The sequence below is a fragment of the Clostridium sp. ATCC 25772 genome, assembly GCF_001573875.1.
Taxonomy (GTDB): Bacteria; Bacillota; Clostridia; order Clostridiales; family Clostridiaceae; genus Clostridium_J; species Clostridium_J senegalense.
The window spans coordinates 1-52,609 of the sequence record NZ_LFRG01000025.1 but is presented as its reverse complement, the minus strand read 5'-3'; the positions used below and the strand labels follow the sequence as shown (position 1 = coordinate 52,609).

Sequence of the window (52,609 nt, the reverse complement as noted above, 5' to 3'; positions counted from 1 at the left end):
TATCAAATGAGAGTAGCAAATGAATTTATTCATTGCAAAATCAGACAGGGTGAATAAGGAATTAAACAAGATTTATATATTTTTATAGATTTTTGGCAACGGTGTTAATATTGTTTGATTTTCAATTTCAATTAAAAAATCTTCCTGATAATCCAGGAGTTTATATAATGAGAAATTTTCTGGGAGAAGTTATATATGTAGGGAAAGCTAAAAATTTAAAAAATAGAGTTAGGCAATATTTTCAAAACTCTAAAAATCATAGTGAAAAAGTTAAAGCTATGGTAAAACACATTTCAGAATTTGAGTATATAGTTACAGACTCTGAAATAGAGGCATTAATATTAGAATGTAATTTAATAAAAAAGTATAGTCCTAAATACAATATTTTACTTAAAGATGATAAAAGTTTTCCACTTATAAAAATAACAATAAATGAAGAGTTTCCAAGAGTAATAGTTACAAGATCAATATTAAATGATGGAGCTAAGTATTTTGGTCCATATACTGATGCATCAGCAGTTTACGAAACCTATGATTTAATAAAAAAGACTTTTCCATTAAGGACTTGTAGAAAAAATATAACTACAGAAGGAAAAAATACACGACCTTGTTTAAATTATCATATAAATTTATGTAAAGGTCCCTGTGACAAACTTATATCTAAAGAAGAATATATGGTTATAGTTAATAATGTTATAGATGTATTGAATGGAAAAAATAAAGCTGTAATAAATTTAATAAAAAAGGAAATGGAATGTGCAGCTATGAATTTAGAGTTTGAAAAAGCTGCTAGTTTAAGAGATAAACTAATTGCTATAGAAAAGATAAATGAAAAGCAAAAAATTATAAGTTCACATTTTGAAAATGAAGACTTTATTGCTATATCTCAAGATGAAAAAGACAGTTGCATTCAAATATTCTTTTTAAGAGATGGTAAAATCTTAGGACGGGAACACTTTATATTAAATGATACTGGCACAGAGGAAAAAGGTCGAGTGGTGTCAGAGTTTATAAAAGGCTTTTATGGCGGTACTGCATTTATACCTAAACAGATATATGTTACATATATAGATGATAAAGATATTATTGAAGAATATCTAACTATTAAAAAAGAGTATAAGGTAAGTATAAAAGTTCCTATAAAAGGTGAGAAGAAAAAATTATTGGATATGGTAGAAAAAAACTCTAGTCATGCTTTAGAAATGTTTAAATTAAAAGATAAAACTGATAAAGAACTACAAAGCAAGATTCTAAAAGAATTGCAAGAAGTGTTGAATTTGCAATATATTCCCATTAGGATAGAAGCTTATGATATATCAAATATAATGGGAGTGGATTCTGTTGGAACTATGGTTGTATTTCAAGATGGAAAGGCTAAAAATAGTGATTATAGAAGGTTTAAAATAAAAACAGTAGATGGGCCTAATGATTACGAATCTATGAGAGAAATTTTAACACGTAGATTTAAACATGGATTAGATGAAATAAAAAAAATACAAAATAATGAGATAAATTTAACAGCAGGCAAATTTTCTGTTTTTCCAGATTTGATTATGATGGATGGTGGAAAGGGCCAAGTTAATATAGCTTTAGAAGTGTTAAATGAATTAAATATAAATATTCCTGTATGTGGTATGGTTAAAGATGATAAACATAGAACAAGAGGATTAATTTATGAAAATCAAGAATTAGATATAAAACCTAATACAAAACTTATAAATTTAATTACTAAAATACAGGATGAGGTGCATAGATTTTCTATAACTTATCATAGGTCACTTAGAAGCAAGACTACTCTTCACTCTATATTAGAGGATATACCCTATATTGGTGATAAACGTAGAAAAGAACTTTTAAAAGAGTTTATAACTGTTGAAAATATAAGAAAAGCAACAGATGAGGAAATATTGAACTTACCATCTATGGATAAAAAATCACTAGAAAGTTTAAGAAAAAATTTATAATACTTGCTTTATATATTTAAAATTTAAATTTTAATCTATATATAAAGGGATATAATAAAAATAAGATTAACTTTAGAAAAAATTTATACTTAGAGCTAAATTTGTACATATATTTATAATTCTTTAATATGTACAAAGAAAGGAGAAAACATGAAAGCTGTAGTTGATGTTCATACACATACTGTTTCAAGTGGTCATGCATATAATACTTTATTAGAAAATATAAAGGAAGCTTCAAATAAAGGTATAAAAATATTAGGTGTTTCTGATCATGGTCCAGATATGCCAGGAGGACCACATATTTTCCATTTTGCAAACTTAGATGATATTCCAAGAAAACTTTACGGAGTCAAAATATTAAGAGGTTGTGAAGCAAATATAATTGATTATGATGGAAATCTAGACATACCTGAAAGAATATCTAGAAGATTAGACTATATGATTGCTAGTTTACATGATGTTTGTATAAAATCGGGAACAATAGAAGAAAATACAAGTGCAATTATAGGAGCTATAAAAAATAAAGATGTATTTATAATTGGGCATTCTGGAAATCCTAAGTTTCCTATAGATATGGAAAAGGTAGTTATAAAAGCTAAGGAAGAAGATAAAATAATAGAGCTTAATAACAGTTCTTTTGTAAATTCTAGAAAAGGTAGCGATAAGAATTGTTATAAGATAGCAGAACTCTGTAAACAATATGGCGTTAAGATGATTTTTGGAAGCGATGCACATAACTGTTTTAATATAGGTGAATTTTCAATGGTTCAAAAATTAGTTGAAGATATAGATTTTCCAAAAGAGCTTATAATGAATTATGATGAAAAAATGTTTACAGATTATTTACAAGGAAAAGGAAAAAATATATAGTAATTATTGATTAATAACATGCTAATAAATTATACTATAGATATGTAAATATTTTGTGAAAGAGGTAAGAGATGAGTCAGAAAAAAGAATTGATTAATGAATTAAAACTTGTATTAAAGGGAGAAAATATAGAATTTGATTCACCTATGAAAGATCATATAACTTTTAAAGTTGGAGGTCCTGCTGATATTTTAGTATATCCAACCAATTATGAAGAAGTTATTTCCATAATAAAATTATGTAAAAAATATGAAAGTAATTATTTTATATTAGGAAATGGCTCAAATTTGTTGGTTAAAGATGGAGGCATAAGAGGTGTTGTTGTAAAGTTTAGCAAATTAAGTAATATAAAAGTTGAAGATGACAAGGTTATTGCGCAAAGTGGTGCTAAGCTTTGTGATGTAACTAGTGAATCTTTAAAAGCATCTTTAAAAGGTTTTGAATTTGCTTGTGGAATACCTGGAAGTATAGGCGGCGCTACAACTATGAATGCAGGTGCTTATAATGGGTGTATGGCAGATGTTGTTGAAAGTGTATTAGTAGTTGATAAAGAGGGTAATTTAATAAAACTATCTAAAGAAGATTTAGAGTTTGGATACAGACATAGTGTGGTAATGACTCATAATTATATAGTTTTAGAAACTACTTTAAAATTAATAAGACATAATAGCGAAGATATAAAAACAAGAATAGATGATTTAACAGATAAAAGAAATTCTAAACAACCATTAGAGTATGCTTCAGCAGGTAGCACTTTTAAAAGACCAGAAGGATATTTTGCAGGTAAATTAATACAAGATGCAGGGTTAAAAGGAAAAGGTGTAGGAGGAGCGGAAGTTTCTACTAAACATTCAGGATTTATAATTAATAAAGGAAATGCAACGGCAAAAGATATATTAGATCTTATAGCGTTGGTTCAAAAAGAAGTTAAAGAGCAATTTGATGTTGATTTATATCCGGAAGTAAGAATAATAGGTGAAGATAAATAAATTATAATAAATTAAAAGCAACTGCTGATGCAGTTGCTTTTTTTATAAGCTTAAAACTTCTTTTAATGCATTTATAAATACTATGTTTTGCTCTTTAGTACCTATACTTAACCTGATCCAACCAGGCATTCCTAAGAAACTTCCAGGTCTTATTATAACACCACGTTTAAGTAACTCATTAAATAAATTTATATCATCTTTTTTAGTATCAAACATTATAAAGTTTGTATTACTTTTAATATATTCTAAACCTAGATTTTCAAGTTCTTTATATAAGTATTCTTTACAATCTTTATTAGTGTTATGAACTAATTTTATAAAATCTTGGTCCTCTAATGCGGTAACAGCTGCCTTTTGTGCAAATAAATTTACATCAAAAGGTCCAATAACTCTATTGAAATATCCACCAAGTTCTTTGCTTGCAATACCATAACCACATCTTAATGCCGCTAAGCCATAAGCTTTAGAAAATGTTCTAAGAATTATCATATTTGGATATGATGGTAATAAACTTAAAGAATCAGGATATTCTTTATCAGTTACATATTCTATATAGGCTTCATCCATAACTACTATTACGTGTGAAGGTATTTTTTTAAGAATATTTTCAAGTTCAGACTTAGTAAATATTGTGCCTGTAGGGTTATTAGGATTACATAACCAAATAATTTTTGTTTTTTCAGTAATTGCATTAACCATAGCATCTAAATCTAAACCATGGTTCTTCATTGGAATTTGAATAACTTTTCCACCCATAAGTTTAGTAGAATCAATGTATCTTGAGAAAGTTACTTCACCCATTATAGATTCATCACCAGAATTTAAAAAAGTATTACAAATAACTTTTATAAGTGAATCTGAACCTGTACTACAGAAAATTTGATCAAAATGAACATTATTTTTTTTAGCTATATTATATTTTAATTCATAGTTAGAAGCATCTGGATACATATTAGCCTCATCTATCATATTTTTTAAAACAGCTTTGACTTTTTCAGAACAACCTAATGGATTTTCATTAGATGCTAATTTTATAACTTCATTTAAACCTAGTTCTCTCTTTACTTCATCTATAGGCTTACCTGCTTTATAGACATTCAAGTTTAGTATTTCGGATCTAACTGCATAATTCATAATATAACCCCCTTGTTGTTTTTTGAAAATTTAGTTTATTCCTCTGCTATAGATTTTACTATTAAAATAAAAATTTTCAATAATATTACAAATTATTAAAAATTTATTAACTTTTACTTTTAGTAGCTAAAAATCAGTACTTTAACGTGATATATAATATGATTGATTTTTTGAAATTCATTAAAAAAATTAAAGAAATAGGAAGTATTTTACAAGTAAACTATGGAGAATTTATAGAAGCTACTTTATTATTTAATAATGGAATAAATATGCTTAAAAGGATATAGGTATTACTATAATGGATTTTATTTTTTTAAATTAAATATGTTATAATATTATAATGTATGATTATATAAATACAATTTTAAAAAGCTATAAAGTATTACTATAGTATTTATTGATTTTTTTATTAATAAATATTATAGTATATTAGTTAAAAAATTAAGAATAGAAATTTAAAAAAATCAGAAACAAATTAAAATGGAAGCTAGATTACTATTTAGGGATACAATTTAAAAAATTTAAATATAAAAAGGATGGTTTAGTATGAGATTTGTTATAGTTACTGGAATGTCAGGGGCAGGAAAAACTCAAGCTATGAGAAGTCTTGAAGATTTAGGATATTTTTGTGTAGATAATTTACCGCCTACATTAATTCCTAAGTTTGCAGAGGCATGTTATCAAACAGAAGGAAAAATAGATAAAATAGCTGTAGTAGTAGATATAAGAGGAAGAAAATTTTTCGATGACTTATTTGCAAGTTTAAAGGTTCTTAAAGAACATGGATATAATGATTATGAAATGCTATTTTTAGAGGCTACAGATGAAGTTTTAGTTAAAAGATATAAGGAATCTAGAAGAAAACATCCTTTAGCACCAGATGGAAGAATATTAAATGGTATAACTATAGAGAAGAAAAAATTAAAAGAAGTTAGAGAAAAGGCTAACTATATAATAGATACAACTAAACTTAGCAATAAAGAATTAAATGAAGAAATAATAACTATATTAGGAGAACAAGGACAAATAGAAACAAAACTTTTTGTAAATGTACTGTCATTTGGCTTCAAATATGGAATTCCTGTAGATGCAGATTTAGTTTTTGACGTTAGATTTTTACCCAATCCATATTATATTGCAGAACTTAAGCCATATTCAGGTAAAGATATTCCAGTTAGGGAGTATGTATTAAGTAAAGATGAAACTAAAATATTTATCGATAAGTTAAATGATATGTTACATTTTCTTTTACCAAATTATAAGAAAGAAGGTAAAAGACAGCTTATAATAGCAATTGGATGTACTGGAGGAAGACATAGGTCTGTAGCAATAGCAAACAAAATTCATGAAGTTTTAGAAAATAGTGGGTATACTGTTACTATAGACCATAGAGATATAAATGAAGATGTAAGTAGAGGAGCTGGAAAGCTATGAGGCTCAAGTACTGGCTTAGGCCAGGTTTAGGGATTAAAAGATGGGTGTTTTATATTATATTAGGCTCTTGTTTATGTGCATTTGGAGGTTTGAAATTAGTAGATTCAATAAGAGATAAAAACGTTGATTTTATGTTTTTATTTGTAGGATTAGTAGGATCAGCAGTATTTTATTATGGACTAACAAGATATGGAGCAAAAATGCTGTCTTTAGGAAGTTTGGACATAGGAAATGATGGAATAGAAAGTAAATCACTTCCAGAAATTTTATATGAAAGAAAGGTTCTTATTAATGGTCCTAAAATAGTAGTTATAGGGGGAGGAACAGGACTATCTACACTACTTAGTGGTTTGAAAAAATATACAAGTAATATAACGGCTATAGTTACCGTTGCAGATGATGGTGGTGGTTCAGGAATATTACGAAAAGATTTAGGTATGTTGCCACCAGGAGACATAAGAAACTGCATAACAGCATTAGCGTATACACAACCTGTTATGGAGGATTTATTTAGGTATAGATTTAAAGAAGGAGCCTTAGAAAATCAAAATTTTGGGAATCTATTTTTAGCAGCTATGCATGGAATATCAGATAATTTTAATGAAGCTGTGAAGAAAACGTGTTCGGTTTTAGCAGTAAAGGGAAGGGTAGTACCTGTAACTTTAGATAATATAACGTTATGTGCAAAATTAAAAAATGGAAAGATTGTAAAAGGGGAGTCTAATATACCTAAAGAGTGTATAAAAGACAATACAAGCATAAATAAGGTGTATATAGAACCATCTAAAGCTAAAGCTATAGATGAGGCTATAGATGCTATATTAGAAGCTGATGCAGTTGTTTTGGGGCCAGGTAGTCTATATACAAGTATAATTCCTAATCTTTTAGTTGACGGAATTACTGAAGCTATAGAAAAAAGTAATGGCCTTAAAATATATATATCAAATATATTAACTCAAATGGGTGAAAGCGATAATTATTCTGTAGAAGATCACATAAAAGCAATATATAAGCACTCATCAGATAAAGTTATAGATTATGCAATAGTAAATGATGCAGAGTTAAGTGAAAAAGATAAAGCAAAATGTGTACATGATGATTATTACTTAGTAAAACAAGATAATAAGAAAAATAAAAAGATGAAAATTCAATATATAAGAGGAAATTTTATAAAGTTAAATGAAAAAGGTCATATAAAGCACAATGAAGATAAGTTGGCAGCAACTTTAGTAGAAACGGTACTTAGAAAAAGTTTATTTTATGATGATAAAAGAATCATAGAGTTTTTTTATTTATCACACATGTTAAAAGAATCTAGAAAGAGTAGGGAGAAAAAATAAAGATGTCATTTTCACTAAAGGTAAAAAATGAAGTTTGTAGATATGTAGAATTAAGTAAAGAAGAAGCTGTAGCAGAGCTTTCAGGTATAATGAGAGCTAGCGGCACATTAGGCATAGGGGCTAATAGGAGCTTGAATTTTAAAATTATAACTGAAAATCCTGCTATAGCTAGATTGATATTCAAGTTGTTAAAAGAGCATTTTGATATACACACTCAAGTAATAGTAAAAAGAAGTAATTCATTAAAGAAAAATAATGTTTATATAGTTATGATAAAAGAAGACATGAATGTAAAACAGTTACTTTTAGATGTGGGTATACTTACTGAAGAAAGTTTTTTTAGTTTAAATTATACAATTTCTAAAAAGATGGTTGAAGATATTAATGCTAAAAGAGCTTACATAAGAGGTGCATTTCTAGGAGGAGGTAGCATAAGTAATCCAGAAAAAACATATCATTTAGAATTTGTAACTCATAATTTAGATTATGCTAATGAATTAAGTACATTAATAAATGGATATGGATTGTCTTCTAAAGTTATACAAAGAAAAAGTAGTTATGTTGTATATATAAAAGAGGGAGAACAAATTGTAGATTTATTAAATATAATAGGTGCTCATAGTTCTCTTTTACAATTAGAAAACATAAGAATAATGAAAGAAATGAGGAATAATGTAAATAGACTTGTTAATTGTGAAACTGCTAATTTAAGTAAAACTGTAAATGCGGCAGTAAGACAAATTGAAAGTATAAAGCTTATTCAAAGGGAAATAGGGCTTAATAGACTAGCTAAGAATTTAAGAGAAATAGCAGAACTAAGATTAGATTATCCAGATGAATCATTAAAAGAACTAGGTGCTATGCTTAATCCACCTGTAGGTAAGTCTGGGGTAAATCATAGATTAAGAAGAATTGAAAAAATAGCTGAAGAACTTAGGAAGGAAGAATGGTAGTTTATGTCAAAACATGAAGAAATTATAAAATTCATACTTTCCTTAGATATAGGAACTAAAATTTCTGTAAGAGGAATAAGTAATGATTTAGGAGTTAGTGAAGGAACAGCATATAGGGCTATAAAAGAATGTGAAGCCATAGGAATAGTAAATACAATACCTAGGGTTGGAACGGTGAGAGTAGAAAAATTAGAAAAAAGACATATAGATAAACTAACATTTAAAGATGTTGTAGCCATTGTTGAAGGCACAATTTTAGGTGGGAGTGCTGGGTTAGAAAGAACGTTAGAACGATTTGTAATAGGTGCTATGGAAGTTGAAAGTATACATAAATATATAGATGCAGATTGTTTATTTATTGTTGGAAATAGAGAACTTGCTCAAAAGCTTGCTTTAGAAAAACAATGTGCAGTTTTAGTAACTGGAGGTTTTGAGTGTAGTGATAAAATAAAAGAATTGGCTAACAAAAATGGACTACCATTAATATCATCAACTTACGATACCTTCACAGTAGCAAGTATGATAAATAAAGCTTTGTTTGAAAATAACATAAAAAAAGATATAATTTTAGTAGAAGATATTATGGGGAATAGCCCTACTTGTCTTAGTAGTGGTGATACTATAAAAACTTTAAAAAAGTTAGTGCGAGAAACTGGTCATGAAAGATACCCGGTAATAGATAGTGAGACAAGGGTCGTAGGAATTGTTACATTAGCAGATTTACCTAATGATACTAGCGATGAAGATATAATAGATACAATTATGGTGAAAAAGCCTATAGTCGTAATGCCAACAACTACACTTGCTTATGCTGCTCATATAATGGCATGGGAAGGTATAAAGTTATGCCCTGTTGTAAATAGAAATAAGTTAGTTGGAGTTATTTCACGTGAAGATGTAATAAAAGCTATGCAGATAGCTATTAGACAGCCACATGTTGGTGAAACTATGGATGATTTAATAATAAAAAATTTTAAATTTGAGGCAAGTAAAGATAAGGTTCATTTTTGGGGTGAGATTATTCCAGAAATGCTGGATTCGCTAGGAACAGCTTCATGGAATGCATTAAATATGCTACTATCCACTATGGGAACTATGGCTTTAAGACAAAATAATATAAACGCCAATATTGCAATAGATAGTTTTTCATCTTATTTTATGAAACCTGTTCAAATGGGAAGAGTTATAGATATTTATGCAGAAGTTGTGGATGTAGGAAGATACTATTCAAAAGTAGATATATCTATTTATAATAGTGATAAATTGTTAATAGCAAAGGCAATGCTGTCAGCTAAAATGTTAAAAAAATAATATTTTGAGGCATATGAAAAGAAAATAAGATACCAAAAATTCGAAGGATATTTATAACGAGACAAGGAGATGAAATTTAGTCATAGTGGTGCTATGTCTGGATTTTAATGACGAAGTGTTCGTGGCAAATAGGCGAGAATACTGGTCTATTATTTATTCGATTTTGCCTAAATAAGGGGATGATTATATGTTTACACATATAGTATTTTTTAAACTAAAAAATCCAAGTGAAGAAAATCTAAAAAAAGCAAAAGAAATATTTTTAAGTATGAATGGAGAAATAGATTGCCTAAAATACTTAGAAGTAGGAGTAGATGAATTACATACAGAAAGGTCTTATGATATTGCACTTGTGACAAAATTTAATTCCTTAGATGATATGAATACTTACCAATATCATCCATATCATGTCAATCATGTTTTAGCTCCATTAAAAGAAATGGTAGAGAGTTCTAAGGCTATAGATTATCATAATTAAATGACGAAAAAGCTATTTAAAATATAATTTGCTATATATTTTAAATAGCTTTTTAAATTATATAGGGAAACAAAAGCTCCAATTTAAATTTATTCAACAATCTTAAAATATTTTTATAGAAAATATAGTGCTGAGTTTCAAGTGATTCAGAGCATGTCTCACTATTTTAGGTATCCAAGTTTGGGAATGAGTAATTTTAAAAGTAAACTTGGAACCCTATATATCAAAATCTAAATTTAAATATATAATTGTTTCAAATTTCGACAAATAATATACAATATAAGTTAAAATACGTAAAAGTGTTACAATATTTAATTGAATAGTGTATAATTATTACAAAAACATTTAATTAAGGGGGGTACTTATGAAAGGAAAAGAAAGTTTGAAAAAATGTTCGTTTTTGCTAGCATTTATAATGATATTTTCTCTTGTTTTCCAATTTGATGCAGAAAACGTATTGGCTAGCGAAAGTGAAAAGGTTATCAATGTTTTAAGTTTCAATGATTTTCATGGTGCATTACAAGAATCAGGAAAAAATGTTGGAGCAGCAAAATTAATAGGAGAATTAAAAAAGTTTAAAAGTGAAAATCCTAATACTGTAGTAGTAAGTGGTGGGGACCTATTCCAAGGGAGTCCTATGTCTAACTTGAAAGAAGGACAACCTGTAGCAGATATGATAAAGATATTAGGTCTTAAATATTCTGCATTGGGTAACCATGAGTTTGATTGGGGAAGAGATAAGATACCTAGCTGGCAACAACAAGGAGATTTTAATTTCTTAGCAGCAAACCTTTATGATGATTCAACTAACGATACAGTTTCATGGGTGAAACCATATGCTATAGAAGAAGTTGATGGTGTAAAAATAGGATTTATAGGACTTATAACACCAGATACTGCAATTGCAACTAAAGCTGAAAATATTCAAGGATTAACATTTAAAGATCCAGTAGAAATCGCTACACAATTAAGCAAAAAATTAAAAGAAGAAGAAAAAGTAGATGTTGTTATAGCGCTAACACATATAGGTGGAAAACAATCTGAAGATGGAAGTATAACAGGTGAAGTTGCCAACTTGGCATCAGTAGAAGGATTAGATGCTATAGTATCAGCTCATTCACATACTAAAATTTCAGGAATAGTAAATGATGTACCTATAGTACAAGGTATGAATAATGGTAGAGCAATAGCAAAACTTCAGATAAATTTAAATGAAGATAAAACTATAAAATCTATAGCACCGTCTGTAGATGTTTTATATGAAAGAGCAGATACATTAGTTGAAGATGCAGAAACTAAAAATATGGTAGATAATTATTTATTAGATTTAAAACCATTATTAGATGAAAAAATAGCAGATTTAACAGTAGACTTACCTCATGATAGAAGCAAGGGATTAACTGAACTTGGTGAGTTTGTAAGTAAAAATTTAGCAGAAGTTGCAGGTACCCAAATTTGTGTCATGAATGGTGGAGGAATAAGAGCACCATTATCAAAAGGCACTTTAACTATGGGAGACATGTATACAGTATTACCTTTTGATAATACACTTGTAACTATGGAAATAAAGGGTTCAGATTTAAAAAAAGTTATAGAAAATGGAATAGCACCAGCTAACTATGGTTGGGGTCAATTCTATGGTTTAAAGGTATATTATGAGCCAAGTAAAGAGTTTGGAGATAGAATACTTTCAATGGATTTATTAGATGGAACACCAGTAGAAATGGACAAGTATTACACATTAGCAACTAATGATATGATCTACGGTGGTGGAGATAATTATGACTTTTCAGGAGCCATAAATGTTAAAGATACAATGGTTCCATTAAGAGATTCTTTAGTAGAAAAATTCAAAACAGAAGGTACATTATCACATACTTATGGAAATAATCTTGTTGAAGGACCAAAACCTGAAGAAAAACCTGAAGAAAAGCCTGAAGAAAAACCTGAGGTGAAACCAGAAGTAAAACCAGAGGCGAAACCACAAGTAAAACCAGCTACTAAACCTTCTTCAAATAATAAAAAGAAAGAAGGTAAATTACCTCAAACAGGTGCCGCAAGAGGAAATACTGATATGTTAATGTTAGGATTTATATTAGTATCTTCAGCAGCATTTATAATGATAGTAAGCAAGAAAAAAGATAAAAACGATGTTGCATAAGTATAATTAAAAATAAGTTAAAGGTGGATAATTAATAAGATAAAGATTAATTATCCACTTTTAGATACATAAATTAATAAATCTATTATGATGGGGGATTCTTATGTTTAAAAAATTAAAAGGAAAAAAGCAAATAGCAATAGTTGTAGCTTTATCTATTGTAACTTCATTAACTTTAGGAAGTATTCCAACAAAGGCATTTGCTAATGATGAGGTTAAAGAAATTCAAGTTTTAGGAACATCTGATTTACATGGATGGTTTATGTCTCATGATTATGCAAGTAATGAAGAACAAAAAAAAGGTGGGTTAACTCAAATATCATCATTATTTAAACAGCTTAAATCTGAAAATCCAAATACAATAATAGTAGACGCAGGAGACACCGTACAAGATAATATGTCAGACTTGTTTATAAATGATGATATACATCCAATGTTATACGCTATGGACGAGATTGGTTACACATCTTGGACATTAGGAAATCATGAGTTTAATTATGGTGATAAAGTTGTAGAAAAAACAGTAAATAAGCCTAAAAAAATGAAGGTTTTATGTGGAAATGTTTATAAAGCAGATGAAAGCTTATTAGGTCAGCCATATGTAGTTGAAGAAATAGATGGGGTAAGGATTGCTAACATAGGTATGACTACACCAAATATACTAAAATGGGATGGTCCTAAGTTGCAAGGGTATAAAGTTACTGATCCTGTAATTGAAACAAGAAAAGCAATAGATAAAATAAAATCTAATAATGAAGCTGACGTAATAATTGCAACAGTTCACATGGGTAAAGATAAAGAATATATTGATGGGGATAATGCAACAGATTTAGCAAATGCTTGCCCGGAATTAGCAGCTATAATATGTGGTCATGCACATTCAAAAATACCAGGAGATATTGTAAATGGAGTATTAATAACAGAACCAGGTAAACAAGGGGAACAAGTTTCGAAAATTAATTTAAAAGTAAGCAAAAATAAAGATGGAAAATATAGTGTAATTGATAAGCAATCTGATATTGTAAATGTAAAAGATTATCCTATTGATCAAGAATTAAATGAAAAACTTAAACCTTTCCATGATAAAGCAGTAGAAGAAGCTACTCAAGTTATAGGGACTTTAACAGGCGGAAATTTAGCTCCACAAGATGAGATTAAGGGAATAACTCAAGGACAAATACAAGATACTGCAGTTATGGATTTAATACTAAACACACAGCTACATTACACGAAGCAACATATTCCAGAGGGAGCAAGGAATATTACTTCAGCAGCATTATTTAGTCCAAGTGCTAATATTAATGAAGGAACAATAAGAAAATGTGATGTGGTTAAAATATATAAGTTTGATAATACATTATATACTTTAAAGATTAATGGAACTCAACTTAAAAAATATATGGAATGGTCAGCAAATTATTATAATCAATATAAAGATGGAGATTTAACAGTATCCTTTAATCCTGAAATGAGAGGATATGAATATGATATGTTTGCGGGAGTTAATTATGACATTAATATATCTAAGCCAACTGGACAAAGAATAGAAAATTTAACTTATGAAGATGGAACTAAAGTTAATGATAATGATGTGATTTACTTAACAGCTAATGATTATAGAACAAGTACTAGACTTTTAGGCGATTTATTTAAAGATGATAATGTAGAAGTTATACACAAAACAGCAGATGATGAAGTTAGTGCAGTTAGAGATTTAATAAGAGAATATATAATAAATGAAAAAGGTGGCAAAATACAACCTGATGTAGATAATAATTGGAAGATTACAGGTTATAATTTTGATCCAGATAAAAGAGAGGCTGCAGTTCGCCTTATTAACGAAGGAAAAGTAAATATACCTACAAGTGAAGATGGAAGAAGTCAAAACATAAGAAGTATAACATGGGATGATATAAAAGATTTTGTACCAGAACTAGAAAACCCTAAGGATGATTCAAAAGAAAATCCTAATGGAAAACCAGAGATTAAACCTGAAGAAAAACCAAATAAGGACTCTAGTAATAAAGAAAATAGCACAAATAATAAAAAGAATAATGATAAAACTTTACCACAAACAGGTTCAAAATATGGTACTAAAGATATGATTGAACTAGGAGTAATATTTTTAATATTAGGTGCTGGAATTATTTTATATATTAACAAAAATAAATTTAAGAAAATAGGCTAGTTTATAAAATAGATAGTAAATTTTTATACAATTTACTATCTATTTTTATGTTAAAAAAACTTTTCTGTTGACATAAAAAATCCTTTTAAATATAATAGGAACAATAACCTTCGTATAAGTCTAATAATATGGGTTAGACGTTTCTACAATACTACCGTAAATAGTATAGCTATGAAGACAGAATATACTTGGCTAAGTTTATTATTAATTGAGAAGTATATAGTGTTACGAGCTTTAAATTAAGTTTGTTAAATAACTAAAAGCTTGCATAACTTTTTAGGTCTGTTCAGATTTTAAAGCAATTTTAAAAGTGAACTAGAAACCGTATATAAGTTGAAAAAATTCACTTATAGTCTTATATCCACGAAGGTTAAATATTTTATAAGGTGGATTGAATAATGAAAAAAGAAATATTAAAAGGACAAATTCGAAGCTCAATAAATAAAGAGTTAAGTGATTTAGTAATAAAGAATATAACAGTAGTTGATGTATTTCAAAATGATACATTTATATGTGATGTAGCGATTAGAGATGGATATATAGTTGGTCTTGGGGAATATGATGGAAAAGAAATAATAGATGGAACTGGAAAATATATATGTCCAGGGCTTATAGATGGACATGCACATATAGAATCATCATTAACAACTCCAAATGAATATTACAAGGCTGCAGTTAAACATGGAATAACATCAATGGTTACAGACCCTCATGAAATAGCAAATGTTTTAGGTGCCAAGGGAATAGAACTTATGATGGAATTGAGTAATGATTTACCATTAGACTATTATTTTATGTTATCTTCTTGTGTACCTGCTACGGGATTTGAAAGTTCAGGGGCAGTTTTAGAAAGTGAAGATTTATTACCTTTATATGAAAAAGATAATGTTTTAGGTTTGGCTGAAGTTATGAATAGTCCAGCTGTATTTAACTGTGAAGATTCAATGATTAACAAAATATGTGATGCAAGAGAGCGAAATTTAGTAATAGATGGTCATGGTGCTGGATTTAATGAATATATGATAAATGCATACACTACTGCAGGTATAACAACAGATCATGAGTGTCATAATGCAAAAGAAGTTATTGAAAGACTTAGAAGAGGAATGTATGTTTTAATAAGAGAAGGAACAGTTGCAAAAAATCTTAAAGAATTAATAAAAGCAACTAGTATATCAAATTCTAGAAGAGTATGTCTATGTACAGACGATAAACACATAGATGATTTGATAAAAAATGGAAGTATAGATCATTCTATAAGAATGGCTATAGAATATGGTTTAAAGCCAGAAACTGCTATACAGATGGCCACTTTAAATACTGCTGAATGTTATAAAATAAAAAATAAAGGGGCAATAGCACCAGGGTATATAGCAGATTTTTTGATTTTAAGTGATTTAAATAATTTCTTAATCGATATGGTATATAAAAATGGAAAAGTTGTTTTAAAGGATAATAAAATAGTTTGGGACTTAAAAAATAAAACTTATAATTTTGATGAATATAATAGTGTTAAATTACCATATTTAGATTTAAAAAGTTTCTCCATAGATTTAAAAAATAAAAATTATATAAATGTCATAGGTCTTATACCAAATAAATTAGAGAGTAATCATTTGAAAATAAATAAAAGTGAATTAACAAATAAAGAAAAGTTTGAAAGTGATATAACTAAGGATTTATTGAAGATAGCAGTAATAGAAAGACATAAAGGAAATGGAAATATTGGGTTAGGTATAATAAACGGATTAAAAATACAAAAAGGAGCTATAGCTACAACTATAGCCCATGATTCTCACAATATGATTGTAGCAGGGTGTAATGATGAGGATATATTATTTGCAACTAAAGAACTTGAAAAAATAGGTGGAGGGATAATAGTTGCACATAATAATAAGGTGTTAGCGTCTATACAATTAGAAATAGGTGGATTGATAACAAAAAGAAGTAGTGAAGATGTAGTTAGGGATTTAAATAATTTACATAAAGCAGTAGAAAAAATTGCGCCGGATATAGATTTTAATCCATTTTTAACATTATCATTTTTATCATTACCAGTAATACCAAATTTAAAAATAACAGATAAAGGTTTATTTGATGTAAAAGAATTTAAATTTATAGATGTTGCACAGTAGTAAATAAGTATGAAAACTTAAACTTCAATTTATTTGTGTTTAAATTATAATTTATGAAATCAATGCTTAGGGATGGTAAATTAATTATCATTTTTAAGCATTTTTTAAATAACAATTGGATTTGTAAACTATTTTTATATTTATAATATTATAAATTAAAACTTAATTTTATACAAAATATACCAAGTTACATTAATATATTTTCAAGTTTGACTGTAACTTGTATAATAAAAAGGGGTTTTGAATTGATTGTTTATGAGTTTATTTAATAAACATGTAGAAAGGTAAGATGAGAGTGAAATTTTTAAAAAATTATAAGTCATCATTAATTTTACTTGCATCAATTTTTATTGGTGGAATTATAGGATTAACGATGGGAGAAAAAGCTATAGTTTTTGAGCCTTTTGGAAATTTATTTTTAAATTTAATATTTTCATTATTAGTACCTATAGTGTTTTTTAGTATATCCTCTGCTATTGCTAACATGGATAATTCTAAAAAGCTTGGTAAGATTTTAGGAACGACTATAGTAGTTTTTGCTATTACTGCTACTATTGCAGGCATTATAGGTGTTGTAAGTTTTAAATTATTTGACCCAACTAAAGGATTGGATCCATCTATATTTAAAGAGATTATGAGTAATTTTGAAGGTAATGCAACTGAACATGTTGGTATATTTGAAAAAATTGTTTCCAGTATAACGGTAAAAGATTTTTCAGAGTTATTATCAAGAAGTAATCTTCTTGCATTAATAATATTTTCTATGTTAGTTGGATTTGCTACAATGTTATCTAAAGAAGATGGTAAACCCTTTGCTTCATTTTTAAATAGTGGATCAGTAGTAACAATGAAAATGATGAGTTTAATAATGTATTATGCACCAATTGGACTAGGAGCTTACTTTGCTTCAGTTATAGGGCAATTAGGTAGTCAAATTTTACAAGGGTATGCTAAAGTATTTGTATTATATTTAGTTATAACAGTTATATATTACTTTGGATTCTTTACTTTTTATGCTTACGTAGCAGGTAAGAAAAATGGTATAAAATTGTTTTGGAAAAATGCAGCAGAACCATCAATTACAGCAATTGCTACTTGTTCAAGTGCAGCGTGTATTCCTGCTAATATTAGAGCAGCAAAAAAAATGGGAGTTTCAGATACTCTTGCTAATATTATTATGCCATTAGGAGTGAACATACACAAAGACGGCTCCGTAGTAGGTGGTATATTTAAGATAATGTTCTTATTTGGGATATTTGGAAGAAGTACTGATGATTTTGGTACATTATTTATAATTTTAATTGTTGGTCTTTTAATTGGAGCTGTAGTAGGTGCAGTTCCAGGTGGTGGAGCAATTGGCGAAATGCTAATTCTAAGTATATTTGGATTTCCACCAGAAGGATTAGCTATTATGCTTGTTATAGCAACAATTATTGATGCACCTGCTACACTTATAAATTCAGCAGGAAATACAGTTTGTACAATGCTAATATCAAAATTTGTAGATGATAAATAAATTATTACAGAAAACAGGAAATTTAATTATATTAAATTTCCTGTTTTTATACCCTAAAATTAGTAATGTATATAAATTTGTGTAAAAAAAGAGTTTTTAAGTATAATAGATACAAAAGGTAATATATATTGTAAAATTATAATATAAAAAATAATATTAAGTATAATACTATAAGCAGATATATAATAAACAGAATTTAAGGTTATTATTAAAAGTGTATTGATTGAAGGAGGAAATGTAATGATAAAGGTAATGACTGTGTTTGGGACAAGACCGGAAGCAATAAAAATGGCACCTTTAGTAAAAGAATTAAATAGTAGAGAAAATATTAAAAGTGTTGTTTGTGTTACTGCACAGCATAGAGAAATGCTAGATCAGGTGTTAACTGCATTTGATATAAATCCAGATTATGATTTAAATATAATGAAAAAAGGTCAAACGTTAGTTGATATAACAACAAATGCATTACAAAAATTAAATGAGGTTATAAAAGAAGTTAAACCTGATATAGTTTTAGTTCATGGAGATACAACAACAACTCTATCTGGTAGTTTAGCAGCCTTTTATAATCAGGTCGCGGTTGGTCATGTAGAGGCAGGACTAAGAACTTATGATAAGTATTCTCCATTTCCAGAAGAAGTAAATAGACAAGTTACAGGGATAATAGCAGATATGCATTTTGCACCTACTGAAATATCTAAGAAAAATTTAATTAAAGAAGGAAAAAAAGAAGAAAGCATATATGTTACAGGAAATACAGCTATAGACGCTTTAAAAACAACAGTAAACAATGAATACTATCATCCTATATTTGCGAAAATTGGAAGTGACAGAATGATTCTTTTAACTGCTCATAGGAGGGAAAATTTAGGAGAACCTATGAAAAATATGTTTAAGGCTATAAAGAGAATTGTTGATGAGTTTGATGATGTTCAAGTGGTTTATCCTGTGCACTTAAATCCTATTGTAAGAGAAATTGCTAATGAAGTTTTAGGTAATAATCAAAAGGTGCATCTTATTGAACCTTTAGAAGTATTGGATTTTCATAATTTTTTAAATAAAGCATATATAATAATGACTGATAGTGGTGGAATTCAAGAGGAAGCACCATCACTTGGAAAGCCTGTTTTAGTTTTAAGAGATACTACAGAAAGACCTGAGGGGATATTAGCAGGAACGTTAAAATTAGCAGGAACAAAAGAAAAAAACATTTATAATTTAACTAAAGAATTATTAGATAACGAAGAAAAATACAATAAAATGGCAAAGGCTAATAATCCATATGGAGATGGTAATGCTAGTAAATATATAGTTGACGATATAATAGAAAGATTTAAACAAGAATAACTTATTTGAGTATAGAATAAAAGCTATGAAATTTGTATAAATTTCATAGCTTTTATTACTAATCAACATTAAATTGATTAGTTTTGCCCATAAAATATGCAGTTTTAATTATATATTTTTCTTCTTTAGTAATTTTTCTATTAAGCATTTTTTCAAATTGATTAAGTAATCCTTCTAAATCAACCTTGGAAGTACTATTAGTCTTTCGACTAGTACTTTTAGTAATCTCATATATGGTTGGGATAATATCATTTTTATATAATTTTTTAAATATTTCTGATGTGTATAAAGCATCATTTAAAGCATTATGAAAATTTCCATCAACAGAAATAGATAGTAAATCTATAGCTGTACTTAATCCTATAACTTTACCTTTTTTATAATTAAAGTATTTAGATGCATATTTCTGAATATCAATAAATTTTTTAGGTAATAATGAATCATCTAAATTATAATGTTTGGCATTTCTAAATAATTCTTTCATATCACAAGCTCCCCAAACAACAAAGATATCATTAGAAGAAACAAAATTAGTAAAGGAATTATAAACATCTTCAAAATTATCACCATTATTTAAAATATTAATATTTATAGAAGTTAATTTTTCAATAATAGGATTAAGTTCAGAGTATATTTGTGGTTTTATAAAAGAATTAAACCTATCAATTAAATTAAAGTTTTCATCTAATTTTACTGCTCCAATTTGGATTATTTCAAAAGGGCAGTCAGTATTAGATTTTAAATCATTTTTGCTAGTATTTGTGATTTGATTAAATTCTAAATCAAAAATTATATAATTCATTTTCTACTCCAATAATATTAAACTTATATAATAAGTATATCACTAAAAGCAGCACATTATAACAAATTTGAAAATACAAAAAAGCTAAGTTGAAAACTTAGCATAATAATTTAAAAAAGTTTTGGTTAAAAATGAAAGAACATAAAGTATATTATCTTATATAAATTATATTAAACATACCAAAAGTTTGTAAATAACCATTTGCCATCAATAAGTTGAAGAGTTTTTACTTCTTTGCCTATGTCATTTTCAGAATATACACGAGAAAAAGTTACAGTTATTTGATTTTCATTGTATTCAATATTTCTTTGAGAATCAGCATAGTTAACTCGTCTACCAGCATCTCCTATAGTAAAATATAATTTTCCGTCTTCAGTTATTAAATATTTATCTAAAAGTGAGTTTATAGTTTCATTGGTGAAATAAGGTTTTAAAGAATCAGCCATTTCTTCTCTTGAATTAAAATCAGTAACTTCACCATAATAAACATCATTTTTAATTATAATGTTTTTGGAATAATAGGCAGAGCCTTTAAATATGGACCTTAAAGCTTGTTCACCATTATTTATAAGATTCATGATTTCAGATTCAGAAATAGAAGGACTTTCTTTAACAGTTTCAGGATTTGCTTTTTCTGAATTAGATGTATTTTCATTATTAGAATCATCTTCTTTTGAAAGGTTGTTAACTATAGTCTCTACATCTTTTGAACTATCATTTGATTTAGAAGCATCTTTAGATGGAATTGCTTCTTTTTTATTTGTAGAATTACTGACATCTTTTTTAGATGAATCTTTTTTTGTTTGCAAATTGACAGCCTTAGAAGTATCCTTAGGTTTTAAATTCTCGTTAGAATTATTAGAACACCCAATAAAAGTAATAGTGCATAGAGAAATTAAAATACAAATTAATTTTTTCAAAATGCTCAACTCCTAATAAATTTAAATTTATAAAGTAACATAAAAAAGTTTAAATGTATTAATTTTTATTAAAATACTTTCTTTCTCTTAGTAATATATTAATATGTAATTCACAATGTGACTAAGAAATTAAATTTTTAATAATTAATTTAGTATAAGTATATAAAAGGAAAATTAACAAAAAATTTTTAAAAGCAAGATTAAATATTATGGTATAATTTACTTAAATATACAATTGAAAGGGGAATGCCTTTATGGTCGCATCTAAACATTGATTTGTACTAACAAGTTGAATAACATTACAGAAGTATAATTTTTGTGATGTGAATTTTAAAAGAGCCTAGATTTTTAGGTCTATTTGTTATGCAAATAAATATAGGAATATAAGTTTCAAATTTAATTTATTAATAAAAATAATTTTACTAAGATTAGATAGATTAAAAATAGAACTTGGAATCCTAGGTGTTTAGAATAATGGAGGGCGATTATGAAAGGATTAAAAAATAAATATATATTATATATTATAGCTTTTTTTCAAGGGCTAGTGTTTTATGGAGCTTTTGCAACTATTTATAGATTGGATAGAGGGCTTCAGTTAAATGAAATATTCTTTTTAGAAAGTATATTTGTGTTACTTATGATGTTTTTTGAAATTCCCTGGGGTGTTGTTGGAGATAAAATAGGATATAAAAAGACTTTGAATATTTCCTTTGGATTATTTTTATTGTCAAAAGTAGCTTTTTATTATGCAAATTCATTTAATATGTTTTTATTAGAAGCAATATTAGCTGCGTTAGCTATTTCAGGTATTTCAGGATGCGATAGTGCAATATTATATGGATCTATAAAGGAAGAAGATAGCGATAAGACTTTCGGAAGATATAGTGCATGTTCTACATTAGGTTTTCTAATATCATCACTTTTAAGTGGGGTAATGGTTAAAAAATCTTTAGATTTATTAGCATTAGCTACAATAATGGCCTATGTAGTAACTTTTTTATTAAGCTTCTTTTTAAAAGATGTTAAATTTGAGAGTAATGAAAAAAAAGAAACTATAATAGAAAGTTTAAAATCTTCGTTGGTAAATAAAAAAATTTTGATTTTTATCATTTTAATAGCAGTTATTTCGGAAACTACTCATAGTGTTTGTGTATTTTTAAATCAACCACTGTATATAAGAAGTGGAATAGACATGAAGTGGTTTGGAATATTAGCGGCATTTATGCAAATTGCTACGTTTATAGCAATTAGAGCACATGTAGTGAAAAAACGTATAGGAAGAAACAAGACTTATATTGTAGCTTTAATATTAATCATTATAGCTAATGCAATGTTGATAGTTACTAATATTTCTTATATAACAATAGTATTAATATTTATTATTGAAGGATCTTTTGCAATTACACAACCATTAACAGAAACTATAAAAAATGCCAGTATAGATTCTATTAATAGAGCTACAATATTATCAGCTTACGCAATGATAGGTAACATAGTAGCTGCAGTTTGTAATATAATAATAGGTTTTTTTGCGAAAATATCTCTAAATAGTGCTTTAATAACATGTGTAATTCTTAATTGTATTGTATTTTTAATAGGATATATTTTAATAAAAAACAGTAAAATATTAATCAAAAAGTAATTTAAATAATACTGTACTAAGTTGAAAATTATAGAACTTAGTACAGTTTTTTTATAAAAATTATTCAACAAGAAAATATAACATAAAATTTAAATTTATGTTAATAAAGTTTAAATTTTATATAGATAAAAAATCCCAATTAATATATACTAAAAGTGATGTTTTAATATAAGGCATGATTGAATAAATAATAGATTAGTATTCTCGCTTATTTGTTACGAATACTTTTTTGGTAAAATACACATATAGTCCAACTATGACTTGATTTCATCTTCTTGTCTTGTGACAAATATGCTTTGAATGTTTGATATCTTATTTCTTTTCATATGCCTAATGAAATTTAAAAAATTTGCATAGGTTTAAACAATTTTAATATTAATAAATTTAAAACATCCGAGGGTAAACCTATACAATTTAGGGGGGATTTTTATGAGTAAAATTGCATTTGTTGGCGGATTGCTAATAGATGGAACAGGAAAAGATTCAATAGAAAATTCACTAGTACTTGTTGAAGACAAGAAAATCGTTTATGCTGGAGAAATGCAAAGGATTGAGGATGATTATGAGAAAGTAGAGATAATTGGCAAGACTATTATGCCAGGATTAATAGATAGTCATCTTCACTTTAGTGGAAACTTAACTGATAATGATAGTGATTGGGTACTTGAGCCACCTATACAAAAAACAATAGTAGCAGTTGCTCAAGCACGTGAAGCATTGGAACACGGATTAACATCTGTAGGAGAAATTTCACGTTCAGGAATACATATTCGTAATATGATAGAGGAAGGTATAATACCAGGACCACGTGTTGTAACTACAGGATTAGGATTTTGTAGAACAGCAGGACATGGTGATTCACATAGATTACCGTTAGACTACAATAACAATTCTCATCCTTGGGCAGAACGTATCGATGGACCATGGGAACTTCGTAAGGCTATAAGAAGAAGATTACGTGAAAATCCAGATGCAATTAAGATATGGTCAACAGGTGGAGGCATATGGAGATTAGATGCTAAAGCAGATTCACACTATTGTATGGAAGAAATACAAGCTGTTGTTGATGAATGTAAAATGGTAGGATTACCAGTTTGGTCACATGCAGAAGGATATGAGGGAGCATTAAATTCTTGTAAAGCAGGAGTTTCTGCAATTATACATGGACAAGAATTAAATGAGGAATGTCTTGAGATAATGAAAGAAAAGGATATAACTTTCTGTCCAACTCTTCAATTTTTCTTTGAGTGGTTTACAGTATATGAACCACCATATAGACCAATACATGATAAATATCCAGGTGCAACAATTGCAGAAAAAGAATTAAATCGTATAATAGATAATCTTCAAAATGCAAATAAAAAAGGTATTAGAATTACAGTAGGTTCAGATTCGTTTTGTAGTAGTTTAACTCCATATGGTAAATATGCAATAACTGAAATGTATGCATTAAATAAAGCAGGTCTAACATCAATGGAAACAATAATGGCTGCTACTAAAAATGGAGCTGAAATGCTTAGAATAGATAAAGTAACAGGAACATTAGAAGAAGGAAAATTTGCTGATATTCTTGTAATAAATGGGAATCCATTAGAAGATATAAAAAATATATCCGTAGATAAAATGGACGTAATAATGAAAGAAGGAACTTTTGTTAAAGGAAAATAATTAATTATTTAAAAAGGATATTCAAAATTTATTTTGAATATCCTTTTCTGTTATTTAGTTGTGTTTTTGATTTAATTTATTAATGAAAATTTTATTATAAATTTAGAGAAACAATAGCATGAGGAATTTATACGTTGATTCAAAAATGTAAAATTTGATTTGACATGTATTATTTAAAGGAATAATATTATATGTGGAAGAAAAATTGAATTGTTAGGTGAGGCTCCTATAAAGACACATGCTACTGCCCAGAAAAATCGAGAGATTCCAATGGGTTAGCAGGAATTATCGCAAAGGTAATTTTTAATGTAGCTGACGACAAGTCTAAGCTTTATAGTGCTAAAGCTCTACAACTAAAAGATACTAGATTTTTTAGCAAGGAGCTGGAAGGTCTTTTTTGTTGTTTTTAATGATATTTGATATCTTTTTATAAATTTTGGAGGTGATATAAATGGACAGCGACCCTTATAGTAGGTGCAATTTTACAAGTAAATATATAGGAGTAGCTTTGAATTCATTTATACACTTTTTATTCCAAGGCTTCTCTTAATTTAAAGGAGGAGTTTGATGAAACTTGAAATGGACAGAGAAGAATTAAAAAGGTTATTACTTTACGGTTCACAAAAGGGAATAGATGAAATAATAGAGGATATACATCCAGCAGACATATTAGATGTACTACATGAAATAGAGGCTGTAGATGTAATCAAAATACTTCATAGAATACCAGAATGGTTAATCGCAGAAGTTATAGACGAAGAAGATGATGAAGAAAAATATGCACTTTTGGTGAATTTTTCCGAGAAAAAGCAAAAAAATATATTAAAAGAAATGTCATCTGATGAAATCGCAGACTTGCTAGGTAGCTTAGATGAAATTGAATCTAAGAGAATTTTAGATAACATGCCAGTTGAAGAAGCTGAAGATGTTAAACAATTGCTTACTTATGCGCCAGATACAGCTGGTGGTATAATGGCAACAGAATATATTTCAATTAAAGAAAATATGACTGTGAAAGAAACATTAAAATATCTTCAAAAAGTTGCTCCAAATGCAGAAAGTGCATATTATCTGTATGTTGTAGATGAAGATGAAAAGTTAAAGGGTGTTGTATCATTAAGAGAAATAGTTGTAAGTCCTTTTGATACAATAATTATTGATGTTTTAAATAGCAACGTTATAAGTGTTCATCATGACATGGACCAGGAAGAAGTTGCACATAGATTTGAAAAATATGGGTTTTTAACAATGCCTGTTATAAATGATGAAAAGCAGATGTTAGGTATTGTAACCGTTGATGATATAATAGATGTTTTAAGAGATGAAACAACTGAGGATATACATCGTCTAGGTGGAGTAGGTGAAAGCGAAAAGGTTAATGGAACACTTTTTGAATCTGTAAGAAGTAGGCTCCCATGGTTATTTGTTAATTTACTTACTGCTATGTTAGCTTCAGCAACAGTAAGTATGTTTGAAGGAACTATAAGTAAAGTTGTTATATTAGCTACATTTATGCCAATAGTTGCAGGAATGGGTGGAAATGCAGGAACTCAGACATTAACAATAGTTGTTAGAGGATTAGCCCTAGGGGAATTAAATTTTGAAAATGCTAAAAAGATTTTCTTTAAAGAAATAGGTGTAGGTTTAACTAATGGACTTTCAGTTGGGATATGTATTTCTATAATAGGTGGATTATGGTCTGGAAAACCTGTATTTGGATTAGTTATTGGACTGGCTATGATTTTAAATATGACAGTAGCTACGACAGCAGGATTTTTAGTTCCATTGACACTTAAAAAATTAAAAATAGATCCAGCATTAGCATCAGCAGTTTTTGTAACAACAGCTACTGATGTTTTAGGATTTTTCTTTTTCTTAGGATTAGCAACAGTATTTATACAATATTTAATATAAGAGAAAAGAAGCTCTTTAATTATTTTGAGCTTCTTTCCTCTTATATTTTTTTATCAGAAAAATTAGGAAAACCAATTGACACAGCGGTATAACAATTAATTTTAGATTTAATAAAAATAGTATAGCCTACTTTATCACATAAAGATTTTACTAGATAAAGTCCAAGACCAGTAGATTTAGTATTAACTCTTCCATTATTTCCTGTAAAGCCTTTATTAAAAACCCTTGAAAGGTCTTCTTGTTTAATACCTATGCCATTATCATATATTGTAAGAATAAGATTATTATTTTCTATATGGCATCTTATTAAGATACATCCATTGTAATTAACATACTTTATAGAGTTACTTATTAATTGATCAATTACAAAAAATAGCCATTTTTCATCAGTTAATATGTAATAATCTAAATTGATAAGTTTCAATTTAAGCTTTTTTGATATGAAATACTTAGCATGTTTACTTATAACCTTTTCTATTATTTTTTTTACATTAACATTTGATATTATAAAATCTTTATCAAAATCATCTAATCTGGTTAAATAAAGTAATTTATTTAAAGAATCATCTATATTCCTAACTTGAAAATCAATGTCTTTAAGAGTTGGTTCAAAGCTCAAATCCATATTTTCATCTATAATTAGTTTAATTATAGAAATAGGGATTTTTATATCATGAATCCATAATGTTATTAATTCCTCATTTTCAGTATATCCATCTATAAAAGTTTTCAAAGTATCTTCATATATCATATTTTGAGATTTAAATAAATTAAGATATAAACTCTCTTCATAAGTTTTATTTAGTTTAGATAATTCATTGAAATTTTTATTTTCTAAAGATGAATATAGTAATACTAAAAATTTTTTTCTTTTATTATATAAATACAACAAGTATAAAGAAGAAAATAAAATATTAATTATGAATATGTATGAGAATATGTTAAAGATATCTCCTGTAATAGGAGAACAAATGATAATTAAATATAAAAATACTAAAAAACTGGTGTCAAATATAAAAAAGGTTTTATTGTCCTTAATAAATTTTAAAAAATTCATTTAACTGATTATATATCCTATGCCACGTTTTGTTTCAATAAAATTTTCTAATCCCAGTTCTTTAAGTTTACCTCTTAACCTATTTACATTTACAGTTAAAGTATTGTCATCTACGAAACAAGAGCTATCCCAAAGTTTTTCCATAATTTTATCTCTAGAGACAATTTGTTTATTATATTTCATAAGAATATAAATAATTTTAAGTTCATTTTTAGTAAGTTCTATAGATTGATCATTATAATGTACAATGCCTTGAGTTAAATCTAAAGTTACATCATTATGTACCAAAATATCATTAGATTCACTTGTGAAATTATAGCTTCTTCTTAAAATAGCATTAACTTTTGCTAAAAGCACATCAAAAGAAAAAGGTTTGCTAATGTAATCATCTGCACCGAAGTTAACTCCCATTATTATGTCCATATTAGAATCTCTAGAAGAGATAATAATTATAGGTACTTTTGAAATTTTTCTTATTTCATTACACCAGTAAAAACCATCATAGAAAGGCAAATTTACATCTAAAAGAATTAAATTGGGATTAAATGCTTTGAATTCTGGCAAAATATTTTGAAAGTTTCCCACAGCTTTTGAATTATGACCCCATTTGTTTAAATGAATAGTTAATTGATTAGATAAATCTAAATCATCCTCCACTATAAGTATCTTAAACATAATACACCGTCCTTACCGTAAAAATACATTTTTTACTTACAATACAATTATAAATACATTTCTCTTTATAATAAAGTAAAAATAGAAAATAAACATTACAATATAACAAAAATGTAAGTTTATAGGTACAGTTTGTTATGTAATGAAATGGATAGGGTGCTAATAAGGCGATAAAATATAAATAGATTCAAACATAAATGACTAGGGGGAGAAATTATGAATAATATTTTAAAAATAAAAAATGTAACTAAAAAGTATGGAACAAGGACTGTGCTTTCAAATATTAATTTCACTATGAATGAAGGTGAAATTATTGGCTTAGTTGGACCAAATGGAGCAGGAAAAACAACTATTATGAAAATAATAACTGGACTTACTACTAAGTATGATGGAGAAGTATTTATACAAGATGAAAATATTATGAGCATGAAAAAAAGTAAAACAAAAAAAGTAGGATGTGTTATAGAAACTCCAGGATTATATCCTAATTTGACTGGATATGAAAATTTAGAGTTTTTCTCTCAAATATCAGGAGTGAAAAATAATGATGAAATTTCTACAATTGTAAAGATGCTAGGCTTAGAAGATGCCATTAATAAAAAAGTAAAAACATATTCTTTAGGTATGAGACAAAGATTAGGTATTGCACAGGCAGTACTGTCATATCCGCCATTACTTATACTTGACGAGCCAACTAATGGATTAGATCCAAATGTAATAATAGAGATAAGAAAATTTATAAAATATATTTCAGAAAAAAAGAAAACTACAGTTTTAATATCAAGTCACATACTTTCAGAAATTGAGATGCTTTGTGACAGAGTTATATTTATGCAAAAGGGAGAAGTAATTAGATGTGAAGATTTAAAAAACAAAGGTGATGAAATAGCTACTACTGTTTTTGAAACTAAAAATATAGAAGAATTTAAAAGATTTTTTAAAGAAAAAAATATAGAGTTTTCAACTGAAGATGTAGATAAAGTAAAAATACAAAAAAATAAAATTGAGATTCAACAAATTATAAAAGAACTTATAAATGATGAAATTTTATTTACAAGTGTTTATGAAGAGAAGGAAAGTTTAGAAGAAAAATTTATGAAAACAGTAGGCGGTGATATAAATGTTTAAATTATTAAATTTATCTTGGAAAACTATTAAAAACATACTTCAATCTAAACAATATATTTTAGGAACAATATTATGCTTTATATATTCGGCTATGTGGATTTTCTTTATACAACCTGGTGGATATGATATTAATTGTTATAATTTTGAATTTTTGCGTATGTTATATGTTGGCATAGTATATCTAAGCTTTTTAGTATTAGCAAATGATATAGAACATAATACAACAAAAACAATATTTTCAGGAGTTTTTACAAGAACAGAAATAATGATTTCTAAAATAATTTCTTTAATTTTATTAGGGGTAATAGTGTGGATTACAACAGAGGTTAACGGATTGTTTGCAGCACTTTCAATACCTAATAAATTAGGCGTTGAAAGTTTTGTACATTTAAATCATCTAAGATTATTAATAGCTTTAGTGGCAACAACGTTCACTATAGGGGCATTAGCTATGGTTATAGTATCTATAACTTATGAAACAAAAATAACTGTAGTTGTAGGTAGCTTGATTTTAGGAGTAGTAAATTTTTTGGCAGCAGCGTTTGTAGTAACGGTTAATAAGTTAGTGGAAGTACCAACAGGCTTATATATATTTACTAAAACACCTTTTTATATAACTTCTGAATTAATGAATGGAAGTAATTTAAATGGAGTATTAGTTATGATTTGCTGGGGAATAGCATTTTTTATAATTTCCTTATTAATAATGAATAAAAGAGAAATTAAATAATTTGTAAAAGGAGTAAAATAGATATGAATAAAATTTTTGATTTAACTTTAAAGGAAAGAAAAGTATTTAAGGAAAATAGAAACATATTATTAATTATAATAATATGTTGTTTAATGGCTATATTGGGAAGCCGTAATATAGAAAGTTTTTCAGGGAGTTTTAACAACATGTTGTCCTATGGAATCTTAATAACTAATTTTTTCATATTAGGAAAAGGTTTTGAAAAAAATGTTAATAGAGTACTATACTCAGGAGTTTATAGTAGATTTCAAATATTTCTATCTAAATTAATATCAATAATTATAAATTCAATTATATTTTATATAGCACTTATTTTAGGAATTATAATTGTTAGTATCATTTCTAATACAGGTTTAGATTCAATGAATTTTATAAATAGTATAAAAGATTTATCATATTTTATTCTTTATAGCTGTAGCTTAGCTTTAAGTATATTTTTAATAACTATGTTAGCTGATAATAGTAATATTGGTGCAATAGTAACTTATATATGCTATTTTGATTTAATATTAGCTCTTTTCGCAAATGCGTTACAATCTTCAAGACTAAGTGATGGTGTAAAAACAATAATAGAAAATTTACCATTTTATTCAACTAATATGATGTTTCAAAGTAAAATATATACTTTTTCTCAAGTTAGTGTATTAATTATATTTAGTATAGTTATATTTGCAACTAATTGTTATATATTGCATAAAAAAGAATTATAATATAATATATAACATTAAAAATATAATTTAACAGTTTTAAGGAGAAGTTATATGGATAACATACTTGTGGTAGATAATGTTAGTAAGATTTATGGATTTGGAAATAATAAATTTAAAGCACTTAAAAACATAAGTTTTACTGTTAATAAGGGAGAATTTATAGGTATAATGGGACCTTCAGGGTCAGGAAAAACTACATTACTAAATATAATTTCTAGTGTGGATAGTATTACAGATGGAAGTGTTCTTTTAAATAATATAAACATAAATAAACTTAATGATAAGGAAATATCAAAACTTAGACAAGAGGAGTTAGGATTTATATTTCAAGAGACAAGCCTTTTAGATTCTTTAACCATAAAAGAAAATATAATATTACCATTAACTTTTAAAAATGAGAAAGTAGAAGTAATGGAAAGGAAGGTTGAAGATTTAACTAAAAAATTAGGCATTTATGATGTGTTAAGTAATTATCCTTATGAAATTTCAGGTGGTCAAAAACAAAGAGCTGAGGCTTGTAGAGCAATTATAACAAATCCATCATTAATTTTAGCAGATGAACCAACAGGATCACTTGATTCTAATAGTTGTAAAATATTTTTAAGTAATTTACAAAATTTAAACAAGGAATATAAGATAACAATAATTATGGTTACACATGATCCACTGGCAGCTAGTTATGCAGATAAAATTTTATTTATAAAAGATGGAAGAATATTTACTGAAATAGTAAAAGGTGAAAGTAAAGAAGAGTTCTATTTTAAAATAACAGATATGATTGCGATGCTTGGAGGAATAAAAAATGAAATTTGTTAAAGTCTTTCTTAAAAATTTCAAGAAAGATTTTGCAAGTTTTAAAGAATATTTTTTTATATTAATTTGTTATGTTTTTGCTATATGTACATTAATTATTATAGGTGATAAAAATTTTTCTAAAGAAATAGGTATTTTTTTTATTATATTAATTATTTATTCAATTATAATTTTTACAATTATTTTTGGTATTCTTTTAGGAGTAAGTAATGTTAATTTAGTAAACAGAATAAAAAAACAAATAGGTGTATATAGAATACTTGGTGTTAGAAAGAAGAGGGTTTATTTTTTCTTTTTAATAAAAAAATTAATAGTATTGTTTATAGCTTTAATTTTAGGAATATTTTTAGCAACCATATTATCAAAATTAATGTTAATGATTATTTTTACTTTATGTAAAAATAAGCAATATGCTTCAATAAATATAAACTTTAAAGAGTTAATAATTACATTAATAATTATAAGCATATTTTTTATAATTTCGGAAATTAAAAGTTATAAACTTATAACAACATGTGAATTGATAGAATTATTGAAAAATAAAAAAGAAAAAGTTATGTGTAAAAATCAATCTATTTTTAAATGTACTTTAGGAGTAATACTAATAATTACATCATATGTTTTAGCACTTACTTCATTAATGGGCTCTTCATTAAATTTTTGCTTTTTAGTGCTAATTATGAATGTAACAGGTACTTATTTTTTCTTTTTTAGTACCATAGTTATCCTAGTAAGTGTTTTGAAAAAGTCTAAAAAATTATATTATAGAGGAGAAAATTTAATATTTATATCTGATATAAGTAATAAATTGAGTAGTAATGCTAAAATCTTAACTATTAACACTGTAGTAATAGCTTGTGCAGTAACTATTTTGAGTATTACATCTTCCATATATTATGATACAGTAAAAAATTCTAAAAAAGATTATAAATTTAGTTTTGTGATTATAAAGGATGATACATATAAAAATGATTTAGATGATATCTTTACAAAATATGAAAATAATAAGATTGTATTAGATAAAACAATAAAAACAATAAGATTTGATAATAAATACTATTTAAATCAGGAATTAGGTAGTAAAAGTGGAATTGTTGAAAGTTATATGGATTTTATTAGCGAAAGTGACTATAGATATATCTCGAAAGTTAAAAATATTAATATAGTAGAATTTAAAAGTGACGAATGTATTATATTTAAACAGTCAGCAGGAGTAGGGCTTCATAATTTTATAGAGGGAACTTATTTACAGAGCAGTAAAGATAATACTAAATTAAAAATAAAAAAACAATATAATGAAGGATTAATAAATAAAAGAGTAGGTATGGATTTAGTTGTAGTTAAAGATGAAATTTATAATAAAATTAAATCTTTAGGTAAAACAAATGTATATAGGCTTATAGATGTGAAAAATGAGAATAATAGTTTAGCTATATATAATGAATTAAAGGCTAAAAATTTAGATTTTAATTCATATGTTGGACGTTATAAAATGGATTTAAACACTTACGGACCAATACTTTTTTTAGGTGGATTTATGTTTTTAATTTTAATTATATGTAATGGCGGAACTATTTTATTAAGGCAAATAAATAGTGTATATAGTGAAAAGGAAAAATATTTTGCATTGAAAAATTTGGGCGTATCAAATGACTCAATAAATAAAATTATAAATAAAAAAATAAAAACCATATTTATAGTGCCCTTAATAATTGCAACATTAGATAATATTTTTGTAAACTTAATAGTAGAAAAATTAATGGGTAGAAGTATATTTATACCTTCTTTATGCAGTCTTATATGTTGTTATAGCATATATATATTCATAGGATATTTTGGAATAAAATATTATAAAAATGCAGTGAAATTTTATTAAGGATGAAAAATATAAAATAACTATTTATTTTATATTTTTTTATTTGAAAAGTTTTAAATAAGTATGTAGAAAGGTTTTAAATTTAATTTTATTTATAGTAAAATAAAGTTAAATTTATTTTTTTATTTAGTAGTTTTATATATTTTATTCTAAAATATATAATTATGGAAATAATTAAAATAGTATTTAGATGTTTTATGAAAAATTTGAAATATATGTTTAAAATAGAGTTATGAATTTAAAAAGCTAAATAAAAATTAATTCTTTTGACACAAATAGTATAATTTGGAATATAAAAATTAAATCACATATGGTGTATAATATAAAAAGTAATTATTTTAGGAGGAGAATAGGTTTTGAGTGTAAAAAAGATATTGATAAATGGGTTAGCTGGAATTTTATTAATTTCAGGTATTGCCATGATAGCTATGGGAACTAGTAATAAGTTTAAAACTAAAAAAGCACAAGATAAGTATATTCAAAGTTTTGAAAAAAGTGTAAAAGAAGGGCAAATAAAGGATACAACTGTTCTTGGAATTCTTGAAATACCTAATATTGGATTAAAGGTAGCAGTTAAAGAAGGAACAGAGGAAGATACAATAGATTATGCTGTAGGCCATTTTTTGAATACTGCAATGGCAGGTGAAAATGGAAATTTTGCATTAGCTGGACATAGAAATTATTCTACAGGAGAGTTCTTTTTAAAATTAGATCAACTAAAAAAAGGTGATATAATAGAATTTACTACATATGATTCAAACTATACTTACGAGGTAAGTGGTAGTGAAATTGTAAAGCCTAATAATATGGATGTTTTAAAGGAAACTTCAACTCCTACAATAACACTTGTAACATGTAGTGACGATGGAAGTGAGAGGTTAATTATAAAAGGTAATCTTAAAAAGTAATTAATAGTTAAAAGTATATAAATAAAAATAAGAGAGGAGGATGGATATGAATGAAAATTTACATAAAGAGGACTTAGGAAAATTTGTTCATCTTCATGTACATACAGGATATAGTCTTTTAGATGGTTCAGGTAAAATAGATAAATTAATTGAAAAAACTAAAGAATTAGGAATGAAAAGTATAGCAATAACAGATCATGGCGTTATGTATGGATGTGTAGACTTTTATAAAGCAGCTAAAGGAGCAGGTATAAAACCTATAATTGGTTGCGAAGTTTATGTAGCATCAAACTCTATGCTTATTAAAGATAATCGTAGCGAAAATAAAACAAACCATTTAGTGTTACTTGTTAAAAATGAGCGTGGATATGAAAATTTAATGGAGATAGTGTCTAAGGCATCTATAGAAGGATTCTATTATAAACCAAGGATAGATCATGAATTTTTACAAAATCATAGTGAAGGAATTATAGCATTAAGTGCATGTTTAGGTGGAGAAGTTCAATCACATTTGCTTAATAATAACAAAGAAAAGGCAAAAGAGGCGGCATTAAGATTCAAGAGCATATTTAAAGAGGACTTTTATTTAGAACTTCAATATCATAATCTTGAAGACCAGTTAAAAGTAAATGAAATGCTTATAGAGTTATCTAAAGAATGTGATATACCATTAGTTTGTACAAATGATATACACTATATAAATAAAAAGGATGCTAAATCTCATGATGTTCTACTTTGTATACAAACAGGAAAAACAGTGGAAGAAAAAGATAGAATGAGATATCCATCTAATGAATTCTATTTAAAGTCCCCAGGAGAAATGGAAAAAACATTTGGATATATACCAGAAGCTTTAGAAAATACAGTTAAAATTGCAGAGATGTGTGATTTTGATTATGAATTTCATAAATCTAAATTGCCTAAATTCCCATTACCAGAAGGCGTTGAGGCTTATGAATACTTAAAAAAAGTATGTTATGAGGGATTAATAGAAAAATATGATGCTTTTAATGGACTAAAAGATAAAGATTTGAACTATGAAGAAGTTAATTTAATTGGGAAAAAAAATAAACAGGCCAAAAATCTTATAGATAGATTAGAGTATGAACTTGGAATAATCAGAGAAATGGGGTATGTAGATTATTTCTTAATAGTTTGGGATTTTATAAAATTTGCAAATGAAAATGGTGTACCAACAGGACCTGGTAGAGGTTCGGCAGCAGGTGCTATAGTTGCATATACATTGGATATAACTAAAATTGACCCTATAAAATATGGACTTATATTTGAAAGATTTTTAAATCCTGAAAGAGTTAGTATGCCCGATATAGACTCAGATTTTTGTTATGAAGGAAGACAAAAGGTTATAGATTATGTTGTTGAAAAGTATGGTAAAGACAATGTATCTCAAATTATAACTTTTGGAACTATGGCTCCAAGAGCTTGTATAAGAGATGTGGGAAGAGCTATGGACTATCCTTATGCAGAAGTTGATAGAATAGCTAAAATGATTCCAACAGTTTTAAATATAACAATAGAAAAAGCGCTAGAAATGAATCCAGAGTTAAAACAAGCCTATGATGATGAAGAAAGAGTTAAAGAACTTATAGATGTAGCAAAGGATTTAGAAGGGCTTCCAAGACATAGTTCAACTCATGCTGCTGGGGTAGTTATAGCATCTAAACCTCTTGTAAGCTATGTGCCACTTCAAAAGAATGAAGAAATGATAGTTACTCAATTCACAATGGGAACTTTAGAAGAACTTGGACTTTTAAAAATGGACTTTCTTGGATTAAGAACATTAACTGTAATGAGAGACTGCGTTAAATTTATAAAAGAAAATAGAGGAATTGATATAGATTTAGACAAGATTGATTTAGATGATCAAAATGTTTATAAGATGATAGGTGAAGGCAAAACTGTAGGGGTATTCCAACTGGAGTCTGCTGGTATGACGAGTTTCATGAAAGAGTTAAAGCCAGACTCACTAGAAGATATTATAGCTGGAATAAGTCTTTATAGACCAGGCCCTATGGCTGAAATACCTAGATATATAGAAAGTAAAAGAAGTCCTGATAATGTTCAGTATGAAACAAAGGAACTTGAAGACATACTAGATGTAACCTATGGAGTTATGGTTTACCAAGAACAGGTAATGGAAATAGTTAGAAAACTAGGCGGCTATTCACTAGGACGAAGTGATATGGTTAGAAGAGCCATGTCGAAGAAAAAACATAAAGTAATGGAAGAGGAAAGAAAAAACTTTATCCATGGTATTGTAGATGATAGTGGAAATGTTGAAGTGCCAGGTTGCATTAGAAATGGTATTTCAGAAGAGGCTGCTAATAAAATATTTGATCAAATGATGGACTTTGCCTCTTATGCTTTCAATAAAAGCCATGCTGCTTGTTACGCTGTAATAGGATACCAAACAGCCTATTTAATGAGATATTATCCAGCAGAATTTATTGCAGCAATGTTAAACTCTGTGAAGGGAATTAATGAAAAGGTAGCATATTATATTAGATTTGCTAATCAATTAGGTATAGAAGTATTTCCACCGGACATAAATGAAAGTTATTCTGATTTTACGGTAAATGAAAACAGCATAAGGTTTGGACTTTCAGCAATAAAAAATGTTGGTGAAAATGTTATAGAATCTATTGTTAAAGATAGGGAAGAAAAAGGGGAATTTACAGGATTTATGGATTTTTGCAATAAGATAGATACATCTATTGTAAATAAAAGAGCCGTGGAAAGCCTTATAAAGTCTGGTGCATTTGATTCTTTAGGAATTTATCGTTCTAAACTTTCAGCAGTATATGAAAGAGTTTTAGAGGGGGTAAATAACGAAAGAAAGAGAAATGTAAAAGGACAAATAAGCTTATTTACTGATATATTAGATGATGAGGCAAACTCAGAAGTAGATTTCCCAGATATAAAAGAGTTTAATAAAAGAGCAATTTTAGCTATGGAAAAAGAAATGACAGGAATATATTTATCTGGTCATCCATTAGATGATTACGAAAAATCTTTGAAAATGCAGACAAGTCATAATATATCAGATTTACTTAAAGGTGAAAACTTAGAGGATAATATAGATATAGAAGAAGATACCTCTAAAGTAAGTGATAATGATAGGGTTATAGTTGGTGGATTAATTTCAATTGTAAATAGAAAAATAACTAAAAATAATACTATGATGGCATTTTTGACATTAGAAGATTTATATGGGGCTATAGAAGTTGTAGTTTTCCCTAAAACCTTTGAAAAATATAGAAACCTGTTAAATGAAGATGAGGTTGTATTAATTAAAGGAAGGGTTGCTGTAAGAGAAGATGAGCAAAATAAAATTTTGTGTGAACAGATAGACCCATTAGTAAATATAAGCAAGGATAAAATATATGTTCTTATAGAGGATAAAAGTAAGTTAAAATTAGCTACAGAAGAAATAAAAAGAAAATTTTTAGACTTAAAAGGGAATACACCAGTGTATTTATGTACAGCTGACGATAGAAAATCATACTTATTAGACAAAGGTTATTGGCTAGAGAATGAGTATGATAGTATAAAACTTTTAAAAGATATTTTTGGAGAAAATAACGTAAAAGTTATGGAACAAAAATAGTTACTATAGGATTCCAAAATCACATTTTAGTTAGAGTTTATAAGTTTTGGATGCCTGGAAGAACAATATATGACTCAAAAATTTTACAACATAGAAACAGCTTTTATAAACTATGGCTAAACAGAAATTACATATGTTTAGTCATAGTTTTTGCTATATATAAATTAAAGGATATGGGATTTTATGAAGGAAATAATTAATAAGAAATATTTTAATAAAAAAGATATATTAATGTGGGCTATAATTATATTGCAATGGCCAATTAGTAAAAAAATTAATAATGATTATGTACTTATTGTTTTTAATTTATTATTTTCATTTAGTATGATGTATTTAATCATTTCTTTAATAAAAGATATGGTTATTAGTGATAGAGAAAAATCTAAGATTACTAGACCTAAAAAGTTTTTTATACTAAGTTTATTATTAGGAGGCACAATATTAGGAGCTATTTGTTTATATATAAGTTTAAAAAGTATTTAATATTGCTTCAGTTTAACCGTTAATTTATTAAAAAATATCGAAAAAAGAATTAATAAAAAGGTTAAGTTTAAAAATGGTACCTATAGAGTAGACACAATAAAATATAGTGTCATCTATAGGTACTTTTTCATATAAACATCTTAAGTTGGAGAATATGGTGTATTAAAAGTAAAAGTATTTATTGAATATTACTTTTTTAACATCCAATAAGGCATAGTTGGAACTTCATCTTGATATATTGGAATCTTTACATCATTTCGTGATTTCCCATAGATAGCTTTATGATCATCCATTATCTTAGAGATTTCTGATTGACTTGATATAATGTTATCACTAAGAACTAAAGCCTGCCATCTCATGCCACATGTAGCCATTTCATATAAGGGTTTAAATCCATTTCTTTTATAGAAGTTTATTCTACGCTTACGTAAATTATTTTCAGAAGCAGAATCTTCAGAAACTGGTAGTTCTGATTCCACTATTATATATTCATTTTTGTAGTATTTTTTAAGGGCTAATAGAATTTTACTTCCTAGTCCTTTATTGCGTAAGCTTGAAGATACGCCAAGATAATCTAAGAGTAATAAATTTATATTTGGAGATTTCCAAATAGTTGCATACCCGAGCATTTGATTAGAGTGTTTATCAAATAGTCCTAATAAATCATAGTGACCAGAATTTCGAAGTTTTATAATATCAGCTAGAGGCTTTCTTTCTTGTAAGTTAAAATCCTTTTCAAACTCTTGTGTGTACCAATATGTTACTTCTGAATCTGTCATAAGACGAAGCTTTAAATCACTCATTTTCTCACTCCTATCGTTATTAAATATTTACTGATATAGTGCCAGATTTTTATTACCATTAAATGAATATATAATAATAAATTTTACAATTAACAATATTATAGCATATATAAGTTTAGTCATTTCTTTATATAGGGTTCCAAATTAAATTTTAAACTTATTCATTTATCAAATGAGAAAATTCAAATTAATATTTTATCAATAACTAACAGATTATTTTAATTAAAAGTTAATAGTGAACAGTTAAGAGTTGGGGTGATTATTACTCACTATGTTCCTAATAATACTAAACGCACTTTTTTAGGAACAGTTTTGATTGCTTTAGGTTTTATTTATATTTTTTCTTAACTGATAACAAAAATTTATTCAATAACCTAAAATATTTTTATACAAAATGTAGTGTTGAATTCTAGGTGATTCGGAGCATGTCTCACTATTTTGGTTATTCAAGTTTTGGAATAGATAATTTTAAAACTTGGATACCTAAAATAATAAAATCCTCTATGTAAAAGGATTATATAGAAGCATATTTTATTAGATTTTTAAATTTCTCATTTTGGTATTATATTTTTGATAATAGATATAGTTTATTTTATGTTTAACCCTTTAATTTTTTTAATTATACATAAATGAAAATTAAATAAATATATATATATTGTAAAGAACAAAAAAATTAGAACTTGAAATTTTATACATAGGATGTGTTAAAAACATTTAGAAAATCATTTTAATATAAATTTCTACAAAATTTGTATTGGGATTTTATAAGTGTTATTTTACATGTTCAATATTATATTAAAGGAGGCTTTTTTATGAATGCTATAGTTTTGCTTTTAGGAGCTATAGTGATATTTATTGTCGCTTATTTAACCTATGGAAGTTGGCTTGCTAAAAAGTGGGGTATAGACCTTAATAGAAAGACACCTGCACATACTAAGTTTGATAATGTGGATTATGTGCCTGCTGATGCAAGAGTTCTGTTAGGTCATCATTTTTCATCTATAGCAGGGGCAGGGCCTATAACAGGACCAATTGTCGCTTCAGTATTTGGATGGCTACCAGTGTATTTATGGATACTAGTAGGTAGTGTGTTTGTTGGAGGAGTACATGATTTTGGTTCACTTTTTGCATCAATAAGGCATGATGGAAAAAGTATAGGAGAGATAATAAAAACTACTTTAGGAGAAAAGGGAAAATTACTATTTAATATTTTTGCATGGTCTACACTAATTTTAGTTGTTGCAGCATTTACTGATATATGTGCAAGCTCATTTGCCTATGACCCAGAAAATTTAGCTGGTGCACAGGCAGGAACAGCATCAATGCTTTTTATTATATTAGCGGTAGGTTTTGGATTTTTTGTTAATAAAAAGGGTAAAGGTGTAGGTATATCAACGGTAGTTGGAGTTGTTTTGTTATTTCTATGTGTATGGATTGGATACTTATTCCCAATAATTAAATTATCTAAAGGAGCATGGATGGTAGTACTTATAATATATATAGCAGTAGCATCAATTTTACCAGTTTGGATATTGCTTCAGCCAAGAGATTATTTATGTTCATTTTTACTATATTCAATGCTAATTTTAGGGACAATAGGTATATTTGTAAGTAATCCTACTTTAGAAATTGCAAGCTTTGCAGGGTTTACAACTGCAAAAGGTGAAACATTATTTCCATTTTTATTTGTAACTGTAGCTTGTGGTGCAGTTTCTGGTTTTCACTCTCTTATAGGTTCTGGAACATCTTCAAAACAAATAAATAAAGAGGGAGATGCAAAACTTATAGGTTATGGTGCAATGCTTATAGAGGGAATAGTTGCAGTTATAGCATTAATAGCTGTAGCATCATTTAAAGGTGTAGAGGGTGCACCAGCAGCTGTATTTGCTAGTGGTATTGCAAATTTTATGGGTAGCTTTGGAGTGCCAGTAAAAGTAGGAAAAGTTTTTATTATGCTAACATTTGCATCCTTTGCACTAACTAGTTTAGACTCGGCAACAAGAATAGGAAGATATATTTTCCAAGAAACTTTTTCAGATTCTGATGAAAAAATAAAAAAAGTTTGTTGTAATAAATGGTTTGCTACTATAGTAACGGTAGCAGCATCAGGATTGTTAACATTGTATGGATATACTAAAATTTGGCCTATATTTGGATCTGCAAACCAACTTTTAGCAGCGTTAGCATTATTAGCACTAAGTACATGGCTTATGAAGGTTGGAAAAAATTATACTATGGTAATAATACCTATGATATTTATGTTTATAGTAACAGTATCAGCACTTTTAATATTAATATATCAGAACCTGTTTACAGGTGGTAGCATAATCTTAGGAATATTAGGGGCATTATTGTTAATAGTAGCAATAATGTTATTGATAGAGTCATATAGACAATTAAAAAAATTGAAAAACAATATAAAAACTAATTAAAAAACAAACTAATTTTAAATTTATTATATAAAGAAACTAGCAGTTAATAACATAAATAGCTAGTTTCTTTCAAATTTTATATTGTAATTAATTTGATAGGAGAGTTTTAATATGGATGCAATAACTTATATAGAAAAGTTAGAACAAATGTATGAAAAAAATTTTCAAGTTATAAAAAATAAAATAATTTGTAAAAAAAGGTATGATTTATATGCACATTATAAAAACATTGAAGGAAGAACTTTGATAACTAAAAATGATATAATTGATAAATTTGAGGTGAATGAATATTGTCTTGTTAGAAAAGTTGATAATTTAGACGAAAAAATAATAAATGAATTGTTGCAACATAGTAAAAACCTAATAAAAGAGATTGTAAAACCACACATAGAACATAAAAAAAGTAATATCACATTAATATTGCTTTGTAAGAAACCCCTTTTTCAAAATACTGTACAAGCTATAAAGAAATTCAAATGTGAAAAAATCCATTGTTTTTATCTTTGTGGTATAACAGAGGTAAGGTTAGTTGTTATTGATATAGCAAAAGAAAGAGCGTATATCAGCAAGAAAGCAAAAGAATTGGGTAAGATATACTTAAATAAATTAGAAAATACTGTATAATAGTATATTTAAAGATTAATATCTTATTCAAAATATAATCTAATAAATCTCTATAAATTGCTTTATAATAATATATAGAACAACAATGCTAAGATGTATTTATATTTTTTATGTTGGAGAATATAAATACATACAAATTAATAAACAAAAATTTTAAAAGTTATTGATTAAATCTTTTAATTTGCTTAAAATTTAAAGTATAAAGTTATGGAAATTTTTGTTTTAAAATTTATATTTTTGGTCAAATTAATAAGAGAAAAATTAATTTGTTAATATGAAGACTTAAAAAGATTTCTTTAAGTTTAATTAACAATAAAATGTTATATTATTCTAAGAGGCACATAATTTAATTTGTCAAAATTTTAATTTAATTATTACAATGCTAAAAAATTTATATAAATAATTTTTAAATTTAACAATATATAATTAATAATAAAAATTAAGAAGCAAAGGAGGCGTTATTAATGAAAACTATAGGTGTTTTAACAAGTGGTGGAGATGCTCCAGCTATGAATGCAGCAATAAGAGCAGTAGTAAGAATGGGTACAGATAATAACTTAAGAGTTTTAGGAATACAAAATGGATATAATGGTCTTATAGAAGGCGATATTGTTGAAATGCAAAGATTTTCCGTATCAGATATAATTCACAGAGGTGGAACAATACTTAAAACTGCTAGAAGTGAAGAATTTAGAACTCCAGAGGGAAGAGAACGTGCTAAAAAGGTAATGGATATCTTTAAAATAGATGGTCTTGTGGTAATTGGTGGTGATGGCTCTTTTAAAGGAGCTAAGCTTTTATCAGAGTTAGGTGTACCGGTAATAGGAATACCAGGAACAATAGATAACGATTTATCATATACAGATTACACAATAGGTTTTGATACAGCATTAAACACAATATTAGATTGTATAAATAAAATTAGAGATACATCTACTTCACACCAAAGAATTAGCATAATTGAAGTTATGGGCAGAGAATGTGGAGATTTATCTTTATTTGCAGGAATTGCAGGTGGAGCAGAAAGTGTAATAATACCAGAAGTAGAATTTAGTTTTGAAGAAATATGTACATCTATATTTGAAGGGAAGAGAAGAGGAAAACTCCACAATTTAATAATATTAGCAGAAGGTGTTGCAAAAAATATAGGCGGAGCAGAAAAATTAGCTAAAGATTTAGAAGATGTAACTGGTCTTCAATGTAGAGCAACAGTTCTTGGATATATTCAAAGAGGTGGAAATCCAAGTGCATTTGATAGAATACTTGCTTCAAAATTAGGAGTAAGAGCTGTAGAGCTTTTAATGGAAGGTGCAAGTGGGAGAGCTGTAGGAACTAAAAATGGTCAAATAATAGATATGGATATAAAAGAAGCTTTAGAAATGGAAAAAGTCTTTGATAAAAGATTGTATCATATAGCACGAATTTTATCATACTAATAAACTGTATGATAAAAATATTATTAAACTTAATGAAAAAATATTAAATCAATAGGAGAGAAATAGGATAAACAAAAGTTTAAGTCTATTTATTAAGGAGGCAAGAAAAATATGAAAAAAACTAAAATAGTATGCACCATAGGACCAACAACAGACAATAAAGAAATTATAAAAGAGCTTATGAAGTGTGGGATGAACGCAGCGAGACTTAATTTTTCTCACGGTAGCCATGATGAACATAAAAATAGAATCGATATGATAAAAGCGGCTAGAAGTGAACTGAAAAAATATATAGCTATAGTATTAGATACAAAGGGCCCAGAAATTAGAACACATAAATTTGAAAATGGAACTGTAGAATTAATACAAGATACTGAGTTTGTTATATATTGTAAAGAAGAAATTATAGGTGATGAAACTAAATGTTCTGTTACTTATGGAAATTTATATGAAGATGTTGAACCTAAAGACACTATATTGATCAATGATGGTCTTGTTGCCTTAGAGGTTCAAAGAATAGAAGGAACTAAAGTATATACAACAGTTAGAAACACTGGAATTATTGGTGATAATAAAGGTATTAATGTTCCTAATGTGGCAATAAAGCTACCAGCATTAACTGAAAAAGATATATCCGATTTAAGGTTTGGAGCTGAAAATGATGTTGATGTAGTAGCTGCTTCATTTATAAGAAAAGCTTCTGACGTTTTAGATATAAAAAAAGTTCTATCTAAGGCCGGAGCTGAACATATACAAGTATTTTCTAAAATAGAAAATAGACAAGGTGTAAATAATATAGATGATATTATAAAATTTTCTGATGGAATAATGGTTGCTAGAGGTGACTTAGGTGTTGAAATACCAGCAGAAGAAGTTCCTGTAGTACAAAAGATGATAATAGAGAAATGCAATATAGCTGGCAAGCCTGTAATAACAGCAACTCAAATGTTAGATTCTATGATAAGAAATCCAAGACCTACAAGGGCAGAAGCTTCTGACGTTGCAAATGCTATATTCGATGGAACAGATGCTATAATGTTAAGTGGAGAAACTGCAAATGGAAAATATCCAGTTGAAGTTGTAAAAACAATGGCAAATATTGCAAGAACAGCAGAAAATTATATAAATTATGATTCAAAATTGAACTATAGTAGAAAGAGTCATATACCAAATGTTTCAAATGCTATAAGTTTAGCTACTTGCACAACAGCGGCAGAATTAAATGCATCAGCAATAATAACTGCAACACAAAGTGGCCATACAACTAAACAAGTATCTAAATATAGACCTAAGTGTCCAATAATAGCAGTAACACCAAGTGAAAGAGTTGCTAGAAGCTTAGCATTAAATTGGGGCGTTTATGCTATACAAGCAGAAAAAATAGATAATACAGATGAACTTATGGAAAACTGTGCAAAAGTTTCATTAGAAAAAGGATATGTAAAAAGAGGGGATTTAGTTGTAATGGTAGCAGGTATCCCAGCTAACTTTGTAGGAAGTACTAATATGATGAAAGTTCATGTTATTGGGGATATATTAATTCAAGGAACAGGAACTATAGAGACTACAGCTTATGGAACAGCATTATGTGTAGATAATGTTAAGGAAGCAGTAGATAATATAGATGAAGGAGAAATTCTTGTAGTAAAAAGATTAGGTAGAGAATACTGTGATGTTATAGATAAAGTTTCAGGAATAATTGTTGAAGAGGATGAGATGAGTTCAAGTGTAGTTATTGATTGCACAGCAAAAGATATTCCAATAATATATAGTGCAGTGGATGCCATGGAAATAATAAAGACTGGAGCATTTATAACACTGCATTCAAATAAAGGTGTAGGAATAGTTTACTCTGGAAGAGCTAATATAAGTCACTAAAAATTTAAAGAAAAATATATAAAATATTTTATATATTTCATCCGTTTAAAAAAAATTAACATAGAAATAAATATAAAAAAATAAAATCTACTGTTTATTGTATTATTTTTTTGATATAATATTATATTGTATTTTAATTTATTTATGTTATTATAGTGAATAAAGTTGTAAAAACATGGATAAAATTAAAAAGAATATAATAGGCAACTGATTTATTATTGACACCCATTACGGGTGTTTTTTTATTTTAGTATAGTAATATAGGGATACAATTAACTTTTAACTAAAATAATCTGTTAGTTATTGATAAAATATTAATTTAAATTATAATAAAGAATTCATAAAAATACACGAGTAAAAGCATATATGTAAAACAAGTTTTAAAAAAAATCTAACTAAAAGTAATTTAAGTAGGTGAGTGTAATGAAAAAACAAATTAAAAATTTTTTTAAGCCCAAAGGCATAGGAGCTAAGTTACTAACAGTATTTTTATTAGTAACTTTTGCTATATGTACATCTTTATCTGTGATATCAAGTTTTATAGCTAAAAATGCATTAAATAGGTTATTGAACTCGACATTACCACAAACTACAGAAATGAGTTCAAAATACATACATGAAAAATTAGAAATAAGTAAAAAAGCTGTTGAAAATTTATCAGCAAATGATTTAGTAATAGATAGCACATTATCAGTAGATGAAAAATTAAAAACATTAGAATCAGCTTTAAAGTTAAATGGATTCTTAAGAATTGGTATAGCTGATAAGAATGGAAATATTAAATTTAATGATAGTAACACTAATATAAGTAAAAGAGAATATTTTAAAGAAGCATTAGGTGGAAAAGTAGCTGTAAGTGCACCAAGTCCTAGTATTAATGAAAAAGATAATGGAGCCATAGTTAGTGCATACGCATCGCCAATAAAAGATCGAAATGGACAAGTTGTAAATGTTTTAGTTGCAATTGAAAAGGCTGATTTTTTTAATGAAATTGTAAAAAGTATTCAAATAGGAGAAACAGGAGAAGCTTTTATTGTAAGTAATGATGGTGAAATTGTAGGTGATAAAGACATTTCCCGTATAGGAACAGTAAATTTAAAAGAAGCTTGTAAAACAGAAGAAAGCTTAAAAGGTTTTGATAAAGTTTTAGACAATATGATTAAAAATGAAAAAGGTATAGAATTATACAATGATGGTAGTAAGGATATTTTTTTAAGTTATAACAATATTCTAGATACTGACTGGACATTAGGAATTAAGATAGAAAAAAATGAAGTTTTAAAGGATGTTAAAACAATACAAGTAAGTTCCTTTGTTGCAGCTTTAATTTGTTTAGTTATAGGTAGCATTCTTATAATGTATCAAATTAAATCTATAAATAAGGGGCTAAAAAATGCTACTAATGCATTAAATGTTATAGGAAATGGAGATATGACTGTCAATATAGATGAAAAGTTAATAGAAAGAACGGATGAGCTTGGAATAATGGGAAAAGCAATGAAAACTATGCAGGGTTCTGTAAGTTCTACTATAAAATCTATAAGAGAAAATGCAGAAAATATAGATAACTATAGTGAAAATCTAGCTAGTATATCTGAAGAAATGGCAAGTTCAACTGATTCAGTTGCAAATTCAATTCAAGAAGTTTCAACTGGAATTCAAAATCAATCTGAAGATATGAGTAGCATGTTTTCAATGCTTGAAGACTTTAATCATAGGATAGAAATGGTTATGTTATCTATAAATGAAATAGGAAGCGAAAATAAGGAAATTTATACTTTATCTGAAAAAAGTAATGGGGATATGCAAAAAGTTACAGTTTCAGTATCAAATGTAAATGATGGTTTTAGAAGTTTAGTTAATAAGGTAAAGTCTGTTGAAGAAAATATAAATAAAATAAATGAGATTATAACTCTTATAAATAGTATATCAGAACAAACTAATTTACTTGCTTTAAATGCAGCTATAGAAGCTGCAAGAGTAGGAGAAAGTGGAAAAGGATTTGCTGTTGTAGCAGATGAAATAAGAAAACTTGCAGAACAAAGCAAAATGTCTGCACATAGTATAACTAAATTATTAAATACTGTATTTAATGAAACAGGAATAATGGTTCAAACTACAGAAATTGTTAAAGGAGAGATAGAATCTCAAAGTGAAATTATAAATGGTGCTGTAGGTAGCTTTGAAAAAATAAAAGAAGCTGTAAATAATATAACACCTAAAATTACAGATAGTCAGGGCTTAGTAAAAGAAATAGTTACAAGTAAAGAGAGTATAAATGAAAAAGTACAAAATGTTATGTCTATATCACAAGAAATTGCAGCATCATCACAAGAAATTGCTGCAATATCAGAAGAAATGAATGCATCATCAGAAGAAGTTGCAAGTTCAGCATTAAATTTAACTGATATGACTAAAACCATGAAATGTGAAGTAGAAAAATTTAAAGTATAATAAAAAAGTGTTTAAGAATAAGATTTAAAATTATTCTTAAACACTTTTTGCGTGATAATTTAAAATATAAAGAAAATTTTTAAATGAACGATATTAATAAAGTTAAATAATAATTAACAATTTTTACATAATTTTAATAAAATTTAAATTAGGAGGTTTTTATGAAGAAAAAATATATCCATAGATTAGAATTTAAAAGTATAGGAAGTAGATTACTAGTAAGTTTTATTGGAATTATAATTGTAATATGCATATTATTTGCAACAGTATCTATAACTATAGCTAAAAAAGCATTAACTGATTTTTTAAGTACAACATTACCAGAGACAACTGCTATGTGCGCAAATTATATACATGAAAATATAAATGGTAATATGAAAGTTGTTGAAAATTTATCATTAGATAAAGATGTTAGGAGTGAATCAGTAGCTATAGAAGAAAGAGCGAAGACATTACAAAACAACTTGGAAGTAAATGGATTCATAAGAATAGGGATTTCTGATAAAAATGGAAAATTTGTAGCTAGTGATGGTAAAACAGTATTAGATATAAATGATAGAGAATACTTTAAAGATGCTTTAAACGGAAAAGTTACATTAAGTACACCAGCTAAAAGCTTAAACAAAGAAGATAATGGTGCTATTATAAATGCATACGCAGCACCAATAAAAAATGATAGAGGAGAAATAACTAGTGTATTGGTGGCTATTAGAAATGCTGAAGTATTTAGTGAAACAGTGAAAAATATAAAAGTAGGAAAAACTTCTAATGCATATATTTTAGATGCAAATGGAAATGTTATTGGATGCAATGATATAGAAAAGGTAGGAAATTTCAACTTAAAAGAAGAGGTAGAAAAGGATCCAGATTTAAAGGGCTTTAAAGTTGCATTAAATAGTATGATTGAAAAAAATGAAGGTATAGAAGCCTATAGTTCAAAGGGCAAAGAGTTCTATTTAACATATAAAGATATAGAAGGAACAGATTGGACTGTTGGTATTGAAGTAAAAAAAGATGAGGTTTTAAAAGGCATAAAAACTATACAAAATTACTCAATATTAATTTCAATATTATTTATACTATTAGGAAGTGGAATTATAATAATTCAAGTTAAGTCTATAAATAAAGGTTTAAAAGGTGCAACGAAAGCTTTAGATGTTATTGGAAAAGGGGATATGACTGTTGAAATTAATGAAGGATTAATAAATAGAACTGACGAACTAGGAATAATGGCAAAATCTATGAAGAGTATGCAAATATCTATAAGAGAAACCATAAATGCAATAAAAGAAAGTGCTCAGAGTATAGATAGTTACAGTGAAAATTTAGCAAGTATATCTGAAGAAATGGCAACGTCAACAGATTCAGTGGCAATTTCAATTCAAAATGTATCTAGTGGTACTCAAAATCAGACAGAAGATATGGGCATAATGGTTTCAATGCTTGAAGAATTCAACAATAGTGTAGAATTAGTTATGGAAGCTATAAATGAAATTGGACAAGAAAACAAAGGGATTTATAATTTATCTAAAGAAAGCAATGAAGATATGGATAGTGTTATAGTTTCATCTGAAAATGTGAATAAGGCCTTTGGAAATTTAGTGCAAAAAGTAAAGTCAGTTGAAGGAAATATAGATAAAATAAATGAAATCATAAATATTATAAACAGTATAGCAGAGCAAACCAACCTATTAGCATTAAATGCAGCCATAGAAGCAGCTAGGGTAGGAGAGAGTGGTAAAGGATTTGCTGTTGTAGCAGATGAAATAAGAAAACTTGCAGAACAAAGCAAAATGTCTGCAGGTAGCATAACGGGGTTATTAAATGCGGTATTTAAAGAAACTGGAATCATGGTAGAAACCACAGAAATTGTTAAGGGAGAAGTAGAATCACAAAGTGAAATCATAAACAAGGCTGTAGATACTTTTGAAAAAATAAAAATAGCAGTAGACAACATGAACCCTAAAATCAAAGGTAGTCAAGGCTTAGCATTAAAAATTATAGAAAGGAAAGATGTTATAAATGGTAAAGCACAAAGTGTAATGTCTGTATCAGAAGAAGTATCAGCATCATCACAAGAAATAGCAGCAATAGCTGAAGAAATGAATGCATCATCAGAAGAAGTAGCTAGTTCATCATTAAAATTATCCAATATGACTAAAATGATGAAAGAAAAGGTTGAATTATTTAAAGTAGATTAAAAGTATAAAACTCTAATTAAATTTTTAAAACTAAAGTTTAATTAGAGTTTTATTGTTATAAATTAAAATAAATATTAACTTTTAATTTTCATACATAAAATTTTCCTCAGTTCACACAATATAGATAGGTAAACCTATTATTTAAAAGAATTTAAATAAGGATGTGATTTTATGAATGGAAGTTTAAGTTGTAATGCCCAAAATTGTTTATATAATGCTAATGGATTGTGTGGTGCCAGTGTAATTAAAGTAAGAGGGGGAAATGCTGAAAGTAGTGCATTTACTCAATGTGATTCATTTGCTGAAAAGGGACTTAAAAATTCATTAGCTAATATGTTTAATATGAATATTCAAGGCGAAATAAAACAAGCATTTACTAATACGTCTATAGAAATGTATCCCAAAATAGAATGTGATGCAAGAAATTGCGTATATAATATAGGAAATGTATGTTCAGCAGATTACATACAAATCAATGGTCAAACTGCATTGTCAAGCACAAGAACAGAATGTTCAACATTTAAAAAATAGAGATTGGTATTCTTGTATATTTTTATATGTGTAAAGAAAGAACTATAGCTTTAAGAGTATAGTTCTTTCTTTTGGTGTTCTAAGGTGACAGACATTAAATATATAAAATAAATTAAATTAACTTTACATAAGGTGACACTCATTAAATATTGCAAACAAAGTATTTGAGTGACAATCATTAATTAATAATTGTCACTCAAATATAATAAGTTACTTTTATTTTTTAACTTCATTTATAAATTCAGTTACAGCTTCTTCTTTTGTAGCCCAAGATGTAACTAATCTAATAGCTGAATGAGTATCATTTATTTTTTTCCATACATAGAAGCCAAATTTTTCTTGTAATTTTTCAATCAAATTATTTTCTAGTATAGGAAAAATCTGATTAGTTGGAGAATCAATTAAAAATTCACAGTTAGCTTCTTTTAACCCATTAGCTAAATGATTTGCCATAATATTAGAATGATTTGCTAATTCAAAGTAAAGGTTATCCTTAAATAATTCCTCAAATTGTATTCCAAGAAGTTTTCCTTTTGCAAGTAGAGCACCTTTTTGTTTTAGATGATATCTAAAATCTTCTCTTAAAAAATCATTTTTAATAACTAAAGCTTCACCAAGAAGGGCACCATTTTTAGTCCCCCCAATAAAAAATGAGTCTGTAAAATCACACATATCTGATAGTGTTAAATTTGCATCTTTAACACAAAGTGCACAACCAAGTCTTGCACCATCTGCATATAAAATTAGATTATTGGATTTGCAAAATTCGCTTAGTGATTTTAGTTCATTTTTTGTATAGACAGTACCTAGTTCTGTAGGGTTAGAAATATATACAAGTTTGGGTTTGACTACATGTTCATTTCCATAAGCATTTAAAATTTCTTCAATTTTATTTGGAGTTACCTTTCCATCATTTGAATCTACTGTGATAACTTTATGTCCAGTATATTCAATTGCACCAGTTTCATTAACAGCAATATGTCCTGTATTTGCAGATATACATGCTTCATAAGGCTTTAAAAAAGCACCAATTGCAATTAAGTTTGTTTGGGTACCACCAGAAATTAGATGAATATCAATGTTTTTATTATCTATTAAGCCTTTTATTTTATAAATGGCATTTTGGGTATGTGTATCATTTCCATAACCTTCTTCTTGGGTAAGATTTGACTCTATTAAAGAGTTTAAAATTTTGGGATGAGCGCCTTCACTATAATCATTTTTAAAACTGTATAACATCATAAATCTCCTTTGTATTTATTTTTTATTTTATTTAGTTAAAATTATAAAATATTAGTTAATTGAAGTATAAGTAAAGAATTTTTAAAATTCAACTATTTTTATTTGATTTAAAAATTTAATTTAAAGTGACAGTTATTAATTAGGACGTGTCTGAAAACAAAATATCTAAAACTTATTTAGATAAAACAAAAATAGCAGCAATATAAACAAATG

At 27.2% G+C, this 52,609-nt stretch carries 38 protein-coding genes and 2 riboswitches; of the genes, 31 read left to right on the top strand and 7 right to left on the bottom strand.

Features of this window, described 5'->3' with window-relative positions; translation table 11 throughout:
- The first annotated feature begins 110 nt into the window (after positions 1–110).
- The 3 genes from uvrC to murB all read left to right on the top strand — a co-directional run bounded on the left by uvrC (position 111) and on the right by murB (position 3,823).
- Positions 111–1,964: an excinuclease ABC subunit UvrC gene (gene uvrC / locus AZI32_RS10650; protein WP_061995824.1), complete on the top strand. Its 1,854-nt coding sequence runs from the start codon at positions 111–113 to the stop codon at positions 1,962–1,964.
- Between the two features lie 150 nt (positions 1,965–2,114).
- On the top strand, positions 2,115–2,834 hold the full coding sequence (locus AZI32_RS10645) for a phosphatase (protein ID WP_061995823.1): 720 nt from the start codon (positions 2,115–2,117) through the stop codon (positions 2,832–2,834).
- A 71-nt stretch (positions 2,835–2,905) separates the two neighbouring features.
- The gene (gene murB, locus AZI32_RS10640; protein WP_061995822.1) at positions 2,906–3,823 is read left to right on the top strand and encodes a UDP-N-acetylmuramate dehydrogenase; all 918 of its coding nucleotides are present in this window, start codon (positions 2,906–2,908) and stop codon (positions 3,821–3,823) included.
- Between the two features lie 42 nt (positions 3,824–3,865).
- On the opposite strand, the gene hisC is transcribed toward murB, so the two are convergent.
- The gene (gene hisC / locus AZI32_RS10635) at positions 3,866–4,957 is read right to left on the bottom strand and encodes a histidinol-phosphate transaminase (protein WP_061995821.1); all 1,092 of its coding nucleotides are present in this window, start codon (positions 4,955–4,957) and stop codon (positions 3,866–3,868) included.
- A gap of 546 nt (positions 4,958–5,503) precedes the next feature.
- On the opposite strand from hisC, the gene rapZ reads away from it, so the two are divergent.
- The 10 genes from rapZ (at position 5,504) to wecB (ending at position 19,820) form a co-directional block, all read left to right on the top strand.
- The gene (rapZ, locus tag AZI32_RS10630; protein WP_061995820.1) at positions 5,504–6,391 is read left to right on the top strand and encodes an RNase adapter RapZ; all 888 of its coding nucleotides are present in this window, start codon (positions 5,504–5,506) and stop codon (positions 6,389–6,391) included.
- Positions 6,388–7,731, top strand: coding sequence for a gluconeogenesis factor YvcK family protein (locus tag AZI32_RS10625; protein WP_061995819.1), 1,344 nt, complete (start codon positions 6,388–6,390; stop codon positions 7,729–7,731). The genes rapZ and AZI32_RS10625 overlap by 4 nt, the downstream gene beginning before the upstream one ends.
- A gap of 2 nt (positions 7,732–7,733) precedes the next feature.
- Positions 7,734–8,684 (top strand): DNA-binding protein WhiA, encoded by a 951-nt coding sequence (gene whiA, locus AZI32_RS10620; protein ID WP_061995818.1) that lies wholly within the window; start codon positions 7,734–7,736, stop codon positions 8,682–8,684.
- A 3-nt stretch (positions 8,685–8,687) separates the two neighbouring features.
- A complete protein-coding gene (locus AZI32_RS10615) occupies positions 8,688–9,995 on the top strand; it encodes a DRTGG domain-containing protein (RefSeq protein ID WP_061995817.1) in 1,308 nt (435 codons plus the stop codon).
- Between the two features lie 187 nt (positions 9,996–10,182).
- Positions 10,183–10,473, top strand: coding sequence for a Dabb family protein (locus AZI32_RS10610; RefSeq protein WP_061995816.1), 291 nt, complete (start codon positions 10,183–10,185; stop codon positions 10,471–10,473).
- Between the two features lie 364 nt (positions 10,474–10,837).
- Entirely contained in the window at positions 10,838–12,634 is a 1,797-nt protein-coding gene (locus tag AZI32_RS10605; RefSeq protein ID WP_061995815.1) for a 5'-nucleotidase C-terminal domain-containing protein, read from the top strand.
- 103 nt (positions 12,635–12,737) lie between these two features.
- Entirely contained in the window at positions 12,738–14,822 is a 2,085-nt protein-coding gene (locus AZI32_RS10600) for a 5'-nucleotidase C-terminal domain-containing protein (protein ID WP_061995814.1), read from the top strand.
- Positions 14,823–14,912: 90 nt separating this feature from the next.
- Positions 14,913–15,014: riboswitch (purine riboswitch) on the top strand.
- Positions 15,015–15,220: 206 nt separating this feature from the next.
- On the top strand, positions 15,221–16,957 hold the full coding sequence (gene ade, locus AZI32_RS10595; RefSeq protein WP_061995813.1) for an adenine deaminase: 1,737 nt from the start codon (positions 15,221–15,223) through the stop codon (positions 16,955–16,957).
- Between the two features lie 295 nt (positions 16,958–17,252).
- The gene (locus tag AZI32_RS10590) at positions 17,253–18,473 is read left to right on the top strand and encodes a dicarboxylate/amino acid:cation symporter (RefSeq protein ID WP_061995812.1); all 1,221 of its coding nucleotides are present in this window, start codon (positions 17,253–17,255) and stop codon (positions 18,471–18,473) included.
- A 240-nt stretch (positions 18,474–18,713) separates the two neighbouring features.
- Positions 18,714–19,820 (top strand): UDP-N-acetylglucosamine 2-epimerase (non-hydrolyzing), encoded by a 1,107-nt coding sequence (gene wecB, locus AZI32_RS10585; protein ID WP_061995811.1) that lies wholly within the window; start codon positions 18,714–18,716, stop codon positions 19,818–19,820.
- A 58-nt stretch (positions 19,821–19,878) separates the two neighbouring features.
- Here wecB and AZI32_RS10580 read toward each other — a convergent pair whose 3' ends face one another.
- Together AZI32_RS10580 and AZI32_RS10575 are read right to left on the bottom strand one after the other, a co-directional pair.
- A complete protein-coding gene (locus AZI32_RS10580; RefSeq protein ID WP_061995810.1) occupies positions 19,879–20,622 on the bottom strand; it encodes a 3'-5' exonuclease in 744 nt (247 codons plus the stop codon).
- Between the two features lie 170 nt (positions 20,623–20,792).
- Positions 20,793–21,542, bottom strand: a complete 750-nt coding sequence (locus tag AZI32_RS10575; protein WP_061995809.1) for a DL-endopeptidase inhibitor IseA family protein — start codon at positions 21,540–21,542, stop codon at positions 20,793–20,795.
- A 487-nt stretch (positions 21,543–22,029) separates the two neighbouring features.
- Between AZI32_RS10575 and AZI32_RS10570 the strand changes: the two genes are divergently transcribed.
- From AZI32_RS10570 to mgtE, 3 genes are all read left to right on the top strand, one after another.
- Positions 22,030–23,184: an MFS transporter gene (locus AZI32_RS10570; RefSeq protein ID WP_061995808.1), complete on the top strand. Its 1,155-nt coding sequence runs from the start codon at positions 22,030–22,032 to the stop codon at positions 23,182–23,184.
- Positions 23,185–23,613: 429 nt separating this feature from the next.
- Positions 23,614–24,852 carry an amidohydrolase family protein gene (locus AZI32_RS10565; protein ID WP_061995807.1) on the top strand — a complete coding sequence of 413 codons (1,239 nt, stop codon included), beginning with the start codon at positions 23,614–23,616 and terminating at the stop codon, positions 24,850–24,852.
- 202 nt (positions 24,853–25,054) lie between these two features.
- Positions 25,055–25,217: riboswitch (M-box (ykoK) riboswitch) on the top strand.
- 202 nt (positions 25,218–25,419) lie between these two features.
- Positions 25,420–26,766 (top strand): magnesium transporter, encoded by a 1,347-nt coding sequence (mgtE, locus tag AZI32_RS10560; protein WP_061995806.1) that lies wholly within the window; start codon positions 25,420–25,422, stop codon positions 26,764–26,766.
- A gap of 40 nt (positions 26,767–26,806) precedes the next feature.
- Here mgtE and AZI32_RS10555 read toward each other — a convergent pair whose 3' ends face one another.
- Together AZI32_RS10555 and AZI32_RS10550 are read right to left on the bottom strand one after the other, a co-directional pair.
- The gene (locus AZI32_RS10555; protein WP_162266739.1) at positions 26,807–27,499 is read right to left on the bottom strand and encodes an ATP-binding protein; all 693 of its coding nucleotides are present in this window, start codon (positions 27,497–27,499) and stop codon (positions 26,807–26,809) included.
- 324 nt (positions 27,500–27,823) lie between these two features.
- Positions 27,824–28,498 carry a response regulator transcription factor gene (locus AZI32_RS10550; RefSeq protein WP_061995804.1) on the bottom strand — a complete coding sequence of 225 codons (675 nt, stop codon included), beginning with the start codon at positions 28,496–28,498 and terminating at the stop codon, positions 27,824–27,826.
- A gap of 216 nt (positions 28,499–28,714) precedes the next feature.
- Here AZI32_RS10550 and AZI32_RS10545 point away from each other — a divergent pair, with 216 nt between their 5' ends.
- The 8 genes from AZI32_RS10545 to AZI32_RS10510 all read left to right on the top strand — a co-directional run bounded on the left by AZI32_RS10545 (position 28,715) and on the right by AZI32_RS10510 (position 38,795).
- On the top strand, positions 28,715–29,626 hold the full coding sequence (locus AZI32_RS10545; protein ID WP_061995803.1) for an ABC transporter ATP-binding protein: 912 nt from the start codon (positions 28,715–28,717) through the stop codon (positions 29,624–29,626).
- On the top strand, positions 29,619–30,356 hold the full coding sequence (locus tag AZI32_RS10540; protein WP_061995802.1) for a hypothetical protein: 738 nt from the start codon (positions 29,619–29,621) through the stop codon (positions 30,354–30,356). Before AZI32_RS10545 ends, AZI32_RS10540 begins: the two co-directional genes overlap by 8 nt.
- Positions 30,357–30,379: 23 nt before the next feature.
- The gene (locus AZI32_RS10535; protein ID WP_061995801.1) at positions 30,380–31,087 is read left to right on the top strand and encodes a hypothetical protein; all 708 of its coding nucleotides are present in this window, start codon (positions 30,380–30,382) and stop codon (positions 31,085–31,087) included.
- 51 nt (positions 31,088–31,138) lie between these two features.
- The gene (locus tag AZI32_RS10530) at positions 31,139–31,903 is read left to right on the top strand and encodes an ABC transporter ATP-binding protein (RefSeq protein WP_061995800.1); all 765 of its coding nucleotides are present in this window, start codon (positions 31,139–31,141) and stop codon (positions 31,901–31,903) included.
- On the top strand, positions 31,890–33,776 hold the full coding sequence (locus AZI32_RS10525; protein ID WP_061995799.1) for an FtsX-like permease family protein: 1,887 nt from the start codon (positions 31,890–31,892) through the stop codon (positions 33,774–33,776). Before AZI32_RS10530 ends, AZI32_RS10525 begins: the two co-directional genes overlap by 14 nt.
- A gap of 356 nt (positions 33,777–34,132) precedes the next feature.
- Entirely contained in the window at positions 34,133–34,684 is a 552-nt protein-coding gene (locus AZI32_RS10520) for a class D sortase (RefSeq protein WP_061995798.1), read from the top strand.
- 46 nt (positions 34,685–34,730) lie between these two features.
- Entirely contained in the window at positions 34,731–38,312 is a 3,582-nt protein-coding gene (locus tag AZI32_RS10515) for a DNA polymerase III subunit alpha (protein ID WP_061995797.1), read from the top strand.
- 183 nt (positions 38,313–38,495) lie between these two features.
- Entirely contained in the window at positions 38,496–38,795 is a 300-nt protein-coding gene (locus AZI32_RS10510) for a hypothetical protein (protein ID WP_061995796.1), read from the top strand.
- A gap of 188 nt (positions 38,796–38,983) precedes the next feature.
- Here AZI32_RS10510 and AZI32_RS10505 read toward each other — a convergent pair whose 3' ends face one another.
- Entirely contained in the window at positions 38,984–39,598 is a 615-nt protein-coding gene (locus tag AZI32_RS10505) for a GNAT family N-acetyltransferase (protein ID WP_061995795.1), read from the bottom strand.
- 812 nt (positions 39,599–40,410) lie between these two features.
- Here AZI32_RS10505 and AZI32_RS10500 point away from each other — a divergent pair.
- From AZI32_RS10500 to AZI32_RS10470, 7 genes are all read left to right on the top strand, one after another.
- Positions 40,411–42,030: a carbon starvation protein A gene (locus AZI32_RS10500; protein WP_061995794.1), complete on the top strand. Its 1,620-nt coding sequence runs from the start codon at positions 40,411–40,413 to the stop codon at positions 42,028–42,030.
- A 111-nt stretch (positions 42,031–42,141) separates the two neighbouring features.
- Complete coding sequence (locus AZI32_RS10495) at positions 42,142–42,654, top strand: hypothetical protein (RefSeq protein WP_061995793.1); 513 nt, start codon at positions 42,142–42,144, stop codon at positions 42,652–42,654.
- Between the two features lie 464 nt (positions 42,655–43,118).
- Positions 43,119–44,090 carry a 6-phosphofructokinase gene (gene pfkA, locus AZI32_RS10490; RefSeq protein WP_061995792.1) on the top strand — a complete coding sequence of 324 codons (972 nt, stop codon included), beginning with the start codon at positions 43,119–43,121 and terminating at the stop codon, positions 44,088–44,090.
- A gap of 111 nt (positions 44,091–44,201) precedes the next feature.
- Positions 44,202–45,968, top strand: a complete 1,767-nt coding sequence (gene pyk, locus AZI32_RS10485) for a pyruvate kinase (protein WP_061995791.1) — start codon at positions 44,202–44,204, stop codon at positions 45,966–45,968.
- Positions 45,969–46,391: 423 nt separating this feature from the next.
- A complete protein-coding gene (locus AZI32_RS10480) occupies positions 46,392–48,422 on the top strand; it encodes a methyl-accepting chemotaxis protein (RefSeq protein ID WP_061995790.1) in 2,031 nt (676 codons plus the stop codon).
- A gap of 161 nt (positions 48,423–48,583) precedes the next feature.
- Positions 48,584–50,623, top strand: coding sequence for a methyl-accepting chemotaxis protein (locus AZI32_RS10475; protein ID WP_061995789.1), 2,040 nt, complete (start codon positions 48,584–48,586; stop codon positions 50,621–50,623).
- Between the two features lie 171 nt (positions 50,624–50,794).
- Entirely contained in the window at positions 50,795–51,154 is a 360-nt protein-coding gene (locus tag AZI32_RS10470) for a DUF1540 domain-containing protein (protein WP_061995788.1), read from the top strand.
- 216 nt (positions 51,155–51,370) lie between these two features.
- On the opposite strand, the gene AZI32_RS10465 is transcribed toward AZI32_RS10470, so the two are convergent.
- The gene (locus tag AZI32_RS10465) at positions 51,371–52,393 is read right to left on the bottom strand and encodes an aminotransferase class I/II-fold pyridoxal phosphate-dependent enzyme (RefSeq protein ID WP_061995787.1); all 1,023 of its coding nucleotides are present in this window, start codon (positions 52,391–52,393) and stop codon (positions 51,371–51,373) included.
- Positions 52,394–52,609: the final 216 nt, after the last annotated feature.

Excerpts from the sequence above, each read along its gene's own strand:
- AZI32_RS10645 (WP_061995823.1), top strand. The coding sequence starts at position 2,115 with ATGAAAGCTGTAGTTGATGTTCATACACATACTGTTTCAAGTGGTCAT.
- wecB (WP_061995811.1), top strand. The coding sequence starts at position 18,714 with ATGATAAAGGTAATGACTGTGTTTGGGACAAGACCGGAAGCAATAAAA.
- AZI32_RS10540 (WP_061995802.1), top strand. The coding sequence starts at position 29,619 with ATGTTTAAATTATTAAATTTATCTTGGAAAACTATTAAAAACATACTT.
- AZI32_RS10495 (WP_061995793.1), top strand. The coding sequence starts at position 42,142 with ATGGATGCAATAACTTATATAGAAAAGTTAGAACAAATGTATGAAAAA.
- AZI32_RS10625 (WP_061995819.1), top strand. The coding sequence starts at position 6,388 with ATGAGGCTCAAGTACTGGCTTAGGCCAGGTTTAGGGATTAAAAGATGG.
- whiA (WP_061995818.1), top strand. The coding sequence starts at position 7,734 with ATGTCATTTTCACTAAAGGTAAAAAATGAAGTTTGTAGATATGTAGAA.
- hisC (WP_061995821.1), bottom strand. The coding sequence starts at position 4,957 with ATGAATTATGCAGTTAGATCCGAAATACTAAACTTGAATGTCTATAAA.
- rapZ (WP_061995820.1), top strand. The coding sequence starts at position 5,504 with ATGAGATTTGTTATAGTTACTGGAATGTCAGGGGCAGGAAAAACTCAA.
- AZI32_RS10545 (WP_061995803.1), top strand. The coding sequence starts at position 28,715 with ATGAATAATATTTTAAAAATAAAAAATGTAACTAAAAAGTATGGAACA.
- murB (WP_061995822.1), top strand. The coding sequence starts at position 2,906 with ATGAGTCAGAAAAAAGAATTGATTAATGAATTAAAACTTGTATTAAAG.
- AZI32_RS10515 (WP_061995797.1), top strand. The coding sequence starts at position 34,731 with ATGAATGAAAATTTACATAAAGAGGACTTAGGAAAATTTGTTCATCTT.
- AZI32_RS10535 (WP_061995801.1), top strand. The coding sequence starts at position 30,380 with ATGAATAAAATTTTTGATTTAACTTTAAAGGAAAGAAAAGTATTTAAG.
- AZI32_RS10570 (WP_061995808.1), top strand. The coding sequence starts at position 22,030 with ATGAAAGGATTAAAAAATAAATATATATTATATATTATAGCTTTTTTT.
- AZI32_RS10605 (WP_061995815.1), top strand. The coding sequence starts at position 10,838 with ATGAAAGGAAAAGAAAGTTTGAAAAAATGTTCGTTTTTGCTAGCATTT.
- ade (WP_061995813.1), top strand. The coding sequence starts at position 15,221 with ATGAAAAAAGAAATATTAAAAGGACAAATTCGAAGCTCAATAAATAAA.
- AZI32_RS10530 (WP_061995800.1), top strand. The coding sequence starts at position 31,139 with ATGGATAACATACTTGTGGTAGATAATGTTAGTAAGATTTATGGATTT.
- AZI32_RS10565 (WP_061995807.1), top strand. The coding sequence starts at position 23,614 with ATGAGTAAAATTGCATTTGTTGGCGGATTGCTAATAGATGGAACAGGA.
- AZI32_RS10470 (WP_061995788.1), top strand. The coding sequence starts at position 50,795 with ATGAATGGAAGTTTAAGTTGTAATGCCCAAAATTGTTTATATAATGCT.
- AZI32_RS10610 (WP_061995816.1), top strand. The coding sequence starts at position 10,183 with ATGTTTACACATATAGTATTTTTTAAACTAAAAAATCCAAGTGAAGAA.
- AZI32_RS10500 (WP_061995794.1), top strand. The coding sequence starts at position 40,411 with ATGAATGCTATAGTTTTGCTTTTAGGAGCTATAGTGATATTTATTGTC.
- AZI32_RS10550 (WP_061995804.1), bottom strand. The coding sequence starts at position 28,498 with ATGTTTAAGATACTTATAGTGGAGGATGATTTAGATTTATCTAATCAA.
- AZI32_RS10525 (WP_061995799.1), top strand. The coding sequence starts at position 31,890 with ATGAAATTTGTTAAAGTCTTTCTTAAAAATTTCAAGAAAGATTTTGCA.
- pfkA (WP_061995792.1), top strand. The coding sequence starts at position 43,119 with ATGAAAACTATAGGTGTTTTAACAAGTGGTGGAGATGCTCCAGCTATG.
- pyk (WP_061995791.1), top strand. The coding sequence starts at position 44,202 with ATGAAAAAAACTAAAATAGTATGCACCATAGGACCAACAACAGACAAT.
- AZI32_RS10600 (WP_061995814.1), top strand. The coding sequence starts at position 12,738 with ATGTTTAAAAAATTAAAAGGAAAAAAGCAAATAGCAATAGTTGTAGCT.
- AZI32_RS10475 (WP_061995789.1), top strand. The coding sequence starts at position 48,584 with ATGAAGAAAAAATATATCCATAGATTAGAATTTAAAAGTATAGGAAGT.
- AZI32_RS10615 (WP_061995817.1), top strand. The coding sequence starts at position 8,688 with ATGTCAAAACATGAAGAAATTATAAAATTCATACTTTCCTTAGATATA.
- AZI32_RS10480 (WP_061995790.1), top strand. The coding sequence starts at position 46,392 with ATGAAAAAACAAATTAAAAATTTTTTTAAGCCCAAAGGCATAGGAGCT.
- AZI32_RS10580 (WP_061995810.1), bottom strand. The coding sequence starts at position 20,622 with ATGAATTATATAATTTTTGATTTAGAATTTAATCAAATCACAAATACT.
- AZI32_RS10505 (WP_061995795.1), bottom strand. The coding sequence starts at position 39,598 with ATGAGTGATTTAAAGCTTCGTCTTATGACAGATTCAGAAGTAACATAT.
- AZI32_RS10510 (WP_061995796.1), top strand. The coding sequence starts at position 38,496 with ATGAAGGAAATAATTAATAAGAAATATTTTAATAAAAAAGATATATTA.
- mgtE (WP_061995806.1), top strand. The coding sequence starts at position 25,420 with ATGAAACTTGAAATGGACAGAGAAGAATTAAAAAGGTTATTACTTTAC.
- AZI32_RS10465 (WP_061995787.1), bottom strand. The coding sequence starts at position 52,393 with ATGTTATACAGTTTTAAAAATGATTATAGTGAAGGCGCTCATCCCAAA.